The sequence below is a fragment of the Carboxylicivirga litoralis genome (genome assembly GCF_025499605.1).
GTDB classification, from domain to species: Bacteria; Bacteroidota; Bacteroidia; order Bacteroidales; family Marinilabiliaceae; genus Carboxylicivirga; species Carboxylicivirga litoralis.
The window spans coordinates 1-57,671 of the sequence record NZ_JAFMVC010000021.1 but is presented as its reverse complement, the minus strand read 5'-3'; the positions used below and the strand labels follow the sequence as shown (position 1 = coordinate 57,671).

49 protein-coding genes and 1 tRNA gene (1 of these 50 running past the window's edge) are annotated in these 57,671 nt (G+C 38.3%); 32 read left to right on the top strand and 18 right to left on the bottom strand.

Features of this window, described 5'->3' with window-relative positions; translation table 11 throughout:
- The 4 genes from J1N10_RS16490 to J1N10_RS16475 all read right to left on the bottom strand — a co-directional run.
- Positions 1-966 carry the 5' portion of a bifunctional 3,4-dihydroxy-2-butanone-4-phosphate synthase/GTP cyclohydrolase II gene (locus tag J1N10_RS16490; RefSeq protein WP_262327834.1) on the bottom strand. It extends 279 nt beyond the left edge of the window, so 966 of the gene's 1,245 nt are visible here — the first part of the coding sequence; its start codon is at positions 964-966; the stop codon falls past the left edge of the window.
- A 168-nt stretch (positions 967-1,134) separates the two neighbouring features.
- The gene (locus J1N10_RS16485; protein WP_262327833.1) at positions 1,135-2,649 is read right to left on the bottom strand and encodes an LptF/LptG family permease; all 1,515 of its coding nucleotides are present in this window, start codon (positions 2,647-2,649) and stop codon (positions 1,135-1,137) included.
- A 150-nt stretch (positions 2,650-2,799) separates the two neighbouring features.
- Complete coding sequence (locus J1N10_RS16480) at positions 2,800-4,209, bottom strand: LptF/LptG family permease (protein WP_262327832.1); 1,410 nt, start codon at positions 4,207-4,209, stop codon at positions 2,800-2,802.
- Between the two features lie 123 nt (positions 4,210-4,332).
- Complete coding sequence (locus tag J1N10_RS16475) at positions 4,333-4,722, bottom strand: START-like domain-containing protein (RefSeq protein WP_262327831.1); 390 nt, start codon at positions 4,720-4,722, stop codon at positions 4,333-4,335.
- 266 nt (positions 4,723-4,988) lie between these two features.
- Between J1N10_RS16475 and J1N10_RS16470 the strand changes: the two genes are divergently transcribed.
- Positions 4,989-5,062: transfer RNA gene (locus J1N10_RS16470), tRNA-Met, on the top strand.
- A gap of 597 nt (positions 5,063-5,659) precedes the next feature.
- Here the strand turns inward: J1N10_RS16470 and J1N10_RS16465 are convergent.
- Positions 5,660-7,432 (bottom strand): HAMP domain-containing methyl-accepting chemotaxis protein, encoded by a 1,773-nt coding sequence (locus J1N10_RS16465; protein ID WP_262327830.1) that lies wholly within the window; start codon positions 7,430-7,432, stop codon positions 5,660-5,662.
- A 125-nt stretch (positions 7,433-7,557) separates the two neighbouring features.
- Here J1N10_RS16465 and J1N10_RS16460 point away from each other — a divergent pair, with 125 nt between their 5' ends.
- Entirely contained in the window at positions 7,558-8,562 is a 1,005-nt protein-coding gene (locus J1N10_RS16460) for a substrate-binding domain-containing protein (RefSeq protein WP_262327829.1), read from the top strand.
- A 3-nt stretch (positions 8,563-8,565) separates the two neighbouring features.
- On the opposite strand, the gene J1N10_RS16455 is transcribed toward J1N10_RS16460, so the two are convergent.
- From J1N10_RS16455 to J1N10_RS16430, 6 genes are all read right to left on the bottom strand, one after another.
- Positions 8,566-9,522 (bottom strand): PfkB family carbohydrate kinase, encoded by a 957-nt coding sequence (locus tag J1N10_RS16455; protein ID WP_262327828.1) that lies wholly within the window; start codon positions 9,520-9,522, stop codon positions 8,566-8,568.
- 74 nt (positions 9,523-9,596) lie between these two features.
- Positions 9,597-10,139: a hydrolase gene (locus J1N10_RS16450; protein WP_262327827.1), complete on the bottom strand. Its 543-nt coding sequence runs from the start codon at positions 10,137-10,139 to the stop codon at positions 9,597-9,599.
- Positions 10,140-10,141: 2 nt separating this feature from the next.
- On the bottom strand, positions 10,142-11,665 hold the full coding sequence (locus J1N10_RS16445) for a phosphohexomutase domain-containing protein (protein WP_262327826.1): 1,524 nt from the start codon (positions 11,663-11,665) through the stop codon (positions 10,142-10,144).
- Positions 11,666-11,667: 2 nt separating this feature from the next.
- On the bottom strand, positions 11,668-12,282 hold the full coding sequence (locus J1N10_RS16440) for an SIS domain-containing protein (protein WP_262327825.1): 615 nt from the start codon (positions 12,280-12,282) through the stop codon (positions 11,668-11,670).
- A gap of 91 nt (positions 12,283-12,373) precedes the next feature.
- A complete protein-coding gene (locus J1N10_RS16435) occupies positions 12,374-13,303 on the bottom strand; it encodes a tRNA-dihydrouridine synthase family protein (RefSeq protein WP_262327824.1) in 930 nt (309 codons plus the stop codon).
- A complete protein-coding gene (locus tag J1N10_RS16430) occupies positions 13,300-14,337 on the bottom strand; it encodes an amidohydrolase family protein (RefSeq protein WP_262327823.1) in 1,038 nt (345 codons plus the stop codon). The genes J1N10_RS16435 and J1N10_RS16430 overlap by 4 nt, the downstream gene beginning before the upstream one ends.
- A gap of 301 nt (positions 14,338-14,638) precedes the next feature.
- Between J1N10_RS16430 and agaR the strand changes: the two genes are divergently transcribed.
- The 6 genes from agaR to J1N10_RS16400 all read left to right on the top strand — a co-directional run bounded on the left by agaR (position 14,639) and on the right by J1N10_RS16400 (position 19,502).
- A complete protein-coding gene (gene agaR / locus J1N10_RS16425; RefSeq protein ID WP_262327822.1) occupies positions 14,639-15,421 on the top strand; it encodes a transcriptional repressor AgaR in 783 nt (260 codons plus the stop codon).
- A 113-nt stretch (positions 15,422-15,534) separates the two neighbouring features.
- Positions 15,535-16,311 carry a peroxide stress protein YaaA gene (yaaA, locus tag J1N10_RS16420; RefSeq protein WP_262327821.1) on the top strand — a complete coding sequence of 259 codons (777 nt, stop codon included), beginning with the start codon at positions 15,535-15,537 and terminating at the stop codon, positions 16,309-16,311.
- Positions 16,312-16,411: 100 nt separating this feature from the next.
- Positions 16,412-17,125, top strand: coding sequence for a hypothetical protein (locus J1N10_RS16415; protein WP_262327820.1), 714 nt, complete (start codon positions 16,412-16,414; stop codon positions 17,123-17,125).
- Positions 17,126-17,292: 167 nt separating this feature from the next.
- Positions 17,293-18,051 carry a 5'-nucleotidase C-terminal domain-containing protein gene (locus tag J1N10_RS16410; protein WP_262327819.1) on the top strand — a complete coding sequence of 253 codons (759 nt, stop codon included), beginning with the start codon at positions 17,293-17,295 and terminating at the stop codon, positions 18,049-18,051.
- Positions 18,041-18,952, top strand: coding sequence for a bifunctional metallophosphatase/5'-nucleotidase (locus J1N10_RS16405; protein ID WP_262327818.1), 912 nt, complete (start codon positions 18,041-18,043; stop codon positions 18,950-18,952). The genes J1N10_RS16410 and J1N10_RS16405 overlap by 11 nt, the downstream gene beginning before the upstream one ends.
- Entirely contained in the window at positions 18,945-19,502 is a 558-nt protein-coding gene (locus J1N10_RS16400; protein WP_262327817.1) for a hypothetical protein, read from the top strand. The genes J1N10_RS16405 and J1N10_RS16400 overlap by 8 nt, the downstream gene beginning before the upstream one ends.
- 49 nt (positions 19,503-19,551) lie before the next feature.
- Here the strand turns inward: J1N10_RS16400 and J1N10_RS16395 are convergent, their stop codons facing one another.
- Positions 19,552-20,016 (bottom strand): Lrp/AsnC ligand binding domain-containing protein, encoded by a 465-nt coding sequence (locus tag J1N10_RS16395; protein ID WP_262327816.1) that lies wholly within the window; start codon positions 20,014-20,016, stop codon positions 19,552-19,554.
- A gap of 237 nt (positions 20,017-20,253) precedes the next feature.
- Positions 20,254-21,549: a mechanosensitive ion channel family protein gene (locus tag J1N10_RS16390; RefSeq protein WP_262327815.1), complete on the bottom strand. Its 1,296-nt coding sequence runs from the start codon at positions 21,547-21,549 to the stop codon at positions 20,254-20,256.
- Positions 21,550-21,684: 135 nt separating this feature from the next.
- Between J1N10_RS16390 and J1N10_RS16385 the strand changes: the two genes are divergently transcribed.
- The 7 genes from J1N10_RS16385 (at position 21,685) to J1N10_RS16355 (ending at position 31,003) form a co-directional block, all read left to right on the top strand.
- On the top strand, positions 21,685-22,965 hold the full coding sequence (locus tag J1N10_RS16385) for an IgA Peptidase M64 (RefSeq protein WP_262327814.1): 1,281 nt from the start codon (positions 21,685-21,687) through the stop codon (positions 22,963-22,965).
- Between the two features lie 9 nt (positions 22,966-22,974).
- Positions 22,975-23,973, top strand: a complete 999-nt coding sequence (gene mgrA / locus J1N10_RS16380) for an L-glyceraldehyde 3-phosphate reductase (protein ID WP_262327813.1) — start codon at positions 22,975-22,977, stop codon at positions 23,971-23,973.
- Positions 23,974-24,177: 204 nt separating this feature from the next.
- Entirely contained in the window at positions 24,178-26,037 is a 1,860-nt protein-coding gene (locus tag J1N10_RS16375; protein ID WP_262327812.1) for a hypothetical protein, read from the top strand.
- A 100-nt stretch (positions 26,038-26,137) separates the two neighbouring features.
- Positions 26,138-27,256 (top strand): sensor histidine kinase, encoded by a 1,119-nt coding sequence (locus J1N10_RS16370; RefSeq protein ID WP_262327811.1) that lies wholly within the window; start codon positions 26,138-26,140, stop codon positions 27,254-27,256.
- A 10-nt stretch (positions 27,257-27,266) separates the two neighbouring features.
- Positions 27,267-28,355 (top strand): histidine kinase, encoded by a 1,089-nt coding sequence (locus tag J1N10_RS16365; protein WP_262327810.1) that lies wholly within the window; start codon positions 27,267-27,269, stop codon positions 28,353-28,355.
- A gap of 11 nt (positions 28,356-28,366) precedes the next feature.
- Entirely contained in the window at positions 28,367-29,146 is a 780-nt protein-coding gene (locus tag J1N10_RS16360; protein ID WP_262327809.1) for a LytR/AlgR family response regulator transcription factor, read from the top strand.
- 321 nt (positions 29,147-29,467) lie between these two features.
- Positions 29,468-31,003: an AbgT family transporter gene (locus J1N10_RS16355; protein ID WP_262327808.1), complete on the top strand. Its 1,536-nt coding sequence runs from the start codon at positions 29,468-29,470 to the stop codon at positions 31,001-31,003.
- A gap of 85 nt (positions 31,004-31,088) precedes the next feature.
- Here J1N10_RS16355 and J1N10_RS16350 read toward each other — a convergent pair whose 3' ends face one another.
- Positions 31,089-32,081: an LPP20 family lipoprotein gene (locus J1N10_RS16350; protein WP_262327807.1), complete on the bottom strand. Its 993-nt coding sequence runs from the start codon at positions 32,079-32,081 to the stop codon at positions 31,089-31,091.
- A 6-nt stretch (positions 32,082-32,087) separates the two neighbouring features.
- Positions 32,088-33,473 (bottom strand): hypothetical protein, encoded by a 1,386-nt coding sequence (locus J1N10_RS16345; protein WP_262327806.1) that lies wholly within the window; start codon positions 33,471-33,473, stop codon positions 32,088-32,090.
- 117 nt (positions 33,474-33,590) lie between these two features.
- Between J1N10_RS16345 and J1N10_RS16340 the strand changes: the two genes are divergently transcribed.
- The gene (locus tag J1N10_RS16340; RefSeq protein ID WP_262327805.1) at positions 33,591-34,259 is read left to right on the top strand and encodes a potassium channel family protein; all 669 of its coding nucleotides are present in this window, start codon (positions 33,591-33,593) and stop codon (positions 34,257-34,259) included.
- On the opposite strand, the gene J1N10_RS16335 is transcribed toward J1N10_RS16340, so the two are convergent.
- A complete protein-coding gene (locus tag J1N10_RS16335) occupies positions 34,256-35,341 on the bottom strand; it encodes an alanine racemase (protein ID WP_262327804.1) in 1,086 nt (361 codons plus the stop codon). The two genes, J1N10_RS16340 and J1N10_RS16335, sit on opposite strands and share 4 nt — an antisense overlap.
- A gap of 57 nt (positions 35,342-35,398) precedes the next feature.
- Here J1N10_RS16335 and J1N10_RS16330 point away from each other — a divergent pair, with 57 nt between their 5' ends.
- Positions 35,399-35,902, top strand: coding sequence for a GNAT family N-acetyltransferase (locus J1N10_RS16330; protein WP_262327803.1), 504 nt, complete (start codon positions 35,399-35,401; stop codon positions 35,900-35,902).
- Between the two features lie 89 nt (positions 35,903-35,991).
- Here the strand turns inward: J1N10_RS16330 and J1N10_RS16325 are convergent, their stop codons facing one another.
- On the bottom strand, positions 35,992-37,293 hold the full coding sequence (locus tag J1N10_RS16325; RefSeq protein WP_262327802.1) for an NCS2 family permease: 1,302 nt from the start codon (positions 37,291-37,293) through the stop codon (positions 35,992-35,994).
- Between the two features lie 18 nt (positions 37,294-37,311).
- Positions 37,312-37,998: a DUF5020 family protein gene (locus J1N10_RS16320; protein ID WP_262327801.1), complete on the bottom strand. Its 687-nt coding sequence runs from the start codon at positions 37,996-37,998 to the stop codon at positions 37,312-37,314.
- Positions 37,999-38,239: 241 nt separating this feature from the next.
- On the opposite strand from J1N10_RS16320, the gene ileS reads away from it, so the two are divergent.
- The 15 genes from ileS (at position 38,240) to J1N10_RS16245 (ending at position 57,255) form a co-directional block, all read left to right on the top strand.
- Positions 38,240-41,671, top strand: a complete 3,432-nt coding sequence (gene ileS / locus J1N10_RS16315) for an isoleucine--tRNA ligase (RefSeq protein WP_262327800.1) — start codon at positions 38,240-38,242, stop codon at positions 41,669-41,671.
- A 32-nt stretch (positions 41,672-41,703) separates the two neighbouring features.
- The gene (locus J1N10_RS16310; protein ID WP_262327799.1) at positions 41,704-42,081 is read left to right on the top strand and encodes a TraR/DksA family transcriptional regulator; all 378 of its coding nucleotides are present in this window, start codon (positions 41,704-41,706) and stop codon (positions 42,079-42,081) included.
- Between the two features lie 168 nt (positions 42,082-42,249).
- Positions 42,250-42,852, top strand: coding sequence for a lipoprotein signal peptidase (locus J1N10_RS16305; protein WP_262327798.1), 603 nt, complete (start codon positions 42,250-42,252; stop codon positions 42,850-42,852).
- Between the two features lie 262 nt (positions 42,853-43,114).
- The gene (locus J1N10_RS16300) at positions 43,115-45,535 is read left to right on the top strand and encodes an SLBB domain-containing protein (protein WP_262327797.1); all 2,421 of its coding nucleotides are present in this window, start codon (positions 43,115-43,117) and stop codon (positions 45,533-45,535) included.
- Between the two features lie 210 nt (positions 45,536-45,745).
- Positions 45,746-46,852 carry a Wzz/FepE/Etk N-terminal domain-containing protein gene (locus J1N10_RS16295; protein WP_262327796.1) on the top strand — a complete coding sequence of 369 codons (1,107 nt, stop codon included), beginning with the start codon at positions 45,746-45,748 and terminating at the stop codon, positions 46,850-46,852.
- A 24-nt stretch (positions 46,853-46,876) separates the two neighbouring features.
- Positions 46,877-48,292 (top strand): nucleotide sugar dehydrogenase, encoded by a 1,416-nt coding sequence (locus tag J1N10_RS16290; RefSeq protein WP_262327795.1) that lies wholly within the window; start codon positions 46,877-46,879, stop codon positions 48,290-48,292.
- Between the two features lie 143 nt (positions 48,293-48,435).
- A complete protein-coding gene (cysD, locus tag J1N10_RS16285) occupies positions 48,436-49,353 on the top strand; it encodes a sulfate adenylyltransferase subunit CysD (protein ID WP_262327794.1) in 918 nt (305 codons plus the stop codon).
- Between the two features lie 89 nt (positions 49,354-49,442).
- Positions 49,443-50,960, top strand: coding sequence for a sulfate adenylyltransferase subunit CysN (gene cysN / locus J1N10_RS16280; protein ID WP_262327793.1), 1,518 nt, complete (start codon positions 49,443-49,445; stop codon positions 50,958-50,960).
- Positions 50,961-50,978: 18 nt separating this feature from the next.
- Positions 50,979-52,085: a DegT/DnrJ/EryC1/StrS family aminotransferase gene (locus J1N10_RS16275; RefSeq protein WP_262327792.1), complete on the top strand. Its 1,107-nt coding sequence runs from the start codon at positions 50,979-50,981 to the stop codon at positions 52,083-52,085.
- 16 nt (positions 52,086-52,101) lie between these two features.
- Positions 52,102-53,526 carry a lipopolysaccharide biosynthesis protein gene (locus J1N10_RS16270; RefSeq protein ID WP_262327791.1) on the top strand — a complete coding sequence of 475 codons (1,425 nt, stop codon included), beginning with the start codon at positions 52,102-52,104 and terminating at the stop codon, positions 53,524-53,526.
- 38 nt (positions 53,527-53,564) lie between these two features.
- Positions 53,565-54,443 carry an LbetaH domain-containing protein gene (locus tag J1N10_RS16265; RefSeq protein ID WP_262327790.1) on the top strand — a complete coding sequence of 293 codons (879 nt, stop codon included), beginning with the start codon at positions 53,565-53,567 and terminating at the stop codon, positions 54,441-54,443.
- Positions 54,440-55,030 carry a hypothetical protein gene (locus J1N10_RS16260; RefSeq protein WP_262327789.1) on the top strand — a complete coding sequence of 197 codons (591 nt, stop codon included), beginning with the start codon at positions 54,440-54,442 and terminating at the stop codon, positions 55,028-55,030. The genes J1N10_RS16265 and J1N10_RS16260 overlap by 4 nt, the downstream gene beginning before the upstream one ends.
- Before the next feature lie 4 nt (positions 55,031-55,034).
- On the top strand, positions 55,035-55,955 hold the full coding sequence (locus tag J1N10_RS16255; RefSeq protein WP_262327788.1) for a ketoacyl-ACP synthase III: 921 nt from the start codon (positions 55,035-55,037) through the stop codon (positions 55,953-55,955).
- A 20-nt stretch (positions 55,956-55,975) separates the two neighbouring features.
- A complete protein-coding gene (locus J1N10_RS16250) occupies positions 55,976-56,206 on the top strand; it encodes an acyl carrier protein (protein WP_262327787.1) in 231 nt (76 codons plus the stop codon).
- Positions 56,207-56,331: 125 nt separating this feature from the next.
- Entirely contained in the window at positions 56,332-57,255 is a 924-nt protein-coding gene (locus J1N10_RS16245; protein ID WP_262327786.1) for a glycosyltransferase family 2 protein, read from the top strand.
- The last annotated feature ends 416 nt before the right edge of the window (positions 57,256-57,671 follow it).

The window sequence follows — 57,671 nt, the reverse complement described above, 5'->3', positions numbered from 1 at the left end:
AAGGCCTTCTTCCTGCAGTTTATAAGCTGCAATCTTGTTCATCAGGCCAATGCCACGACCTTCCTGATTCATATAGACAACCACTCCTTTGCCTTCTTTTTCAATGATTTCCATGGCTTTCTGGAGTTGCTCGCCACACTCGCATCGTAAGGAGCCAAAAATATCGCCGGTAGCACATGATGAATGCACACGCACTAAAATAGGTTCATCTTCTTTCCACTCACCTTTAATCAAGGCCACGTGCTCCAAGCCATTCGATTTTTGTTTAAATGGAATCAGATGGAAATTACCATGCGTTGTTGGTAAGTTCACTTCAACGCCTTTAATGATTAAGCTTTCTTTTTTCAGACGGTAAGCAATCAAATCTTTGATGGTAATAATTTTCAGATTGAATTTTTCGGCAATCTTCACCAATTGAGGCAAGCGAGCCATGGTGCCGTCTTCGTTCAAAATCTCAACTAACACAGCTGCTGGTTGTAGGTCGGCTAAACGTGCTAAGTCAACGCCTGCTTCGGTGTGACCTGCTCGGCGTAAAACACCTCGGTTTTTAGCTTTAAGTGGGAATATATGTCCCGGACGACCCAGCTCTTCCGGTTTAGTATCCGGATTCGTCAAAGCTAAAATGGTTTTAGCTCTGTCAGAAGCAGAAATACCAGTGGTACATCCGTATCCTAATAAATCAACAGAAACAGTAAATGGAGTCGCATGACTCGCCGTGTTTTTACCAACCATTAAGTCTAACTCCAACTCCTCGCATCGCTCTTCTGTTAATGGTGTACAAATTAATCCACGACCATGTGTTGCCATGAAGTTTACCTTCTCTGGCGTCATTAATTCTGCAGCTGCAATAAAATCACCTTCGTTTTCACGATCTTCATCATCAACCACAATTATTAACTCACCATTTTTAATTGCTTCAATAGCTTCAGGTATTGAATTCAATTTTAGCTCTTGTTCTGCTGACATTTTATATAACTATTTTGACAGTGTTGCCCATTATGGGACTGCAAAATTAATGAATTTAAATACCAAAACAATGAAATGCCTCAGGTCTTAGCGGCAGATTCATATGATAATGGACAATTTTAATTGTTCAAGTGGCTTTAATTCAGCTTTTAAATGAAAATTAGTGCTTTACGCTTCAATTTTTCTTTCATCCTCTTTCTCTTTGTCTAGTCTGTTTTGCAGGTCGAATTTTTCACGCTTAAACAATTTTTGGAAGAAAATGATGTAAGCATCTGCATTCAGCAATGTAGAGTCAGTAGCCGACTTATAGGTTAAAAATGCACCGAGTGGGAACAATATGGCTGACGATAACCACATACCCTGGTATACCTGCCAGGCACCTTCTTTGGCAAACTTAACGCCCAGTGTATCGACTATGTAGTAAAAAATAAAGAACAAAACAGAAATAACCACTGGCATGCCCAATCCTCCTTTGCGGATAATAGCTCCCAGTGGGGCTCCAATAAAGAAAAAGATAAAGCAGGCAAAGGAAAGGGTGAACTTACGATGCACTTCCATGTAGTGCTTGGTTATTTTGTTTTGATAATTACGATAACGACTTAATTTACCTTCCAGCTGGCTGCGGTTATCCTGTACCTGTCGTTTGGCACCTTCAATAGCAATCATTTGCTGGTGTGTGCTCATCGATTGGAACAACGAGTCGTAGTTAAGTACTAGACTAGAGTCAATAGAAACCTTTGGAGCTTCCTTATTGCGACGTTGGTAATAACGACGTTGTTGAAAATAGAAGTTATCAGTTTGTTTACTAATACCGCTTACAACCTCTCCCTTCTGATAGTTTAAGGTATCTATGCCATCGCGCAGCTGTGCCAGGTTTTTCATCCGGTCGTGGCTGGAAAAAAGTTGCTCGTCTGAACGTTCCAGATTATGACCTTCCATCTCGAATAAAGCTGTCTGTCGCTTAAACTTATCCTTTCTGAAGCGTTGCTGTGCACGATTATCCAGGCGTCTGTTTTGGTTTTGCACGTTTTCTTCAAAGCGTACACCATCCATCAGGGTAAGCTTCATAAAGCCATTGTCTTTGGCGATTTGTAGTTTGCCCGAATCAGCTAAGGTAACATTGGAATTGGGATTTCTATTGTCGCGATGATCATAGATCATGACGTCTTTCATCAGACCTGTTTCCGGGTCTTTACTGCTAATCTTTATTCTGAAATCTTCAATGCCATCGTAGAAAATCTGCTCTTTAATCTCTAATTCAGGTTTCTTTTGTTTTACCGACCATAAGAGTGTGTATAGTTTTAGATTGGCCCATGGCAGCACATTGTTTGAGAAGCCAAAAGCCAGCACCGAAATAATAATAGTCACCCAGATTAGCGGTTTCATTGTTCGAAGCAAGGATACCCCCGAAGCTTTAATAGCTGTTAGCTCGTAGTTCTCGCCTAAGCTACCAAAGGTCATAAGCGATGCTAACAAAATAGCTAAAGGCAAAGCCATAGGTATTACCTGTACCGAGGCATAAAACAGTAATTCGCCCAAGGTGAAAAAGTCCAGTCCTTTACCTACTAAATCATCTACATAACGCCACAAAAACTGCATTACCAGGATAAATAAGGATATAAAGAAAGTCATGGTCAAAGGACCCAAATAACTTTTTAATATGAATAGGTGTAACTTCTTCATGCGCTCTGAGATCTCATACACTATAAATTGTGTCTGACGGCAAAGTTAGTTGAATCCTTTAAACATCCATACAATGTGATTTAGGTTTTTACTTTAACTGTAGATAACATTGTATTAAGCGGTGTTTTAATCACTGGAATAGGTTAGTTTTTATGCTTTAATGAGATTTAATTTACGCTTTATAATAACCTTTATGTCATCTAAATTGAGAAGACTGGAGTCGGTTGATGATTGATAGGTTAAAAATAAAGCAATTAGTAATAGTACCCCTGAAGATAGCCACATGCCTGTAAAAACGGGAAGAACCTCTTTTTTTGCCATGTTAGTACCAAATGAATCAAGCATATAGAACGCTATAAATAGAACTATTGCCATCACAACTGGCATGCCAAAGCCTCCTTTACGAATAATGGCTCCGAGTGAAGAACCAATGAAAAAGAAAATAAGACAGGTAAAAGGAAGTGTGAATTTACGATGAAATTCTACCAAGTGAGCAACCTCTTTTTTACGGAAGGAACTAATTTCATTTATCTTGTTTTCCAGGTTTAATAATTGATTCTGAGTTTTTCTTTTTGCCTTTTGTATGGCTATTTGTTGCCATGAAGTAGGTTGATTGTAGTAAAGTGATTCTATATTAATACTGGCTGATTCTGGGCTGATAGTGACACCTTGAGAATAAACGGCTTTGCTTATCTCCAAGGCAATTGCTTGTTGCTCATGTTTGTATTGTTCAATGTCTGTTTTGAGCTGCTTTAAATTTTTCATTCGGTTGAGGCTTGCAAAACCAGTTTCATCAACCTGAAACTCTGTATCCTGCATATCGATTAAAGCGACTTGCTTTTTAAACTTATCAACCCGATAATATTGTTGATCTTTAATCGTCATTACATGCTTTTTGTCTTTGACATTTCCCTCATACCTGATGCCGTTATGAAGTGTTATACGCATCATGTTAATATTGTCATCCATTTTCAGAAAGCCAGTCTCGGCAACGGTTGTATTGGTATGCGGATTTTTTGCGTTACTGTGATCGTAAATCATTAAGCCATCAAGAGCTCCTGTTGTTTTGTTTTTATTTTGAGCCTTGATGCTGTAATTACCCATTTTATTAAACTCTTTTTCCTTAATCTCAAGTTCTGGTTGGTACGTTTTTATGGAGTTTATTAAAGAATAGAACTTAAGATTGGCCCATGGTGTTACATTGTCAGAAAAGGCAAAAGTACCAATGGAAAGTATAAATGTTAGTATTATTAAGGGTTTCATCACTTTAAAAAGAGAAACACCCGATGCTTTTATTGCAGTCAGTTCGTAGTTTTCTCCCATATTTCCGAAGGTCATTAACGAGGCCAGTAAAATGGCTAATGGCAATGCCATTGGCATTACTTGCAGGATTGAGTAAATAAGCAGTTTAGTGATTGTTATAAAATCAAGCCCTTTGCCAACTAAAATGTCAATGTATTGCCAAAGAATCTGCATTAATAGTACAAAAAGAGAAATGAAAAAAGTACTTATTAATGGACCAACAAAGCTTCTTAAGGTAAATAGATGAAGTTTTTTCATGAAAGAGAATCGTAAATATTACACTGTTTATGACAATTTAAATAGACTATTCTCTTACATATTAAAGCAAAAAAAATCCGGTCAACTTAAATGACCGGATTATAAATGTTATTATCAATCGTTTTAAACTGAACCAAGACCGTGCTTTAGTTCGTCAATTTGCTGATTCCATAACTCAATAGAGTCTTCTTTTTCGTCTGGTTCAGCAAAGTCGATGATAACCAGAGCTGTCTCACCAGTCAGGTCATCCACATTAATTTTAAACTCAAAGTAAGCTTTTTCATCTTCGTCGTCTAACCAATGGTAACGTACCATTTTGTTCTCCTTACGAAGTACTTGCTCAGCTTGTTGTTCCGAACCTTCCCATACAAAAGTGTATATTTTACCTTTTAAATTGACATCGTCAGCAAACCATTCAGATAATCCGCTAGGACTACTTAGGCGTGCAAATAAAATAGACGGAGAAGTCTTGATAATATATTCAAGTTCGAACTTTTCTTTTTGAGTAGGCATGTTGGTATTTATTTAGTGATCTGTTATGGCTTACAATATAATAGATTTCTTTATAAAATTAAAACCAAGTTAAACATGGCTTAACGCTTTATGGCTTTTGAAATATTTTTCACTTGGATTTTGCTCACACATAGATAGTTTAGTGAAGGAGGTGAAAAAAAAGGAAATATTTTTATTTTTTTTGTTGGTAGGTATAAACTTTTGCCCTACATTTGCAACCGCAAAAACGGAGAAACACAGCGATGTTACGAACTCCAAAGCACAATGCCGAGGTAGCTCAGCTGGTTAGAGCGCAGGATTCATAATCCTGAGGTCGGCGGTTCAAGCCCGCCTCTCGGTACTAAAGCCTTCAAGATAATTCTTGGAGGCTTTTTTATTAAACTTCTCTTCACTGCTCGGCGTAGTTTGCAATTACGAACATAACTAGTAGTTTGTAACAACATTATTTTAGTGCCAGGAATTATGCAGGTTTGTCTTCAATGTTAGATATTGAACCATTAATTTTGCCCGTTATAACAATATAGTAGTCGCAGACTACTGGAGTAGTTCGACAAAGTTATAAACTTCGCCGAGGGGGATGATAATATGCGCAATGGCACGCAAACTGTCTGCGCATAGTGACGCATGTTTCTTGCGCTACCCTACGCAAGGTGTTTGCGCTTACTAACGCAAGTTGTATGCGTGGTTAAGGTATGCTCCAGCTTAGGGTAGAGCAGCTGATTCACGTCTCATCAAACAACAACAATCAGGTTAAAACCGATAACTATCCATTTGTCGATCGGATCATTATTGTATTTTAAGCACCTCCCGATCGGCTTAGACATTCACTGTTATCAGAGTTAACTGGTGATTGTGTCCGAAAGTTAAACGCTGCTAGATAAAAAAAGCGGTGCGCAATTCAATGAATCGGGCACCGCTTTTTTTTTGTAATCAGTATCTATATTGCCTTACTGCTGTCAAATAGTTTAACGGCTTCTTCCAGCTGAAGTGATAATTGCTCTAGTGAATGCGCTGCATTATTAATAGAGTCGGCACTGGCTGCATTACGTTGAGTGATTTGATTCAATTGTTGGAGAGCACTGTTTATTTGTTCTACTCCACTCAATTGCTCCATTGATGCTGTTGAAATCTCCTTAACGAGATGAGCTGTTTTTTCTATTTCAGGGGTAATGGTATCCAACTTATCTTTAGCTGTTCGCGACGAATCAATGGTGTCTTGTGAGGCCGATGTAATTTCATTAGCAGCTTGCTGACTTCGTTCGGCTAATTTTCTTACTTCAGCCGCAACCACAGCAAAGCCTCTTCCTTCTTGCCCGGCACGGGCAGCTTCAACGGCTGCATTCAACGATAGGATGTTGGTTTGCATCGCAATGTCGCTAATGATGTTGATTTTTTCTGCAATCTGCTCAATGTTATCACTGGCGATTTTTGATGCCTTGTTGCTATCGGCTATTCCTTTCGATGCTTGGTTGGCAATTTTCTCCGTAGCTCTTGAGTTGTCGGTGTTTTGCTGAATATTAGCAAACATTTCTTCCATTGACGATGATACTTCTTCTGCTGAAGATGCTTGTTGTGTTGCACCGTCGGATAATTCGTTGGCGCCATTCGACAATTGGGTGCTTGCACTTACTATCTCATTGGCGCTGGTGCTAATTTGTTGAACCATATTTTTAAGGTTGCTAACCATTGTGTTGAGCGCGTTGGATAGTTTACCTACTTCATCATTACGATCGGAGATAAACTCAACCGATAAATCACCGGTGGCCAATCGTTGTGCTTGTTCAATGCTTTGTTCAACAGGCTTGGCAATTGCCTTTGATAGGAAAAATACCAGGCTAATCCAAAGTAAAATAATAACTACTAAAGAATAGGTAAGTATATTGCGTTGAGATACAATGATCTGTTCACTTTGATCACCCATTTTCATCATTAAATCCAATCCAACATCAGCTGTAGCGCCAACTTCCCACATGATACTTTTGGCCAATTCAAACTGCTTGAGCTCTTCGTTTTTTAGCTGACGTAAAGAGCCTATGTAGCTATCCAGCGATCTGGTGGCTTCTTCTATGAGCTCATTTTCTGTTGTATTGAAATTTCTGGCATCTAATTTCCGTTGTGCTGTTTTTAGATGTTCGGCCATTAATTCAATCTTACTGAAATCTTGCTTCACTTCGTTATTGTAAATGTTCACAATAAGCTCAGAAAAAATTTGATGGGCCAGGTTTGAATTATAGCTATTTAAAGTGCGTAATTCATTGACTGTCTCTAAATAATCTATTTTGTTTTGGTTGGATTCGATCAAAAGAGAATAATACTTCGAAGTTGTTTTCTGATATTGTTCAACCTGGGCAATTAATAATGACATATCTACGCCGGCATCAGTCATTATCACTAAGTCGTTATCTAATATATTTTGTATTTCTGTCAGGGCAGTCGTCATTTTTTCAAAGCTCTTTTCTGCCCTGTTTTTGTAATATGTATTGCCAGTGAAGTCAAATGAGCGAGCAAATTCGCGGGTTTCGTGCCAGTAGCGATCAAGTCTGGCAGCCTGTCTGACAATGGGAATGTAGGTGTTTGTTAGTTCTTTGATGCCCTTATTGATATTCAATAAGTTAGTGAATAATACTATTCCTACAATTATAATGACTGACATGATAAGGGCAAAGCCACTCCCTATTTTAGAGCGAATTTTAAGATCCTTCCACTTCATACTTGTTGGTTGTTTTAGTTGCTAATACTTTCCGAAAATTGTGAAAAAAATCATGTTTTAAAAACATTTTTGTCATAAAATATTAATTTTAGCATTTTAACCTGTCATTTAAAATCAATATAAATATGCGTAACATTAAATTATTGATACTATTATGTGTTGTTGCATTTTCAGCATGTCAATCAGATAAGTCAGTTAAACTAGGATTTATTTATTCGACGCCTAATACTGAGCGGTATATTCAAGAAGCTAATTTTTTTAAAGAGTATGCCGAAAAAAATGGTGCTACTGTGTATGTCGAACATGGGGATGGAGATGAAAATATTCAGTACCAAAGAGCTATCGAATTGTTTGATATGGGGATTGATGGCCTGGCAATTATTGCTGTTAATGCAAACACAGCTGCAGCTATAGTTAGAGAAGGACATGAAAGGGGTATTAAAGTGATGGCCTATAATCGATTAATTAAAAATAGCGAGGTTGATTTCTTTGTTTCTGGCGATAATGTTGAATTGGGTAAGATGATGGTTGACGAAATAATCAAAGTTAAACCAACAGGAACGGCTATTATTTTAGGTGGTGACAAATATGATAGAAATGCTGTGGGATTATCCACTTCTATTCACGAGCATCTCAAACCACACATAGAATCAGGCAATATTGATCTTTTGTATGATACGTTTATTGAAGACTGGAGTGATGTTAATGCTGCTTTTGAATTGGAGCAGTTTATTTCTCTGTCGGGGCAGGTGCCCGATATTATTTTTGCCGGGTTTGATGGCATGGCTGATGGTTGTATTAAGGCGCTCGAAGAAATGGGGGTTGAGAAACCTGTATATCTTAGCGGGCAAGATGCTACCATTGATGGGGTTAAAAATATTGTAGCGGGCAAACAGCAAATGACGGCCTTTCATCCTTTAAAAGAAGCAGCCAGTCAGGCAGCTGAAGTGATGTTGATGTTGGTTAGGAATGATAGTAAAGTGAGTAGTTTAATTAATGATACAACAAATAATGGACAAATAGATGTGCCTACTCTAAAGGTGCCATCAATAGCTGTCACAAAAGAAAATGTAGATCAGGTTTTGATTAAAGAAGCTAAGTTCTATACGCGTGAGCAGATATACGAGTAATTATTAATTACTGGAAGAAGCAATACGACGTTCTACTTTAGAGGCAAAATTGCTTTTAAAGTGGACGTCAACGTAATTGTCGATGCGCATACATACTTCTGATGAAAACTCAATGGCATAGGCTGTAATATGCACCCAATCTGCTGCTGTTAATATGAGTTGATTGTTCTTTTTTAGTATTTGAAAATCAAGCAGTGCTTTAATAATACCTGCATTGAAGTTATCACCTGCGCCAATGGTGCTAACCGGATTGATAATTGGAACATTAAAATGATGATGGTATGAAGTGCCAAATGCGTAAACCCCTTTAGAACCTGCCGTTATTATCAGGTTATTGCAATGAGCAGCCACTCGTGCATATACTTCAGTTGGATTATTTAAGTTGAAGATATTTTCAAAATCTTCGTCACTACCACGTACTATGTCAGCAATTCGGAAATTCTCTTCGATGATTGGAATGAGTTTTTCGCGATTTTTCAGGTGGTGTTTCCTAAAATTAGGGTCGTAAATAATAAGAGAACCATGGTCTTTGGCTACTTTTAAGTATTCAAGCAGGCGAGGGCGGACAGCAGGATTTAATCCAAAATAAGAGCCAAAAATAACAATGTCATTTTCATTAAAATCAGGAATGTTTCCAACAAGGCGTTGTTTAGGGTACTCTTTAAAAAATTCATATTCGGCATCGTTATTGTCATTGAGGTAAGCCAGTGCTAAAGCAGATTTCCCTTCTGTGAAGCGGCAGATGTAATCAGTGTTCAACTTGTTGTCGGTTAAAAACTGCATGATGTTTTCACCCACTTTGTCTCTGCCAATTTCGGTAATGAAATTAACCGGAACATCTACTCGCGCCAACGAAACCAATGTGTTTAGTGCACTTCCTCCGGCTTTAGCTGCAACTGGTTGATGATTTTTAAAGATGATGTCCAACACCGTTTCTCCAATCCCAAAAACTCTTCTCATACTCACTTCTCTTCAATTATCCCCAATAAAAAAGCCACCTTGTTAAAGGTGGCTCGCAAAATATGTATTTTCAATTACTTAACCAATTTACTGATGGTTTTAAATGCATCAGAGCCAGCAATTCGGCATAATTCAAACAGAATTGATTCGTAGCTGGTGATTATTACACCTTCCTGACGAAAACGCTCCATAGCAATGCGCTTGTTTTCTTCAGTTCGAGAGCTGACACAATTTTCAACAATAACAGGTGTGAAGCCTCTTGCTTTCAGGTCAACAGCTGTTTGAAGCATGCAAATATGTGTTTCCATACCGGCCAGGATAACAACTCGCTTGGTACTGGTCTCTAATGCTTCCATAAAAGCAGGATCATCGCAACAGCTAAAAGCCATTTTTTCGAAGTGTGGGTCTTCTTTTACTAATTCCTCGATGCCGGCAACAGTATCACCCAAGCCTTTTTTGTATTGTTCAGTTACTAAAAAAGGAACATCAAGGGCTTTTAGTCCCTGAACTAATATTTTGGTGTTATGCTCAAGTTTTTCATTCTCATTGATATGAGGAAACAATCTTTCCTGAATGTCAACTACAACACCAATTACATTCTCCTTTAATAATCTCATCTCTATCTGTTTATTAATGATTTTAAGTCTAATTGTTCAAAGTTCTCAAAGAACGAAACCAGCTCTTTTGCAATTGCTTCTACACCGCCTTCATTATCCGACTCAATATTTAGAGGAATAACCGGATCGTGTAGAGATAAGCGTAGCAGGAACCAACCCTTTGTGCCATTGCTTTCAATGCTCACTCTAACGCCTTCGTAATTATTAGGAACCAATTCCCAGCCATTTTTAGCAGCTGCCAGGTGACCTAATTCGCTAATTACCTTTTCGCCATAAGCTTTAAAATCATTAGCCTTTATGTTGATTCGGAATTCCTTACTTTCTGCCGGAGCAGGCATTTTCTCAATCAGTGAAGTCAATGATTTACCTTCTTTTTTTAATTGAGCCATTTTGATGACACACTTGGTAACAAGGTAAGCACCGTCATCTAAAAAGTAATTCTCTTTTAATGCCGCATGGCCCGATGTTTCAATTGCTAACCATGACTCTTCGCCTGTTTCATTTAAACGAATTGCCTCATTGATAACATTCTTATAGCCACGCTTAAAACGATGGTGTTTTCCTTTTAAAACATCACTGATAAACCAGGCTAATCCATCAGAGGTGATGGAATCAGTAACCACGGTTGAGCCCGGGTGCTCTTCATTAACGATGGCGGCAGAAAGTGCGACCAATTCATTTCGGTTAATAGGATTACCATTCTCATCAACAATAGCAGCGCGGTCAACATCGGTGTCGAAGATGATACCTAAATCGGTTTTGTGCTCTTTTACTGCATCGCAAATGGATTTCATGGCAATGGCATCTTCAGGGTTGGGCACGTGATTCGGGAATTTCCCATCGGGCTCCAAAAACTGACTGCTGCTCACATCTGCACCAAGTACTTCAAGTACTTTACTGGCATAAAAACCGCCTGCACCGTTTCCGGCGTCAACGGTCATTTTAAAACCGCTTAAAGGTTGTTCGTAGTTATCTTTCGAGTTGACTTCTTTTCTGATTTTCTCAACTAAGATATTGGAGTAGATATCGATAAAATCAACAGTATTAACCGAACCATTTTTCTTTTCAGGATTGTCTGGCAATGCTTCTGCAATGGCAAGAATGTCAGCGATGTCTTGTTTTTCCAAACCACCTTCTGGCGTGAAAAACTTTAAACCATTGCGGTTGAAAGGCAAGTGGCTGGCAGTTAACATGACACCGCCATGTGCATTGAAAGGTTCGGTAACTGTAGTCATAAACATGGCAGGTGTTGAAGCCATGCCACAATCCATCACTTCAGCACCGGCATTCACCAAAGCTTCAATAAACGCTGCTTTCAAATCAGGACCCGATAAACGCGAATCCATACCAACAGCAATTTTTATTGTGCGATTATTTTGATTACGTTCTGACAACCATTGAAAAAAGGCTGTTCCCAACTTGGCGACAACATTAACGTCAAGATTCACTTCCTGACCGGCAATGCCGGTTAATGCCACACCACGGATATCAGAGCCGTTCTGTAATTTCTTCCAGTTAAATTCCATGCTTACTTGTTTAGTCCTGCTGCTTCGCGTGATTTGTGTCCCAGGTAGCCACCATGGTGACGCTTGGCATAATCTGAATTTGTGAAATTTATCTTTTTCATTAAAAGAACAACCAATACATCGCCAATAACTGTCATGGTTGTGGTAGATGTAGTAGGTGTTAAACCCAGAGTGCACACTTCCTTGGGGTTGCCTGTGCTGATGCAAACATTAGCTTCCTGGGCTAATACTGATTCGGTATTGCTGGTAATAACAACAATGGGAATATTGGGACGAAGACCACGCGCTAAGTCAATCAATTCAATGATTTCTCTTGTTTTACCAGAGTTGGATATCATCAGCAGAACATCGTTTTCCTGCACCACACCTAAATCGCCATGTTGAGCTTCACTTGGGTGTAAGAAACAAGAAGGTGTTCCTGTGGAACTGAAGGTTGTTGCCATGTTAATAGCAATCTGTCCGGCTTTTCCCATTCCCGATGTAATCAGCTTGCCACCTTTTTCGTGAACATATTGATGGATTATATCAACAGCTTTAATAAAATCATCGGTTGCAGGAATATTTTTAATGGCCTGCGCCTCGTGTTCTAATATGTTTTTTACGTCTTCTAAAACCATGGTTATAATTTTTAGGCTACAAATGTACCAATTTAATTAGGAATAAGTTTTGAGCTTTATCATCGAAAATCACAAGTGAGGATTCAATTTACTATTCAATTATGTATTTGAGTTGAGTCAGCCATTTCTGGTACAGATCTGGCTTATTGTGTTTTTTGAGTTTGCGCAAATAACGCTTTAACTCTTGGTTAGCTTGAAGCGGATAATGCCAAAAAGTATGCAGGAAATTAAATGCCTGATTCCAGTCTTTATGGTAATTGGTAATCAATTTGTAATAGTTATCATGAAGCAGGAACAGCTTATTAGTTTCTTTTGAATCATTAATAATTTCATCCGATAAACAGGGCTTTGTTAATAAGCCTCTGCCTAGCATCAGTCCTTTAACGTGTGGAAAACGTTTGGCGATGTAGTTAGCATCTTCAGGCGAATTGATATCACCATTAGCAATTATTGGATGTTTTGATAATAAACAGAAGGTTTCAAATTCATCCCAATTAACCTCTCCGCTATATTTTTGAGTCACCAGTCGTGGATGAATGATTAGCTCTTTAATAGGGAATTGATTGGCCAGTTTAACAATGGTTTGTCCTTGCTTCGGATCATCAACACCCAGTCTTATTTTCAAAGATAGCTTCGTGTCAGTTGTCTTTGAAAAGAAGTTATCCAGGAGTTGCTCTGTCATTTCGGGCTGAGCTAACAGTCCTCCTCCTTTTTTACGCTTCACCAACATGGGGAATGGGCATCCCATGTTCAAGTTGATTTCATGATATCCCAGTTGACTGACTTTTTTTGAAAAGTTAACCAGAAACTCACTGCTATTGGTTGCAACTTGTGGAACAACACTAAGGTTTTCGTTTAATGAAGAAAGTAACTCCGGATGCTTCTCCAAAGTGCCAATATCGGTATCAGCATCTTCAAAGAATGGAGTGAAATACTTGTCCATTTTAGTATAGGTCAGAGCATGTGCCTGTCGATAAAAGGAGGTGGTGTAGCTCTGTAATGGAGCCATGTATAACTTCATTGTTCAAGAAAGCTTAATGATGGGTATGCTTTTATGGCATTACGAAAGTAGATTTTGTCAATTACTTCTTTAGGTAATCCAAGGCCTTTAAAAGTTCCATAGACTTCCCATGTGTTCTGCATGTTGGTTTGAGTGAAAAACTGCCACTGACTTTTCCAGCGCCTTTCTAATTCATTAAACTGCTCTTCTTCACTTTTACTATCTGTAAAAACCATATCGGAGCCATAAATGAGTCGATCCTGGTATTTAATCATAAAGTCATATACTTCCTGATGATTCTCAATGGCCTGGTGCTGAAGGTGACAGACGCGTTCGGCTAAATCCATATTCATATTTGGGTATTGGTCAAGTCGCCTGGCAATTTCAGTAATACTATATTCACTGCTTCCAAGGTGTGCACCTATGAAGTTGAGCTTAGGATGCTTGGTGAGCATATGGTTACATGCTTCTATCTGTTCTTTATGGCTTGGCATTTCTTTATGTAGGAACATATGAAATTCAGGGTGCGAAGAATAGTATTTTTTATCTGATTCAACCGTCATTTCTGATAGTGGAAGCCAGCAGTTGCGCGGTTCCCCAAAATGTCCGAGTAAAGGCAGTTTTGTTGTTTCTAAATGTTCCAGAAGTGGAGTAAAAACAGGATTGTCAATCATCACTAATTGATCTCGGTATGTGATTTTCATGCCAATATTCTTCCATATTTTAACACCTATAGCACCATTTCTTTTTTCTACATCAATCTGTTGGCAAGCATCTTCTATTACCGAGGGTGTAATGGCTGGCTTAAAAGGTATGGCGTCGATAAATGAGTAGGAGTCAGAATGTTTTTCCTTTAATTGGCTGGCAATTTCTTTTTGTTTGGATAAAGGAAGCCATTCATCTTCCATAAAATCAACGTTTATTGATACAAGATGCACCTGCTGTGTTTTTGCAAATTGCGCAAAAGCGTCATTGCTGGTGTAATAATGCAGGTGTGCATCAATTTTTTTGATTCTGCTGAAATCATCCATCGAATAGGAACAATCCTTTTCCATATCTTACATATCTCAATTAGTAAAGACAAAATAAAGAAATAATAGTCAAGCAAGATGAGGTGTCAACTATTTTTAAAATGAAAGGTTGCGTATCCTTAAACAAATAATAAGATTGCTTTCGAATTAATCAATTTGAAAATGATAAAAAAGTAGTTTGTCTTATTATTGGATCATATTTAATAATGAATGATAACTAAATTGCTTTCATATGCTTACTGAATAATTTTTTTGCTTATTTTGTAAAAAATAACACAGCGTTATAATGATTTAAAGGCTGTTTAGTACAAAAAGAAAGAAATAAATGAACGATTTTGATCCGAATACTACAGTTGGCCGTCGTGGTTTAATACTTAAACTATTAGATGAAAAAGGCCAGGTAAATGTTCACGAATTAAGTGAGCAATTTAATGTTAGTGAGGTAACAATTCGTAACGACCTCACCCAATTAGAGCATAAGAACCTGTTGATCCGTGCACGAGGTGGAGCTATCAAGACGGATAAAGTGACACTTGATATGAAGTTGTCGGATAAAAAGGTGAAAAACGCCAAAGAGAAAGAAGCTATTGGCAAACGTGCTGCTCGTTTAATTGAAGAAGGTGATACGATTGTATTAGATAGCGGCACAACCACCAAAGAAGTATCCACGCACTTAAGTAAGTTTAAGAACCTTACGGTTATTACCAATGCACTTAATATTGCCGGGCCATTGGCCGAGTTGGAGCAAATAAACGTGATTATGCCTGGAGGTGTGATGCGCAAAAAATCGTTGTCATTGGTTGGTTCAATCGCTCAAAATAGTTTTAAAAACTTCTTCTGCGATAAACTGTTTATCGGGGCAGATGGCATTGATGTCAACCTTGGTTTTAGTACACCGCACCTGGAGGAAGCTGCACTTAACCGAACCATGTTGAAGATGGCCAAAAAAGTGATTTTGGTAATGGACTCGAGTAAGTTTAAGAAGCGTAGTCTGGCAGTTATTGGTCAAATTAATGATGTTGATATTTTAGTGACCGATAAAGGGATTACAGAAGAAGATAAAGAGAAGCTTTTGAATGCTGGTGTTGAGGTGATTATCACGGAATAGTCAACGAAAATATTATAAAAATGGAAAGGACTACGCTGGTGGTCCTTTTTTTGAATGCATCAATGAACCATTGAATTCGAAGAATGTTTTAAGCATTAAAAACAGATAAAAATATGCACATAATAATATCACCTGCCAAATCATTGGATTTTGAAACCCAGGCACCGGAAGTTAGCCTGACGGACATTCGATTTCCAAAACAGGCAAAAACGATAGTAAAAGAGCTGAAAAAGAGAAAGCCAGAAGAATTGATGACACTGATGAAAATAAGTTCGCAATTAGCACAATTGAATCATCATCGTTTTCAGCTTTGGCAATATCCGTTTAAATCAGAAGATGTAAAAGCTGCATTATTTGCTTTCAAAGGAGATGTATACACTGGACTTGATGCGTATTCACTGAAAGCAGATGAGATAACATATGCCAATGATAAATTGCGAATACTCTCTGGTTTGTATGGATTGGTTCGTCCTTTGGATGGCATTCTGCCGTATCGCTTAGAAATGGGAACAAAATTGTCAGTTGGAACGAGTAAGCAATTGTATCAGCTTTGGGGCGATGAGATAACAAAATTGTTAGAAAAAGATATGGATGAGCAGGAGTCAGATGTGTTGGTTAACTTGGCTTCGAATGAATATTTTAAAGCGATTAACAAAAAGGTATTTAATAAACGTATAGTCACCCCTGTGTTTAAGGACTGGAAGAATGGTGAATATAAAGTGGTTAGTTTCTTTGCCAAAAAAGCACGAGGATTGATGACACGCTTTATTATTCAAAACCAGATTGAAGCACCTGAAGACTTGGTTGCCTTCAGCGAAGGAGGTTATTATTACAAAGCCGACATGTCGAAAAAAGATGAATTAGTGTTTGTGCGTGATCATGAAGGCTAAAAACAATTGTAGTGTTTGATTGCAAACGTTTTTTTTAATAACTTTTATAGGTGACAAATAAACTATTAAAACGGAGGTTAAACAATTTAAACACACATCTATGGGTGCAAAAAAAATTATTTTACAAAGGTATGGCAACCTCCTGAAGCAGGAGTCGTTGGTAACCATGCAGGACAAGATTCTTCCAAATACATTCGTATTGGAAGCGCCGGAACCCTTTCCCGGGTATTTTGGCTATTACAGCGATATCCCGTCTGATTCGAAACCATTATATATTTATTTGGTCCTGAAAAAGCTCTACACACTAGAAGAGGTGACCAGAGCGACTCAAAATATAAAGGAGTATTTTGGAACAGATTTCAATGCAGCAGCAGGTAATGTGCATCTCTACAATAAGAATTACGATGTTATTCGTGTGCGTCATCTCGATTCGTTTGATCAAATCATCGATTTGCAGGCCGGTTACATTGATGGAGGAATAGAATTTAAAAAGAAGCCGAAGAATATTACAGGACAAGCCATCATTCGCTTAAAAAAATTCTTTACACTTGAGGAGATCGGAGAAGGTGTTTATTTCGATTTGGATGAAAAGGATCATGGGTATTTTACAATTCCGCATAAGTTGCCTTGGAAATATTTTGAAGATTTAACGAAGAAGGTAAAAAATAATTGGGATTATAGTAAGTTTGATGCGGCTATCGGTCATATACATCAGGACTTTGGTGTGGTTGATATGGTGCGCATCTACAATCCTAATATTGATAGAGAGTATTTGATGGGTATAAGGAAATTGTACCTCGAACGGATTAAATAACTAAGTAATTATAAAGGCTGCCTTATGGCAGCTTTTTTTTTGATCATTTTAAGAATCGATTGTGTTCTTTAGGCTTTAAATTTTCATAATATTTTAATGTCAATCTTAAAACCTTTTTGTAACCTTGTGCCTTATTATTCTAAATGATTTAATCCTGAACGACATCAATGAAATACATTAAAATGCAATTAGTCAGTGTTTATGTTGCTACAATGTTTTTGTTTTTAGCATGCAACTCTACTGATTATACAATAAAAAATAGCACAAATAAATATGTGATTATCGACAGTTTGGTCGGTGAGGATATCTTGCTGGCATCTATCATCCAACCTTATCGCGATAGTTTGCAGGCAGAAATGCAAAAAACGATTGGAACGGCCAGGCAAGAATTGACTGGAGGATTTCCAGAGAGTTTATTATCAAATTTTGTTACTGATTTGGTTCGTGAAGAGTGTAACCGTTTGGATGGTTTTGAACCTGTTGATGTGAGTGTTGTTAATGTTAAAGGCTTGCGTATTCCTTTGCAAAAAGGCAATATTACGGTTGAAAATATATACCAGTTAATGCCTTTCGAGAACGAAATTGTGTACCTCTCCATGACAAAAGAGCAGATGGAGTTACTTTTTGATTTTATGGCCAGTGTAGGTGGCGATGGAATATCGGGAGCTAGCTTTGGAATTAAAAATGGCAAAGCTGTCAATGTAAGGGTCAATAACCAACCGTTGACAGAAAGAACGTACATTGTTGCAACATCCGACTACCTGGCCGACGGAGGTGATCACTTTGAAGTATTTAAAAAGGCCCTTAAGCGCGAAGGGACAGGACTTAAAGTGCGCGATGCAATAATCAAACATATTAAACGACTTTCGGTTGAGGGAAAAGTTGTTAATAGCGAATTAGACAAAAGGATTTATCATGCAGAGTAGAAGGGATTTTATTAGAAAAACTGTGATTGGGGCATCTGCATTAGGAATGGGGCCTTTAATGAAAAGCTGTACTACACCAAATACCAGCTTAACAATTTTGCACACCAACGATGTACATAGTCAAATCGATCCATTTCCATCGAATCATTCAAGATGGCCTAACCAGGGTGGTTTTGCCCGGCGGGCACAATTGATTAATGCGATTAGACAAGAGCAGGAAAATGTAATTCTTCTGGATTGTGGCGATATCTTTCAAGGGACGCCATATTTTAATGTGTATAAAGGCAAGCTGGAGATTGAATTGATGAATAAAATGGGCTACGATGCTGCAACGCTTGGCAACCATGAGTTTGATAATGGAATAGATGCTTTGGCTGAAAATGTTGCGAGGGCAAAGTTCCCATTTGTTTGTAGTAATTACGACTTCTCTAAATCGGTACTCAAAGGATTAACTTCCCCGTATCAAATTATTCAGAAAGGTTCTTTGAAAATTGGGGTCATCGGTTTGGGTATTGAACTGGCTGGATTAGTTAATCCAAAATCCTATAAAGAATCTGTTTACAATGAGCCTGTTGAAGTGGCTAATCGTTTAGCCGGACATCTAAAGCAGAAAGAGAATTGCGATATCGTTATTGCTTTATCTCACCTGGGCTTCAAGTATAAGGGCGAAAAAGTTTCGGATGTGATTGTTGCTCAAAATGTGCGTAATATTGATGTGATACTTGGTGGTCATACACACACGTTTATGGATGCGCCAGAGCGTATTATCGATTTGGATGGTAAAGAAGTAATCGTAAGTCAGGCTGGTTGGGGCGGCCTTCGTTTAGGGCGGTTAGACCTTAATCTGACTTCAAACCATAAAAAATCCGTAGCTTTGGTCAACTCAATTTATCATGTCTGAAACAATCAATTTATCTTATAGCGGAATAGAAGCGTTAAGGCAACGCATGGAAGGTAATGCGCCATTTGAAAATATTGCTCTGCCACGTTTGAAATTTATTAATGCCATTAAAGAACAGATGGCAGCGCACGATAACCTGGAGTGGAATATTAAGTTATCACCTGTTAATAGAGCAGAAAACAATGTCACCATTTCTTTGGTTGATGACCGAAAAAAGTTTCATTTCTTTTATGTTATTCCACTGAGTTTGCGCTTAAATGTTCATTTGTTTTTAGGCGACAATACCTTCAATTTTTTTGAAGCACACCCTTTGTTATTGAAAGCCGGTGTTATAAAAGAGGGTGAATTTCCGGTGGAGGTAACGATGAATACCCTTCCTCATTTGGTGCTCACTACAAAAGCCGATAAGTTTGAAATGTCGAACCTCCATAAAAATGAATTGACACTCGATGAAGTAAAATCATCAAGCTTATATCAATTGCTGGAAAAAGCTTTTCAGCGATTTAATCAGCCTTTATTTGATATTATAAACGGAACTCACCAATTATAAAAAAAGGCTCCCAAGCAGGAGCCTTTTTAAGATATCTTAATTCAAATAATTAATCTATAGGTAATTGTCTTTTAAAACTTTCATCCAATGAGATGATGGTTTCAGTAGCCGAAATACCTGCTATGGCTTGCAGCTTGTCGTGCAAAATTCGCTTTAGGTGCTCGTTGCTTTTAGCATAAATCTTAATGAAAATAGCGTATTGCCCTGTAGTGTAATGACACTCAACAATCTGAGGCACCTCTTCCAGCATTTTAACGACTTTATCAAACAAGCTGGCTTTCTTTAGGAAAATACCCATGAAAGCACAAGTGTGATAACCAATTTTGGCAGGGTTAATAATAAATTCAGATCCTTTGATAACTCCCATGTTCATCAAACGCTGAATGCGCTGGTGAATAGCTGCACCTGAAACTTTACATTCACGTGCTACTTCAAGGAATGGGATTCTCGCATTTTTTGTGATAAGTGATAAGATCTTCTTATCTAAACTATCGATTTGTAAACTGGTCTCCATGCTCTATATGACAAATGTTAGGAATCGTAACTAATTATACTCTTTTATTAATAGTTTGCTACGAAAATAAAACATTATAAGTAAATATCCAACGAAATTTAACGGGCATCCATGTAATTATTGGCATAAGCCTTTTAAATTCAAACCTTAGCAAAAGTCTTAAAAAGTTCTAATTAACAATTAATTACAAATAGCACCTTATTTTAAAGCTGTAATAGTCGCTTCAATTTATAACGATTATAAAGAATTGTTTCTGTAGTTCGTAGGATTGAAGTCGGCCCCACTTGGCAATTGATATACTTTTAAATCAAACTCATTAATAACTGCCAGTATATGATCAAAGATATCGGCCTGGATAGCTTCGTAATTCGTCCATTCCTGGTCTTTGCTAAAAGCATATATTTCAATGGGCTGGCCTTTCTCGGTTGATTGTAGCTGGCGTACCATAAAAGTCATGTTATTCAGTGTCATAGGATGTTCGCGAAGATACTCCTGTAAATAACGACGAAACACTCCCAGATTAGTCAGGCGTCGGCCATTGGCAAGACTTTCGGAAGCCGATTGTCCCTCAGTTTTGTTGTTATGATTGACCAGCTCTTGTTCTTTTTCGGCTATGTAATCTTTTAATAAACGAATTTTTTTAAAGCGCTCAATCATTTCTGCAGAGCAAAATTTAACCGTCTGCATATCAATGTTAATGGAGCGTTTAATGCGACGACCACCCGACTGCTCCATGCCTTTCCAGTTGATGAATGAGTCGTCAACCATCTTGTATGTGGGAATTGTTGTGATGGTCTGATCCCAATTCTGAACCTTAACTGTGTTTAGTGATATGTCGATAACAGTACCATCAGCTTTATAAGTTGACATAGTAATCCAGTCGCCCGTCGCTACCATTTTGTTGGCCGATAGCTGTATGCTCGCAACAAAACCCAGTATGGTATCTTTAAAAACTAATAGTAGAATAGCTGCAGTAGCACCTAATCCGGTTAATATTTTTGAAATATTAATGTCGAACAGGATGGAGATGATAACGATGACTGTTAGAAAGGAAGATGCTATCTGCACAATTTGAATCATGCCTTTTATAGGCCGTTCTTTGGCATACGAAAAAGTGTTATAGATATCGTGAACGACTCCAAGCAAGGCTAGAAACGTCCACAGAATAATAAAAACGATGATGCTGCTTAGCAGTTTGTGCAGATGTTCTACAATATTCGTTTCGGGAAAAGCTTCGAAAATTACACCAATCATCGAGTAGATGATGATAGCAGGCACCAGGTTGGCCAATCGGTCAAATACATTTCTGTCCAGCAGCAAATCGTCATATTTCGATTTGGTTTTCTGAATGACCTTTTTTATTAAAGTTGCAATGTATTTTTTGGTTATCAGGTTGGCCAGCCAGCAAGCAGTAAGCGTGAAAATAAGCCAGGAGCCGGTTAAAATGTACTTAATGTAGTTATCGGTAACACCGGTTGACGATAGGTATTCCTGAAAAAGTTGGCTTAATTTATTTAATTCGGTAACATCCATAATGCGAAAGTCAGATTTAATGTGTCATAAAACTAGTATAATTGCAAAGAAAAATAATCTGTAATAAATTGACAGGCGTAGAGAATAAAAATTTTAGATTAAAACGCCAGAACAAGTTAATGTTAATTCATTTGTATGAGAACAGCACTATTTGGAATCATCAGTTTTTTGCTATTTGCAGCCTGTAGTAAGGCGCAGTCAGGTTTTGAGAAATACTTTAAAAATCAGTCGATGCGGGTTGACTTGGTTTTAGCAGGTAATAAACACATGCAATCGGCTTATTTATTAGAATTGAAGCAAGAGCCATATTGGGGAGGTTCAACGCTTAAGTTGGTTGATGAATTGGGTTACGGCGAGTACCATTTTACAATTAAGGATAAGGCCAGCGATGAGATTATTTACTCGAGAGGTTTCTGTACCCTTTTTGAAGAGTGGCGCACAACCGAAGAAGCTAAATCAATCAACAAAGCTTTTTATCAAACCGTTACTTTCCCTTACCCTAAGGATGAAGTTATTTTTACGCTGAATGAGCGCAAAAAAGATGGGACCTACAGTGCTTTGATAACCATGGTTATTAATCCAGATGATACCAATATTAGAAAAGAAGCTGTGCCGGATTATGAAGTAGTGAAAGTTGTTGATAATGGGGAAGCAGCTAATATGGTTGATTTTACTTTTATTGCCGAAGGCTATCAACTGAATGAGATGGCTAAATTCAAAGCAGATGTGAAAGAAATGGCTGATTATATTTTGTCAATGGAACCTTATAAGAGCCAGCAGCATAAATTTAATTTCTGGGCGGTTTGCTCACCATCCAAAGATTCTGAAACAGATAATCCAAGAAAAGATAAATGGGTGAGTACGGCTGTTAATTCATCGTTCAATACGTTTTACATCGATCGTTACCTGGAGACAGGAGATGTTATTTCAATTCGTGATATTGCGGCCTGTGCGCCATACGATCATATTTGTGTGTTGGTCAATACAGAAAAGTACGGAGGAGGTGGTATTTACAATCATTTTTCCATTGGCACTTCAGACCATCCGAAAGCTAAAGAGGTAATGCTTCACGAAATTGGTCATGGCTTTGGTGGTTTGGCCGATGAATATTACACCTCAGATGTGGCCTATCAGAATTTTTTTGATTTAAATGTGGAGCCTTGGCAACCAAATATCACTACCTTGGTTAACTTTGAAAGTAAATGGAAACATTTGGTCGATGAGAATACGCCCATACCAACCCCGGTGAATAAAGAATATGAAGATGTTTGTGGTGTTTTTGAAGGTGGTGGATATGTTGAGAAAGGTGTTTATCGTCCTGCCGTGAATTGTCGTATGAAAACCAATGAAGCTAAAGGCTTCTGTCCGGCATGTCAGGCGGCATTAACTAAAATGATTGAATTTGTAACAGATTAAATAGAGACTATGAATTATCAAGCTTCAAACACCAGGTATGACAAAATGCAGTATAATCGATGCGGACGAAGTGGTTTAAAACTGCCGGCTATTTCGCTTGGCTTGTGGCATAACTTTGGCTCCGAAGATGTGTTTAGTAATGCCCGCGACATCTTGTTATATGCTTTTGATAATGGTATCACACATTTTGATTTGGCCAATAACTACGGACCGGTTCCAGGCTCGGCCGAGGAGACATTAGGAAAGGTGCTGAAGCAAGATATGAGTGCTTACCGTGATGAGTTAGTGATTTCGTCTAAGGCGGGTTATTTGATGTGGGATGGCCCTTATGGAGAATGGGGTTCTAAGAAGTACCTGGTTTCAAGTTTAGATCAAAGTTTGAAACGCATGGGCTTGGAGTATGTGGATATTTTCTATCATCATCGTCCCGACCCGGAAACACCGCTCGAAGAAACCATGGCAGCTCTTGACTTAATTGTTCGTCAGGGGAAGACTTTGTATGTTGGTCTGTCGAATTACAGCGCCGAAGAAACGCAAAAAGCGGAATCGATATTACGCGAGTTGGGCACGCCTTGCCTCATTCATCAACCGCGTTACAATATGTTCGACCGTTGGGTGGAAAATGGCTTAACAGAAGTGCTTGATAAGCGAGGCATTGGCTGTATTCCGTTTTCACCATTGGCTCAAGGTTTGCTCACTGACCGCTACCTAAAAGAAATACCTGCGGATTCGCGCATGGCTAAGGCACATTTTCTAAAAGAATCGGCTTTAACCGATGAAAAACGCAAAGCTATTGTGGCGTTAAATGAATTGGCTCAAAAACGAGAACAATCGCTGGCGCAAATGGCCATCGCCTGGTTATTGAGTAACAAGACAGTGACATCGGTATTGGTTGGTGCATCGTCAACGCATCAATTGGAAAATAATTTAGTTGCCTTAGATAATTTAGCATTTTCCACTGAAGAGTTAAAGGCTATAGAAGAAATTTGTCTTCCTGTTTTGCAGTAAAATAATATACAAAGATAAAGTTAGGCCTTAAGGATTTAAAACTCTTTAAGGCCTTTTTATTATCACTAAAATCTTCCCGCTTCAACCATTCTACAATTCACTACATTTTTACAACAACTCACTACTTTTCGTTTTTCTTAGGCACAGTCTTGTCTTAATATTGTAGTATCAAAAAATGTCTATGAACAACTAAATGATACACCTATGAGAGCGAAATCTACACATCAATTTAAATTAGGATTTGTTGGGGCAATGGTAGCTGTAATGGCTATGCTTTCGCAGCCAACAATAGCCGATGATAATAAGCACAAAAATAATGTGCGAGTTGAGTATCAGAAGATGCGCAACGAAGTTCGAAAAGAATACTATAAGGCCCGGGAAGAATATCGTGAAGCAGTAGCCGATTATAGAAAAGCAGTTTATAAGAATAGAGCCGACATTGTTGCTTCATCCGCTGATTTTCCTTTTGATTTAAAATACAAAGGTGTCATTGAATTATCTGGGGATAATAAAATGATTACCGGTATTTCGGCCAATGGGTTCGTTGAAATTAATAAAACAGCTTTCGGTAACAATCGCCGTTTGTTCATCCATGCCGATGATAAAGGAACCATTACTTATGAGTACTATGTAGGAAAAACTGAAACGGCATTTAATCCTGAAGGTAAAAAATGGCTGGGCGAGGTGTTGCCTGATATTGTGAAGCGAAGCGATTTAGGTGTCGAGTCCAGAGTTCGTCAGTTATATAAGACAAAGGGTTTAAGCGCTGTATTGAGTGCAATGGAAGATTTGCCATCGAGCTCAACCTATACTTATTCAAGCGAATGGAATGTATTTACCATTAAAACATCATCGTATAAATCGGGCAGTTCAGCTTCGAAAAATACGTTTTTAAAGACCTTGGTTTTTGATAATCAGTTGAAGTCACAAGATATTGTTCCTGTTTTTGAGGCGATTGAAGAAGTGCGTTCCAACAGTACCAAAGGTTCTCTCATTCGGCATATATTAGAAAATTACAAACTAAACACCGAGCAACTGGCAGCTGTACTCGATGCAACCTCAACACATGATTATAATACAGAGCGAGGTTCAACATTACGTATCTTCAACCAGTTTTATACCGATGAGTTTGCCATCCGAAAAGGTTATTTCGATATAATTGAAGAGATGGAGATTAACTCAGAAAAAGGTAATGTGCTGAAGCATCTGGTTAAAACCACAAAGCTATCGAGCGATAGTTGGATTAGCATGCTGCAAGCCATTGAAGAGTTTTCGTCGGAAAGAGAAAAAGGTGCCCTTTTATTGTATTTAATCCCTCACTTGCCAAAAGACGATGTGGTAATGGATGCATTCAGGGAAGCGTTGGAAGATATGTCGGATAGTTATTATATTTTGAAAGGTGAAATAACGACTGCCTTGTTGGATGCAGCTCTTGAGTCAGGAGCCAGAAAAAGCGATAAAACAACGTTGTTGAACTATTTAAAAACGGCCAGAGGCATTTCTTCCAATAGTCAACGAGGCTTAATTTTGCGTAAAGCCAACCGTTTGTTTATTAACGATGAAGAAGTGGTAGATGCCTACTTTGAAACACTGAATGGTTTGGATAGCGAAATGGAGATGTATAATGTGATGCTCGACCTGTTAAATAAAAACAAGCTGGAAGAAGCAGCTATGTATCGTTTGCTAAAAACATTAGACAGGTTAGTGGACGATTTTCAACATGGCACAGGAGCTGTTATGCGCGAGGTGGTAGCACAGTTTCCGTTATCCGATAATAATTATAATCAGTTCTTCCGTTTGATTAACCGTATGGACCAAAACAGCACAATCGAAGAGTTGTTGCGCTATGTAATTGATAGTCCTGTGATGAATGATGAACTGGCGGCTAAGGTTATTGAATGCACCCAGCAGATTGATGTAGATGTGGAGCGGGCAGCTGTTTTAGTGCGATTGAGCCCTCATATTAACAATAAAAACTCATCAACGGCTTATATTTTTAAATCGATGGCCAAAGATTTAGAAACAGAATATGAAAAGAACCGTGTATTGCGGACTCTGAACTAAAAAGAGAAAGATAAGGTTGTCTAAATAAGACAGCCTTATCTTTTTTTCATTGACAAAAGCCTTTTTGAAATCTAAATTAATGCTATAACTTAGTATTTCAATGACAACCAACACCCAATTATATTCTTCAAAAAAACTGGTAACACAAATACTGGTCAGTACATTGTATGGTGTACTGATTTTTCTGTATTTGTTCTATAGTGAGAATGGCAGCTTACCAGTGCTTTCCGAACACATCGATTCCATCTCATTTTTTACATTAAGCTCATGGCTTATATTCGGAATCCTGTCTCTGGTAACCCGTCTGCTAAACATTATTTACCCCTGGATAAAAGGAATGCCTTCGCGTTTTTTCATTCAGTTTGTTTCCAATTTCATAGTGGCCGCTATTTTTCTTTGGGTTTGTGTGAAACTCCTTATTGCCATTAAGTATGACAACATATCCTTTGCACTGTTTATGGAAGAAAAGGGAGATGTAACCATTAAGTTTTTCATCATCTTTCTTCTAACCAACCTGATTTTTATTTTGGTCGATCTGTATCAGTACTCGTTTACAAGCTTTATTCAGGCGAATATTGAAAGTGAGAAAATGGTGCGCGAACGACTTAAGCTGCAATATGAAATATTAAAAAGTCAGCTGAGCCCGCACTATTTATTCAATACGCTTAATACCATTGCATCGCTGATTCATCGTGATGCATCAACAACGGAGGGGTTTATCAGAAAATTTGCGCAGACTTTCAGTTATATACTCAATAGTCATCAAAAAGAGCTGGTGCCAGTCCAGCAGGAGGTTGATTTTATTAAAGCATACTACTTTCTATTACGCATCAGATTTGAAAAGGCTTTGGAGTTAGAAGTAGATCTTGATGTGCAAAGCAAAGCCAGTTATATTCCGCCGATGACCTTACAATTGTTGGTTGAAAATGCGGTGAAGCATAATCATTTTTCTGAAGAGAGGCCTTTGAATATTTGTATCCGTTCCAATAAAAGTCGAGGAATTGAAGTGGTAAATAACTTTGAGCGAAAGCCCGGTTTTATTGAAGTAGATAATCAGCTCTTGAAGAAACCAGAACGACATGTGTCGCATAAAATTGGTCTGGAGAATATTAAGAAGCGCTATGCTTATTTTACAAAGAATGAAGTGGAGATAACTAAGGACGAATCGTTTACGGTAGTGTTGCCTTTGTTGTTGCAGCAGAAGCTTATTAAGTACTAACAAAATTAGGATGAAGACATTTACTTTAAATAATCAACAAAAGTGGCTTCGCTTTCTGCTACCATTCCCAATCGGTGTGGTAGTTTATATTTTAATACTGTTGGTGTTTGATACGCTCAATCAGTTTAGTGCCAACTTTTTTAGTCAGGAAGTAGCAGTAACCATCTTGCTTACCTTTATTCTGTTTGAATGTTTGCGAGTGATGTTTGTGATAATTGATAAACGTTTTCCATTATTAGAGAAGCTGCAAATTGAGCAGCAGGTAAGTTCAAAAGAGTCTAACCACTCTATGCGGGTCGTGTTGGTTCCTTTTGTTAGCTTGTTGCTATCCATTATTGTTATCAGTTTATTGGTGAGTATCTATTTTCGACTCGTGCTCATCATTAGTGATTTTGGCACTGAGCTGATTGTATTTAATGGTGTATATGGGGTTGTGGCTATTTTATATGCGGTGATTCATGTCAGTACATCGTTTCTGGCCGTGCATAAACAAATACATTACAAACAAGAGAAAGAACTACGAAAAGGGATGGAGACTGATTTGGAGAAGTTTAAGATGCAGATCAATCCCAAATTACTTTATGATGGATTGGAAAATCTTATTTCTATCGTTCATGCGCAACCACGATTAGCCGAACAGTTTGTTAATCACCTGTCAAAAATATATCGATATAACCTGGATAACCGTCACGTTGAGTTGGTTGACCTTCAGCAGGAGCTGATTCTCAGTCAATCGTTATTACATATTCTCAATGTAAAATATAACAACACCATCACCTTTGAATCTAAACTGCCCGATGAGTGGTTAAGTCGACAAATTATCCCTTGTACTATTTCGGCATTGATTCAGGAGCTGGTGAACCGCTCAATTGTGAATGAATTTCAACCTTTACATATTTGCCTCGAAAATAATGGCGAGCAACTTGTTTTGTCAAGCAGGCATAATCCCAAAATTGGATTGAATGGCAATGCAGAATGGAATTTATCGCTTATCAACAAAGCCTATTCTTTTTTTAGTGACAGTAAGCAACTTGAAATAACCCAGGATAATCAACAATTACGCATTAATATACCTTTGTTTGAAATAGAGGAAGAATAATCTAAACCAACATGAGAGTACTTATTATAGAAGATGAAAAACCCGCCGTTGAAAACCTGAAACACCTTTTAAATCGCTACGATAGCAGCATTGAAGTTGTGGGCGAACTGGATTCTGTAGCTGCCAGTGTTGAGTGGTTTTCAAATCCATTGAATACCGTCGATTTAGTTTTTATGGATATTCATTTAAGCGACGGACTGAGTTTTGAAATATTTAATAAGACGCAGCTAAATCTGCCGGTTATTTTCACAACAGCTTATAATGAGTATGCCATACAGGCTTTTAAAGTCAATAGCATCGATTATTTGCTGAAACCACTTGATTACGACGATCTGTTTAGAAGTATGGAGAAGTTGGAAAGTCTGCGTGAAAACCTTTCATCGGCCAGCCAACGATTAAAGCTGGAGGAACTAAATGAAGCCTTACTGCATTACCGCAAAACCTATAAAGAGCGTTTTATGGTTAAGCTGGGTGAGCGCATTAAGTCGGTTACTTCCGATAAAATTGTTTTGTTCTATGCAGAAGGACGCAACGCCTTTATACTTACTTCGAAAGGGAATCGCTATATCATCGATTTTAAACTTGAGGAGTTAGAAGACATGTTGAATCCGGCTACTTTTTATCGAATTAGCCGTTCGTTTATTGTTAATATCAACTACATACAGGATGTTTTGGTGCATTCTAACAGTCGTTTAAAGATTCAGTTTGAACAGCCTTTTGATAAAGAAGTGATTGTGAGTCGCGAGAAAGTATCCCATTTTAAAAGTTGGTTTAGCGGATCCGGGATTTAGGGTATAGGGTTTAGGATGTGAGATGTGTGGATTTATGATGTTAGGTCAATAGGTCAATAGGTCAATAGGTCAATAGGTCAATAGGTCATTAGGTTGTTAGATGTTTCGGGTTTTGAGTTCTTAGTTTCCAATTTCAACTATTAAACTTCTAAACTTTTAAACAATTGTTTGCCATTTTAACGTTTCGACAATTCAACGGTTCAGCAAATCCTCAATTATTAGCATTATGCTATATAACACATGTGTGTATATGCTATTTATCTGCATGGTTTTTCTTTTTTTTATATTTTCGGCGATTCATAATAGTAAAACTTTTATTGTATGGGCACAGTCGTTAAAAAGAAGAAATCATTTGTTGATATATTTCTAAATGGAGTAGAAAGAGTTGGGAATATACTACCACACCCGGCTTTATTGTTTGGGATATTTGCTGTTGTAGTATTGTTGTTTTCGGGCTTGTTTGCCTGGATGGGAGCTAGTGCTGAACACCCTACGACTGGGGAAGCCATTAATGTGATCAACCTCTTGTCGGTTGAAGGTCTGAATCGCATCCTGACAGAGATGGTGAAAAACTTTACCAGTTTTGCACCAATGGGAATTGTTGTGGTGGCGATGCTGGGTATTGGCCTGGCCGAGAAATCCGATTTAATTGGCGCTTTAATACGTAAGCTGGTTTTAGCAGCTCCTAAGGGATTGCTAACCTTCGTCATTATTTTGGCTGGTGTTATTTCCAATGTAGCATCAAGCGTTGGTTATGTACTTTTGGTTCCTCTTGGTGGTGTGATTTTTCTGGTGGCCAAGCGTCATCCTTTGGTTGGTATGGCCGCGGCTTTTGCAGGTGTGTCAGGTGGTTTTAGTGCTAATCTGATTATCGGAACCATTGACCCACTATTGGCAGGATTAACAGAAGAGGCGGCTCATATTGTTGATAAAGCATACACTGTGAACCCGGTAAGTAACTATTATTTTATGGTGGTGTCAACTTTTATGGTGGCACTGGTTGGTACCTGGGTGACAGAGAAGATTATTGCCCCTCGTTTTGGTGAATACAAAGGAGAAGTATCAGAAGAAGAAACCCGCCTGGAAGAATTGTCAAAAACAGAGAAAAAAGGATTGCGCTGGGTTGGATTAGTATCGTTGGCTTTTCTAGCCATTATCGCTTGGGGTTTAATACCTCAGGATGGATTCTTAAGAGGTGCCGACGGTCATTTGTTAACATCGCCATTGTTGAAAGGTGTGGTAGCAGTTCTGTTTATTTGGGCAGGAACCTGCGGTATCGTTTACGGTAAAATCACAGGTACTTTTAAAACCGATAAGGATATTATGGGCGCCATGGGAGAGGCAGCTAAATCATTAGGACCCTACCTGGTGTTAGTGTTTTTTGCTGCGCAGTTTGTGGCCTATTTCAATTGGAGTAACCTGGGATTGGTGATGGCTGTTAATGGAGCAAATATTATTCATGACCTGAATTTGTCGGTTGTTCCTTTGATGTTGCTGTTTGCCTTGTTCTGTGGTTTAATCAACCTGGTGATGGGAAGTGCATCGGCCAAATGGGCACTGTTAGCGCCTATTTTTGTGCCCATGTTTATGATGTTGGGCTATTCGCCTGAATTAACACAGGTGGTGTATCGTATTGGTGATAGTGCAACCAATATTATTTCCCCGATGATGAGTTTCTTTGCTTTGATTATTGTTTATTTTCAGAAGTATGATGAAAAGGCCGGTATTGGAACCATTGTATCCACCATGTTGCCTTACTCCATGGTCTTTCTGTTCTCATGGATGATTTTATTGGCTATTTGGTTGTTAAGCGGATTGCCGCTGGGGCCAACAGGAGGTTTGCATTATAGTATGTAGATATAGAATTAGTAAAAAAAAACGCGGGAATTATCAAATATGATGATTCCCGCGTTTTTTTTGTCTCTTTACTTTTTGAGGTATTTTATTGCTTCAGCGACACCACAAGACTGGCATTCCCTGTTTTTTGCTTCTCAACTAACTGTCGAACAATTAAATTTTTTGTTATCTGGCGTCCCAGCGATTTTAAATCAATGCTGGCCTTTAATATTTCTTCAGTATTGTTGGTCATCGTAAAGGTGGGAGAAGGAATAGTGCCCTTTGTACTGCTTTTGTATTTGTCAGTCACTAAAAAACCACCACTGTAGTTAAAACGAACAGGTATATTTTTAGCTGGCCTGTCGAAACAAGTTACGGTAAGCCGACTTGTTTCTTCCGGCACTTTAGTCAATGCTTTGATACTCATACTTTCAGTGTCGTATGTAATCTTTAATCCGCTAATTAAATCGCTTAAAGCATCTTTGTTCACCTCAAACAAATCAATGTTGCCAGCCGCTGTCTCAAACATCGTCTGCTCGTTTAAGTAGCCACTCATGGCGTCAATGCCCGCTGCATATTGCTCCAGCGCCAGTATAAAATCATTGTTTTGCTGAGCCATCTTAGCTTGTTTATATTTTTGAAACGATAGCTCTAAGGCTTCCTGTTTACGTTTTGCTTTAAGCGCATAAAACTTACTTTTCGACAATCGGTAATACGAATAACAATAATCTAAGTCTTCCCATTGGTCAACAAACTCATAACCTTCCAAAAACTCGTTAGAAGTGGCTTTTACACGACTCTGGATGTACTCATATACACCTTTATTATCTTCCATGCGATATAAACTTTGCTCGCTTTTAATTTTGGTATTGATCTGTTTTGATAAGTCGGCCAATGCTTTTTCTTTGGCTTGCTCCTTATAATAGCTTGTGCCACCAACCTTTGGAGTGGTGCCAATGCCATAAAAATACGTTGATGAAACAGGACGCTCTTTCAGCCATTGTGGTTTTGATAATTCAAGTAATTCTGCTTCTTTCTTCTTTGAAGAGCAGGCGCTTAAAAGTACAGTAGCAAGAAGTATAATTGGAAGAAACTTCATTAAATATTAGTTTTCAGGTTTGTAGTCAGTTAGGTTTTTCGAAACGTGTTGAGCGCATTCCTTTAACAGATTATTCTCCAGCGAAGCCAGTGATTGAATGTCTTTTTTGTTTTTGAATAATGCGCGTAATTGACGGTTCGCTTCATCTGAATCATACACTTGGTCGGTTGATGATTCTTTGTCGATGTATTTCCAGGTGCCGGCTACTAGTTGTTTGTAATCACCATCGAATTTGGCATAGTGGACTTTGTCTTTTTTCTCACCATAGTAGGTGTCGGCAAAAGCCTTTTCGTCTTTGTCGATGCGGTCTAAGTCGTAGCTCAGCGAAATAGCTACACTATTTTCCTGCTCATACTCGTAGTAGCGTACTTTGGTGTACTTCACCTTTTCTTCCTTAAGTTCGGTTTCCGGGTTGGTGACAATAACGAGCTGTTTGAGATAGCCCTTTTTTTCTTTTTTTTGCAATTGGCCCTGTGTCTTTTTATAGACATCAATACGGGCCGATAAAATTGTTTTGGCTTCGAAATTGGTTCCGAACTGCTTGGCGTATTTCAGTGCCAGGCTTGGGTCTTTTGTTTTGGTCCAGTCGGGTAAGGTCTGAATTGCTTCGTCACTAACTGTCTGATAAAATGGTGATTTTATTTTTGATATTTCAGCAACCACCGATTCCTTCACGGTTGATGTATAATTTCGATAGTTTCTGTATTTATAAGAAAATGGTAGAACAGCCACCGTTACTTTTGCCTTATCCAGGCACTGGTTTTGAAGCTCAATACTGTTTTTATAACCTTTGGTGCCCGTGTTAATGGTATTGAAATCGGCATAGGCACTTCTAAATTGTTCTGATTGAATCAATTCATTGCCATGGCGGTAAATAGGTTCGTATTTAGCTGTTAACCATTGGCTCTGTACATCTTTAAAGTTTTTGTCAATGGAAAGAATCTCTGAAAACTGGTTTTCTGCATTTTTAAACTCTTCCAGGTTAAGGGCTTTCATGCCATGCTGATAAAGGATGTCCAGATACTTATCTTTTACCTCCAGGTAATATTCTTTTTGCTCTTCTGATAGTATTAATTTCACCCCAAGAGCTGATAGCTGATTGTAATAACTTTCGGCTTCCCTGTATGCATATACAGCATCTTTAGCTGTTCCGTTGTTGTATTGGTTCTGAAATACTTCAACCTTGTCCTCTAAAACAAGTTGCCCTGTGCGCTGCAAACCCAGTTTAGCATCAATGTTATTTTTATTGGATTTGAGGGATTTATAGTACAGGGTTGCGGCATCGGTGTATAAACCGGCTTCGTCAAATTTCTGGGCCTTATTGTAGTTGCGTTTGCTGGCACATGACGATAGTAGTATCAGGCCAATTAATATTGGTAATAGTTGTTTCATTTGCGATTCGAGTTATTCTATTTTGAGTAGTTGAACGTGAATTATCAAAAAGTGTTCCGATTTATAAAGGATTAATTTAGATTTGTTAATCTAACCAACTGATCAATAAAAATGGGAATGATTAAGCATTTAGATACCAGGCAAAATTTTAAGCAATTGATGAGTAACTGGGGATTGCTAATTATTTTATGCTTTACGATTTTCGCTTTGCCTTTATTTACGGCCTTTCTCAAATTTCGACTGTTTGAAATTTTCGTTACGCTTATTGTGTTAATATCGGCTTATGCGACCAGTGAAGAGGGTAAGCCTAAAGTGATATTGCAGGTGCTTGTAGCGTTTGTTGCCATCTGGATAACCAGAATCGCAGATTTAGAGGTGATTAATTACCTGGCATCAATTTGGTTGGTTGTGTTTTTTATGTTGCGTGTTTTGAAGTTTATACGCCAACTGTCACGAAAGGAAGATGTTAATGCTTTGGTAATCATTGAGGCCATAAATGGTTATTTGTTGATTGGAGTTGGTTTTGGCATTCTGATCAATATGATTACCAACCAATTCCCGGGAGCATTTAATTTTGCGACTGATGCTTCAGCCGGTCACATCTACGATTCTTTTTACTATACTTTTGTGTCGATGACAACATTGGGATATGGTGACTTATTGCCGCATACTCCAATGGCCAAATCGTTGGCTTTAATGATTACTTTGTGCGGACAGTTCTACCTGGTTATTATTATGGCTCTTCTTGTGGGAAGGCTATTAACAGGAGCAGACAGGAAACATTAAATTAGCATATTAATGTACTCGCCTTCTGTTGTCGCGTATTTTTTTATGAGATTAGCTGTCAGGCATGAGTGAACGGGAAGGATAGCAAGCATATCGCCAATATTGATATTGCTAAAGTGCTCTTGAGGCATTTTAATAATCCCATGTTCCTGCGATAATTTAGAGATATATCCTAATTGTTTCGAAGTATCCCAGTTGCGATCATTTAAAGGGTGCGCAGTGCCATATTGTGGTGTTCCGTCATTGATGATTTGGTCTTTTGAAAAATGGACAGCGCCACCATGGATAACAATTTCACCGCGTTCCGGATGTTTGGCGACAACGGGGCAAGCCATCGCCACGGCAATATCATTAAGGTTGCAGGAGCCGATATGAGCTTGCATAGCATCATAAAAAGCAAAGTTACCTGGTCGAATCTCGTCGAAGCCTTCAAAATTATCAGATAGTGAGCATGAAGGCGTGTCGCCATATGAAATTTGTATCAATGGAAAATCGTTGGCCATAAATGTTTTTAGCGCTAGCAATTGTTGGCGCGATGAATCCATAATGTTGATAATTTCCTCTTTGCTATTGGTGTTGTATGTATGTCCGGCATGACAAAGGAAACCAATGAAGATAAGGTTCTTACATGTTTTTAGTTCTTTCAATAGAGCCTGTATGCTTTCATAATCCTCGGCGTTGATGCCGGTACGTCCGTAGCCGGTATCAGTTTTAATATAGGTGCCTACCGGATTCGTCAAATTTCGCTCCAGTGACTGAATCGTATCAATTGATTCGACAACAATGTTGAGGTTAATTGTTGAAGCTAAGTCATTGATGGTTGACCACTCACGAATATTGGCCGGAAATGCAATGGTAATATCTTTCCAACCGTTCTCTGCGAAATAAACTGCCATTTTAACTGAAGAAACGGTGATGCATTCTACTTCATACTCGCGAAACCAAGAACCTACTTCGGCCGATTGGTGTGTTTTAAAATGGGGACGAAATAATACATTCGTTTTTTTTGCTTTTGTGGCCATTCGTTCGATGTTGGCCAGACATTTAGCTTTGTTGAGTAGTAATGTTGGTTGTGTCAGCATTGTCATCAGTTTAATGCAAATATAGCTATTGAAAGAATATTCGTTTATTTTTAAGCCATGGAGTATCCCAAATTATTTAAAAAAGCAGCCAGCCAGGTTTTATACTATTTCTATAAATTTTCAGGCATTGCACAACAAAAAGTATTGGTCAAATCAATTAAAAGTGAAGTGCGGTTTAATGATAAAGTATTACCACAACGCGAGTTTTATGCATTGAGCAAGCGTGGAAAAGAGATGGCTTGGGGGAAAGTGGTGCTCGGTCGTTTTTTAGAGTATAAATACCACTATTGTATTTTTAATGGGACTGTCGTACATCCGTTATATAGAAGACGAAATCTGGCCTCAAAGCTGGTAAAAGCCCGGGTTGATTTTTGTCGAAAAGAAAACTTTGAATACCTACTGGTTCCTGTTGAATCAACGAATATGGCTTCCATAAAAACGATGGTGAATTGTGGATTTAGTTTTCCTCCAAAATCAGAATGGACCAAGTGGATGAAAGCAGAGCTTGAATTAATGCAAGGCAATGATTTAATGGTTGGCGTCATTGATTTGAAGCAATAGAAAGAGGCCAATCAAACGAAAGGCCTCTTCTATATTCTGGGGGCATTCAGCTTCTGCCTTCAGCCTCATTGTATTTTAAACTAATGTCGTTACATAAACACAAATTTCAATATAAATAATACAGCTAAGATATAAGCGACAATTGAAATATCTTTGTGTTTACCTGTAAATAGCTTCAGAATCACGTACGATAAAATACCAAATACAATACCTTCTGCGATAGAGAAAGTCAATGGCATCATTATCAATGTGAAGAATGCAGGAATAGATTCCGTGAAATCTTCTAAATCCAGATTCTGAATAGGAGTCATCATCATTACACCAACCAATACCAATGCCGAAGCAGTTGCTGCTGCCGGAATCATCAGGAATAATGGTGATAAGAATAATGCAAAAACAAACAAGCCTGCTGTTGTGAGCGCTGTCAGACCAGTGCGTCCGCCTTCGGCCACACCCGATGCTGATTCAACATAGGTCGTTACAGTTGAGGTTCCCAGGGCAGCACCAACAGTAGTACCGATAGAGTCAGCCATCAGCGCCTGTTTTACATTGGGAATACGACCATCTTTGTTGATCATTTTGGCTTTAGTCGAAACGCCAATTAATGTTCCAACGGTATCAAACATATCCACAAATAAGAATGTGAATAACACAGTAATCATGGTGAAGATGCCTTCGGCTGTGTTAAGCCAGCTCCATTCAAATTTCCAGGCAATGGATGAAATAGAAGGCACTGAGAAATCAAAGTGTGGCATTTGAGTAACACCCAGTGGAAGGCCTACAATGGTGGTTACCACCATACCTATTAAAAGAGCGCCTTTCACTTTAAGCGCCAATAAGGCTCCTGTTAGCATAATGCCACCTAAAGCTAAAAGTACACCAGCTGACTTCATATCGCCTAGGTGCACGAAAGTGGCATCGTCAGCTACTATGATGCCGGCATTTTTCATCCCGATAAAGGCAATGAATAAACCAATACCCACTGAAATGGCATTTTTGATACTTCCAGGTATCGCATTGATAATTAACTCACGAATATTAAAGGCTGTCATTAAAATAAACAGGATACCTTCAAGGAATACAGCTGTTAAAGCAAATTGCCAGCTCATGCCCATGCCAATACATACACCAAAAGCAAAGAACGCATTAAGTCCCATGCCAGGAGCTAAGGCAAAGGGCAGCTTAGCCCAAAGAGCCATTACTAAAGTACCAATAGCAGCTGAAATAGCCGTAGCGGTAAAAAGAGCACCTTTATCCATGCCTGTTGCTGAAAGAATATCCGGGTTAACAGCAAGGATATAAGCCATTGTCATAAACGTTGTAATACCTGCGATTACTTCCGTTTTTACAGTGGTCTTATTTTCTGATAATTTGAAGAATTTTTCTAACATGATCGTACTAAGTTAAAATTAGAAAGTCCACTTAACAGCAAGGGTTGGATTAACAACAAATTCGTCTTTAACGAAATTGTTGCTCATTTCAATTTCACTACCGAAAGAGAAGTTTTTGCTGGCATTATACCAGATTTGTGGTTCCATCAAGAAGCGATAATCTGTATCCCAAATCATTTCTTCTTTCCAGAAGTCAGCAAAGCCGGTAAATGATAATTTTCTGTCCATGAAATGCAGCCCCCAAACAGCAGTAAGCTGAAAAGATGCATCTTCTTTATCTTTGATGTATTTGTAGTTAGCTTGAATCGTTAATACCTTAGAGAAATCAGCATTGTTAAAAGTATATTGACCACCTACTAACCAGGCATTTTCTATAACGGTGAATGGTAGTGGGTCATTAAGTTTGAAATTACCACTGTTAAACTCAACTCTTGGTTCAAATTTCTGATTTTCGTTCCATTTAAAGCTGCGCGCAATCTCCCAATAAGCTAACGAAACACCATTGTCAATGCCTCTTGTGTCGTTGCTGTAATCCATATCAACAAAAAAGAAAGTACTACCATACTTATCTGGCTTAAACATTTCTAAGGTTGTGGTAATTTGCTTGCGCTCGTCACCAAAATCATAATGTACTTGTAAATTTTGAGCTTTTGCAAAAGCACTAAAAGCCATAACGGCAACCAATGAAAATAGAATTCTTTTCATAAGTGATGTGTCTTAATAGTTTATACAAATGTTATCGATGGCGCAAAAGTAAGGATATTTTTGCATCGAATAATGATTAATTTCGGCAATTGTTTGATGAATAGCTTATTTAAAGTGATTAAAAGAAAGTTCAGATAAATGTGATTTATCCTGTGTTTAAGTGTTCAGAATCATTTGCTTTTCACTATACCAACATCTATATTTGTAAACTTTTTAAAATTTAGGGTAAAATATTGAATTAATGAGCGCAAAATTTCCGGAATATAAAGGATTGAATTTGTCACAGGTTAACAAAGATGTTTTGAAAACCTGGGAGGAAAATGGAGCATTTGAGAAAAGCATCACTACCAGAGAAGGTAAACCGACGTTTGTGTTCTATGAAGGGCCACCGTCAGCCAATGGTATTCCTGGTATTCACCACGTGATGGCGCGTACGATTAAGGATATTTTTTGTCGTTTTAAAACACAACAGGGTTTCCATGTCAAGCGTAAGGCAGGATGGGATACACACGGTTTGCCTGTTGAGCTTGGTGTGGAAAAAGCTTTAGGCATCACCAAAGAAGATATAGGTAAAACCATTACTGTTGCAGAATATAATGAGGCTTGCCGGAAGGATGTAATGAAATACACCGACTTGTGGGAAGACTTAACACATAAGATGGGTTACTGGGTGGATATGGACGATCCATATATTACCTACGATAATCGCTATATCGAAACATTATGGTGGCTGTTAAAAGAGCTGTATAAAAAAGGTATGCTTTATAAAGGTTATACCATTCAGCCTTATTCGCCAGCTGCCGGAACTGGTTTATCAACGCACGAGTTGAACCAGCCGGGCTGTTACCGCGATGTAAAAGACACAACTTGTACAGCTCAGTTTAAGATTGTGCGCAATGAGGTGTCGGAAAAGTTATTTGAAGGCGATGAAGATTTGAGCTTTTTAGCCTGGACAACTACGCCATGGACACTGCCTTCTAACACTGCCTTGGCAGTTGGACCTAAAATTGAATACGTAAAAGTCAAATCATATAATCCATATACTGGCGCACCGGTGTCGGTTATTGTGGCTAAATCGCTGGTGAATAATTATTTTAATCCAAAAAATGCTGAGTTGGATTTTGATGCTTATCAGCCAGGTGATAAAAAGATTCCTTTTAAAGTAGTGGCTGATTATGTGGGAACTGATTTAGAAGGCGTTCGCTATGAGCAATTAATGCCATGGGTGAAGCCTGATGGTGATGCGTTCCGTGTAATCTTGGGTGATTATGTAACCACTGAAGATGGTACCGGTATTGTGCATATCGCGCCTACTTTTGGTGCGGATGATGACCGTGTAGCTAAGGTGGCAGGCATTGCGCCGCTTATCTTAATTGACAAAGAAGGGAAGCGTCAGCCAATGGTTGATAAAACTGGTAAGTTCTTTAAGATTGAAGACCTGGACGAAGCTTTTGTAGCTGAGTTTGTTAATAAGGAAGCGTATGGCGAATATGCCGGACGTTATGTGAAAAATGATTACGATGCTTCTTTAGGAGCTGATGCGCCAACTTTAGATGTTGACTTGGCGGTGATGCTAAAGAAAGAAAACAAAGCATTTAAGGTTGAGAAGCATGTTCACAACTATCCACATTGTTGGCGTACTGATAAACCGGTATTGTATTATCCCTTGGATAGCTGGTTTATTAAGACAACAGCAGTGCGTGATCGCATGATTGAGCTGAATAAAACCATCAACTGGAAGCCAGGTTCAACCGGAACCGGTCGTTTTGGTAAGTGGTTGGAGAATTTAGTAGATTGGAACTTGAGTCGTTCGCGCTATTGGGGAACGCCATTGCCAATTTGGAAAACAGAAGACGGAACTGAAGAAAAGTGTATTGGCTCTGTTGAAGAGTTAATGAATGAAATAAATAAGGCTGTCGAGGCTGGTTTGATGGAGAAGAATCCATTTGAAGGCTTTGAAGTGGGTGATAATTCAAAGGATAATTACGAGAAGATTGACCTGCACCGTCATCATGTGGATGGTATTGTATTGGTATCTGATAGTGGACAGCCCATGCAGCGTGAGGCAGACTTGATTGATGTGTGGTTCGATTCAGGAGCGATGCCGTATGCGCAAATCCACTATCCGTTTGAAAACAAAGAAGGATTCGACCAGGTTTATCCTGCCGACTTTATTGCCGAAGGTGTTGACCAGACGCGTGGATGGTTTTTTACCCTGCATGCTATTGCCACCATGTTATTCGATTCTGTAGCTTTTAAAAATATCATTTCTAACGGATTGGTATTAGACAAGAAGGGTAATAAAATGTCGAAGCGCCTGGGTAATGGTGTTGATCCATTCGAAGTGATTGAGAAGTATGGTTCAGACCCATTGCGTTGGTACATGATAACCAATGCGCAACCATGGGACAACCTGAAATTTGATATCGCCGGTGTGGATGAGGTGAAGCGTAAGTTCTTCGGAACCTTATATAACACCTATTCATTCTTTGCACTATATGCCAATATTGATGGATTCTCAGGCAAAGAGGCCTTAGTGCCTGTTGAAAAGCGTCCTGAGATTGACCGATGGGTGATGTCGCTATTGAATTCATTGGTAAAAGAAGTGACAGAAGCCTATGAAAGTTACGAGCCAACTCGTGCGGGGCGTGCCATCCAGGATTTTGTGATGGAAAACCTGAGTAACTGGTACGTGCGTTTGAATCGTAAACGTTTCTGGGGAGGAGAGATGAATGAAGATAAGTTGGCTGCTTACCAGACTTTATATGCATGTTTGGAAACAGTAGCTTTATTGTCGGCACCAATTGCACCGTTCTTCACGGACCAACTGTTTATCGACTTAAATAAGATGTCAGGTAAATATGCCGATGTGTCGGTTCACCTGGCCGAATTTCCATCGTTTGATGAGAAAATGATTGACAAAGAGCTGGAAGAGCGTATGGAATATGCACAATCTATCTCTTCTATGGTGTTAGGTTTGCGTCGTAAGGTGAATCTTAAAGTGCGCCAGCCCTTGAATAAAATCATGATTCCTATTCTGGATGACGCTTTTGAGCATCAGCTGGAAGCCATAAAGGATTTGGTATTGGCAGAGGTGAATGTCAAAGAGATGGAGTATCTGAAAGAAGATGCTGGCATCTTGGTGAAGAAGATTAAACCAAACTTTAAAACCCTTGGGCCAAAGCATGGTAAGAACATGAAAGTAATTTCAGGAGCAATAAATGCCATGGGTCAGGAAGAAATTGCTATCTTCGAGAAAGAAGAACAATATACACTGGATGTCAACGGACAATCCATCGTTCTAACACTAGAGGATGTTGAAATCATGTCAGAGGATATTCCGGGCTGGTTGGTTGCCAATGAAGGTAAGATAACCGTAGCTATGGATATTAATGTGACAGATGAATTGCGAGAAGAAGGTATTGCACGTGAATTTGTTAATCGCATCCAGAACTTGCGTAAAGATTCAGGTTTTGATGTGACCGATAAAATTAAATTGCAGATACAACGTCACGATGCTATTAATGCAGCAGTAGAAAAGCATGCAGGCTACATCGGTGCGCAGACGCTTGCTGTGGAGGTGAAATTAGTGGATCAATGCAATAATGATGGTGTAACAACCGTTGAAATTGATGATGAAATAACCACTGCTATGCAAATTGAAAAGGCATAAGTGGTTTGTTTGATAACTAAAATTGAGTCATTATGGCTGAAAAAACACGTTACTCAGATGAAGAGCTTCAGGAGTTTAAAGAAATTATCCTGAAGAAACTTGATAAGGCCAAGAAAGATTATGAATTGCTGAGAAATACCATTACTCACCAGGATGGTAATGATACGCAGGATACGTCACCTACTTTTAAAGTGTTGGAAGAAGGGGCGGCGGTGCTGTCGAAAGAAGAAGCAGGAAAATTAGCCCAGCGTCAGCAAAAATTCATTCAGCACCTTTCCGCAGCTTTAGTGCGCATTGAAAACAAAACTTACGGCTTGTGTCGTGTAACCGGGAAATTGATTCCTAAGGAGCGCTTGAAAGCTGTGCCACATGCTACTTTAAGTGTTGAAGCTAAGCAGGGGCAGAAGTAAAAACTGTTTGATTCAATTTAGCATGTAATAAAATAAGGTGACCAATGGAGAAACTTTATCCATTGGTCATTTGTGCGTTAAATCGGATCGGTTAATTTAGCTTAAAAGACGAAACAAGAAGAGGTTTCGCGCGTAAGTACAATCAACAATTGTTATAACACCACAACTATGTCAGTATTAAAAAAATCATTTCTAATTATATTTATTATTCTGCTGGTTGATCAGCTTAGTAAGTTCTACATTAAAACGCATATGATGCTGGGTGATGAGATACCTGTTTTGGGTAATTGGTTCATCATTCATTTTGTAGAAAACAACGGGATGGCTTTTGGGATGCAATTGGCTGGTAAATTCGGGAAAGCTTTTTTAAGTATTTTTAGGATTGTTGCCGTTATTGGTATTGGCTGGTATATGGTGAATCTAAGCAGAAAAGGAGCGCCTAAAGGTTTGGTGTATTGTGTTGGATTAGTGTTGGCGGGAGCATTGGGTAATATCATCGACAGTGCCTTCTATGGAATGATTTTCGATCATAGCTATGGTCAAATAGCCACTTTTTTGCCTGAAGCAGGAGGGTATTCATCTTTCTTGCACGGTAAAGTAGTCGATATGTTATATTTTCCATTGATAGAAGGACGCTATCCGGAGTGGTTTCCCTATGTAGGAGGTAATCCGTTTATCTTCTTTAGACCTGTTTTTAATATTGCCGATTCGTCAATAACTATCGGTATTTTTATAATATTATTTTTTCAAAAGCGTTTTTTTAAGGAGTAGTTGTTTAATAGGTAATATGTGGCATTAATTCTACTTATTATTATGTTGAAAAACTCTTTTTATTATTAAGGGATTATGGGTTTTTATCCATAACTTCGCGCCGTCTTTTGCGTAGTAAAAGAAGGTGTTTTTACTGGGCTCTGGAGCTCAGTTTGTTAAGCTTTCTGCTTCTGGTTAAATATGTAGATTTAATGGGAGTCAGGAAGCGTTAGCGTATCTAAAATTAACAAGTGAACACCCAAATGTTCAAAAACTAACACGAATGAGATTAGGTTGTTTATTATTCTTTTTAGTGATTGCACTGAGTGCCTTGAACGTACAGGCACAAAGCATCGATCCGAATTCTGTAGATGTTAAGTCAGTTAATGTAGACGACTTAAGTGATGCTCAGATAATGCGTATGATTCAGGAAATGGAGAAACGTGGTTTATCAGAGCAGCAAGTGATTGCATTAGCCCAGGCGCGAGGAATGAGTCGTGAGCAAATAGCAAAGATGCAACAGCGCATTAATGAAATAAAGCTAACTGGAGGAACAGCTGCTAATCAACAAACAAGTGGTACAGGCATGACTGATACATTTGGTATGACTGAATCCATTAAAATGCCAGTCGATTCAGCGGTAGTGGATCAACGTATTTTTGGCTTCTCATTTTTCAACAATGAAAACCTGACCTTCGAACCAAATATCAACTTACCAGTGCCTCCGTCGTATGTATTAGGGCCTGGCGATGAGATATTGATTGATGTTTGGGGTGTTTCTCAACAGAGTTACAACCTGCCGATTGATAAAAATGGCTCAATTAACATTCCTAATGTAGGACCAGTTCAGGTGGGTGGTTTATCGCAAGAAGCCGCTCAAAAACGCATCTTTAGCAAGTTAACGTCTATTTATAGTGATCTTAAATCATCCAACCCGAGAACGTTTGCCAGTATTAATGTGGGGACGGTGAAATCCATTAAGGTGAATGTGATTGGTGAAGTATTTTTACCAGGAACATATACACTGCCCGGGACAGCCACTGCTTTTAATGCCTTATACTTATCAGGAGGACCTAATAAAGAGGGGTCGTTTCGTAATATACAAGTCATACGAAATGGTGAGCTGGAAGCAACGTTAGATGTATATGAATTCTTAATCAGAGGGAAAAGCGATATCAATGTGCCATTAAGTGATGGTGATGTGATTTTGGTACCTACTTATGAAAAACGTGTAAAGGTAGGTGGTGAATTTAAACGCAATGGTATTTTCGAAGCCAAAGGAGAAGAGAAGGTTAGTGATTTAGTGGAGTATGCCGGAGGCTTTACAGAAAATGCCTATACGCATCGCATCGAACTCTACCGCACCACCTCGCGTCAACGTGCTTTTAAAGATGTGTTAGCCGATAGTTTCGATAAGATTTTAGTTCAGAGTGGAGACAGTGTTTTTGCAGGCAGTGTATTAGAACGTTTCGAAAACAAAGTGAGTATTGAAGGAGCCGTGTATCGCCCGGGTAATTATGAATTAACAGAAGGATTGACTTTAAAACAATTGATTGATAATGCCGATGGTGTGCGCGAAGATGTATTCCTTAACCGGGGCTTGGTGACTCGATTGATGGATGACCTGACATTGCAGAATATCACGTTTAATGTGGGAGAAGTACTGCGAGGAGAAAAAGATATCGAGTTAAAGCGCGAGGATATGGTAACAATCTCCTCCATAGATGATTTACGAGAGATTCGTACAGTAGAGATTTATGGCGAAGTGCAATATCCTGGTGAGTTTGATTACAATGAAGATATGACCTTATCTGATTTAGTCTTTAAATCAGGTGGTTTTAAAGAGTCGGCATCAGAGGCATTTATTGAAATATCCCGTCGTTTATCTTACGAGGAGGCTCAAAAGGCAGGTGACAAGATTGCACATGTTTATCAATTTACCATATCGCGCAACTTAAAAATGAATGGCGAAGATGCTAAATTCATTCTGAGTCCATACGATCAGGTATTTGTGCGACAGTCACCAGGATATGAAGACAAGTCAGTGGTGAATGTAAGGGGTGAAGTGAACTACGCCGGTCAGTTTAGTCTGACCTCAAAAAAAGAGCGCGTTTCAACCATTATCCAGCGCGCTGGTGGCTTATCGCCTAACGCCTATGCCAAAGGAGCCATGTTAACCCGTAAGGTAGAAGTGTCACAAAAGGTAAAGCGCTTACGTGAGCAATTAGTAGCTTCAGATACATCATTGGTTTTTGATGATTTGGGTTTTGATGTTGTCAGTATTGACTTAGAGAAGATATTAAAGCATCCGGGAAAGAAAGATGATATTTTCTTACAAGATGGTGATGAGTTGGTTATTCCGAGAGAACTACAAACTGTGAAAGTGACAGGGGGTGTTTTGAATCCATTATCAGCCTCTTATATTGAAGGCAAAAGTTTGAAACATTATGTGCGTTCTGGTGGAGGTTTCAGTCTTAGAGCGAAAAAAGGAAAGTCTTATGTGATTTATCCGAATGGAGCTGCTGCATCAACTAAAAGCTTTTTATTTTTTAGAAGCTACCCGAAAGTAATGCCAGGTTCTGAGGTGGTCGTTCCTGAGAAACCACAAAAAGAACCATTACCTGCAACAGCCTGGATAGCCATGGCCAGTGCTTTAGCGTCACTGTCATTAACGATTGTAACGATTGCAGATAGAATGAAATAAAGACGTTTAAGAAATATTAAACGCTGAGAGCTATTAGCAATTAGTTATAAACGATGACTAAAATAAGAAAGAGGGAAATCTGGAAAATATCAAACAGGATTAATATAGAACCACAAAGTCACTAAGAACACTAAGTCTTTTTTTCGTGACCTTCGTGCCGTTAGGGCTAAACAAAAACATTCATCTGAAGAAAATATAACAGTTCATTAAATGAATATAGAAAATACAAAGGTTAACCTGCAAATAATCAAAGATGACGAAATAGACCTCATCGCTCTCGTCAAAACTATCTGGAATGGTCGTAAAACAATTTATTATTCTATTGGAGTAGCTGTTTTTATTGGTTTAATCATTGCTTTTACCAGTCCGGCTAAGTATGAGGCATACTGTACATTGATTCCATCTGAGGAAAAAAAAGGAGGCATGGGTAACCTGAGTGCCTTAGCAGGAATGGCGGGTATTAACCTGGGGAGTATGATAGGACAGTCATCAGGTATTCCTGCTGAAATCTATCCGCAGGTAGTGAATTCATACCCATTCAAAAAGGAAATGGTCCATCAGAAGTTTCACTTCGAAGATTATGCAGAACCAATTTCTCTGTATGAATATGCTGTGGCTGATACGATTGAGTCTTTAGGCGGTAAAGTAGTTAAATACACTATTCGTTTACCCTGGACAATAAAAAATGCATTATCCAATTCAGACTTGGGAGAGGAGGAGGTGCCTGATTATGGTGTTTTAAACCTTTCTGAAGAAGAATTAATGGCCATGGGAGCTGTTGAAGAAGTTGTGCTGATTGAAGTGGATAAAAAAACAGGACTAATCAATGTATCAGCGGAATTAGGTGAGGCGGTATTAGTTGCCCAGGTGGTACAAAAAGCAGTGGAACTGTTACAGGGTTACATTATCAAATATAAAACGAAACAGGCCCGTGAACATTTAGAATTTATACAGCGGCAGTTTGATGATAAGAAAATAGAATACGAAAAAGCACAGCGGACATTTTACAGCTACAAAGATCAGCATCGCAATATGGTGTCGGAGCGGGTTAACCTGGAGTTTCAGCGTTTAAGTGATGAATACGATATGTCTTCAAGTGTTTTTAAGGGTTTGGCTCAACAATTAGAGCAGGCTAAAATAGCAGTAAATGAGCAAACACCTGCTTTCACCATATTAGAGCCTGCTAAAGTGCCTATAAAGAAGAGTGCGCCTAAGAAGAAAATAATACTGATTGTAAGTGTATTTTTGGGGGGCTTTTTAGGTCTTGGCATTGTATTTGGAAAGTTGGCATGGTCACATATAAAGAAGAATTTTTAAGCTAGTATCTTAAGTTATGATATAATGAACATTCCTGAAAAAATTACAAACATCTGCTGCATCGGTGCCGGATATGTTGGAGGGCCAACCATGGCCGTGATTGCACAAAAGTGCCCTGAAATAAAAGTAACTGTTGTTGATATTAATGCACAACGCATAGCCGATTGGAATGATGAAGATCTGGATAAGCTGCCAATTTATGAGCCTGGTCTAAAAGAAGTGGTTCAGAAAGCGCGTGGTCGTAACCTGTTCTTCTCCACAGAGGTGGAGAAGTCGATTGACGAAGCACAAATGGTGTTTATTTCGGTGAATACACCTACTAAGACCTATGGAGTTGGTAAAGGTATGGCAGCCGATCTGAAATATGTAGAGTTATGTGCCCGAAGTATTGCCAAAGTAGCTTCTTCAGATAAGATCGTGGTTGAGAAATCAACTTTACCAGTTCGTACAGCTGAGTCAATCAAAACTATTTTAGATGCCGAAGGCAAAGATGTTCAGTTTAAAGTTTTATCCAATCCGGAGTTTTTAGCCGAAGGAACGGCTATTGATGACTTGCATAATGCTGATCGTGTCTTAATTGGAGGTGATCAGGATAAAGATGGGATTAAAGCAATTCAATGCTTAGTTGATATTTATGCTCATTGGTTACCAAAAGAAAGGATACTAACCACGAATGTTTGGTCATCTGAACTTTCCAAGTTAACTGCTAATGCTTTCCTAGCACAACGAGTATCATCTATTAATGCTATTTCAGCACTATGTGAGAAAACGGGTGCTAATGTAGATGAAATAGCCAATGCGATTGGAGCAGATAGCCGTATCGGTAAAAAATTTTTAAAAGCTTCTGTTGGTTTTGGAGGTTCTTGTTTTCAAAAAGACATTTTGAACCTTGTGTATATTGCTCGTTCCTATGGTTTACAAGATGTGGCTGATTACTGGGAACAAGTTATTAGGTTAAACGATTACCAAAAGAGACGTTTTGCAGAAAAGATTGTAAAAACATTGTTTAATACTGTCACAGGCAAAAAAATAACGATGCTTGGCTGGTCATTTAAAAAAGATACAAATGACACAAGAGAATCAGCAGCAATTTATGTGGCTGACTATTTGTTAAACGAGCAGGCCGAGATAGTCGTTTATGACCCTAAGGTAAAGGAAGAACAGGTTTATGCAGATCTCGATTATTTAAACACACGTTCGGAAGAAGAAAATAAACGATTGGTGCAAATAGTTAATGATCCATACGAGGCTATGGATGGTTCGCATGCCGTTGCAATTTTAACTGAATGGGATGAATTTAAGACTTATGATTGGGGAAAAGTTTATCAAGGCATGAAGAAGCCTGCTTTTGTGTTTGATGGTAGGAGCGTCATAAATATGACTTTATTGGATGAAATAGGGTTTAAATTATATACAATTGGAAGGGTGTTAAACGATTAGATGAATTATAGTGACATTGGATGTTGCAATCAATACAGATAATGATAAGGTTTAAATATAGTAGCTTGAGGAATTACAAGTATAGACTTAATATAAACCACTGGAAGGTATTTGATCAACACTAAAAGTCAATAACAATCAATATGAACGAACAAATAGACTATAATATCTCTCATTTAAAAGAGCTCGAAGCAGAAGCTATTCATATTATTCGCGAGGTGGCCGCCGAATTTGAAAATCCAGTGATGCTTTATTCCATTGGTAAAGATTCATCGGTTATGGTGCGCCTGGCAGAAAAAGCATTTGCTCCAGGAAAAGTACCATTCCCATTGATGCATATTGATTCGAAATGGAAATTTAAGGAGATGATTGAATTCCGGGATCAATATGCACAAGAGAAGAATTGGGATCTTATTGTGCACCACAATGAAGAAGGCTATAAATCGGGTATCGGCCCCTTTACTCATGGAAGTAAAGTGCATACTGATGTGATGAAGACACAGGCACTTTTAGAAGGACTTAATAAGTATGGCTTTGATGCAGCTTTTGGAGGTGCGCGTCGAGATGAGGAGAAATCGCGTGCAAAAGAGCGTATATTTTCTTTTCGTGATAAGAATCACCAGTGGGATCCTAAAAATCAACGCCCCGAATTATGGGATATCTACAATACAAAAGTACACAAGGGGGAATCAATCCGCGTATTTCCAATTTCCAATTGGACAGAATTGGATGTTTGGCAGTACATTCGCCTAGAAAATATACCTATTGTTCCACTTTACTATGCTAAAGAGCGATCAGTTATTGACGTAGATGGTAATTTAATTCTTGTGGACGATCAACGTATGCCAAAAGAATTGGCCGACAAAGCAGAGAAACGCATGGTACGCTTCCGTACTTTAGGGTGTTATCCTTTAACAGGCGCGGTAGAATCTAATGCTACATCCGTAGAGGATATTGTTGAGGAGATGATGACAGTAACGGTTTCAGAACGTACAACACGTGTCATTGATTTCGACCAAGATGGGAGCATGGAGCAAAAGAAACGAGAAGGGTATTTTTAAGAGATTCACGAACTCACTATAATAGAATAGACTATAGGAGATTTGTTAAAGCGATTTCCTGATAATTAGTGAGTTAAATATTAATAATAATGCTAAACGAAGCAACATTAAATATAAAAGAATTTCTCGCTCAAGATGAGAAAAAAGACTTACTCCGTCTATTAACTGCAGGATCAGTTGATGATGGAAAGTCGACATTGATAGGTCGCTTATTATTCGATAGTAAAAAACTCTACGAAGATCAGCTCGATGCCTTAGAGCGTGATAGTAAGCGCGTTGGTAATGCAGGTGAAGAGATTGATTATGCATTGCTACTCGATGGTCTAAAAGCTGAGAGAGAGCAAGGTATAACAATTGATGTGGCTTATCGCTATTTCTCCACCAATAAACGAAAGTTCATTATTGCGGATACCCCAGGGCACGAGCAGTACACTCGTAATATGATAACGGGTGGATCTACCGCTAACCTCGCTATAATTTTAGTAGATGCGCGTACTGGAATTATCACACAAACCAAACGACATACCTATATTGCATCGTTGCTTGGGATAAAGCATGTAGTTTTGGCCGTTAATAAAATGGACTTGGTAAATTATAGCGAAGAGCGTTATTTGGATATTTGCCAAGACTATGCTGCATTTGCCAGCGATTTAAATGTTGAGAATTTTTATACCTTCCCACTGTCTGCCTTAAAAGGAGATAATGTTGTAGATCGATCAAAAAATACACCATGGTATAAAGGAGTATCCTTACTTGCTTTCCTTGAAGAGGTTGAGATATCAAAGGATCGTAACTTTGATACCTTGCGTTATCCTGTTCAGTATGTCAATAGACCAAATCTCGATTTTCGTGGCTTTTGTGGTAAAGTAAGCTCTGGGATTGTTAAGAAAGGTGATATCATAGTAGCGTTGCCATCAGGTAAAAGCTCTATCGTAACGGGAATTCATACTTATGATGGCGAAGTGGATAAAGCATTTCCACCCCAGTCGGTAACGATAACCCTGGCTGATGAAATAGATATCTCACGTGGTGATATGATTGTACATCAAGAGAATCAGCCCGTAGTAACACAAAAAATTAATGCAATGTTGGTCTGGATGGATGAGAAACCTCTCAATAAAAGGACACAGTTTTATCTGAAACATGCCAACAATACCACTAAGGCGATCATAACATCTATTCGCCACAAAGTTGATGTTAATACTTTGGAGACAAGTACGGTTGACAGCCTTGATTTGAATGCCATCGCATCGGTTGAAATAGAGACAGTACGGCCACTATTGGTAGATAAATACCAAGACATAAAAAGCTCAGGTGCTTTTATATTTATCGATCCAATAAGCCATAATACAGTTGCAGTCGGGATGATTAGTGAAACTCAGGCTGTACTTAAGGATGATTTTAAAATTAAAGGGGAGGTTTTTAAGGTCAAGACAGAGAGTGAGCTAGAGATTAAAAGTCAAGAACTAAGAGCTAAAGGCAGCAAGCCAATAGTTTTAAAACAAGAAGAACTTGGACTTACTAACGACCAACTAGAAAATGTTCTAGGATGTCTTTCTAAACAAGAATTTTGTGTAGTTTTTTTGGATAATTTGGAACAAAACTAAAGATTCTTATAATTTTATATGGATAACAAAAAAGTATTTGTAACACAGCCGGCATTGCCTGATCTCGAGGATTTTATTCCATATATAGAGGAGATTTGGAATAACAAGATATTGACAAATAATGGCCCCTTTCATCAAAAGCTAGAAGAGGAATTGGCTAAACACCTTAATGTTCCCTATGTTTCACTATTTGCGAACGGTACGCTTGCTTTATTAACAGCGTTGCAGGTTTTGAGGATAACAGGAGAGGTGATAACAACTCCGTATTCCTTTGTAGCAACATCGCATTGCCTATTATGGAATCAACTAACACCTGTGTTTGTTGACATTGAAAAGGAATTTTGTAATATAGATGCCGAAAAGATAGAGCAGGCAATCACGCCCAAAACTTCGGCAATATTGCCTGTACACGTATACGGTAATCCTTGTGCTGTTGAACGCATTCAGGAAATATCTGATACCTATGGTTTAAAAACCATATACGATGCTGCGCATGCCTTTGGTGTGAATTACAAGGATACCAGTATCCTGAATTATGGAGATTTGTCGATACTAAGTTTCCATGCTACCAAAGTGTTTAATACCATTGAGGGAGGGGCTATTATTAGTCACGATTTAACGACCAAAAAGCGCATTGATTATCTGAAAAATTTTGGTTTTGCCGGAGAAACAAAGGTTGTGGCTCTTGGGATTAACTCAAAGATGAATGAGTTACAAGCCGCTTATGGCTTATTACAGTTGAAGAATCATGACCGCAATATTGCTGAAAGAAAACGTGTGGCTGATACTTATCAAAAACTGTTAAATGGAATTACGGGAATTCGACTGTTAACAGAACAAGTACAGACAGTTGGCAATTATGCCTATTTTCCAATTTTTGTGAATGGTGATGCTTATGGTAGTACAAGGGATGATCTTTATGAAAAGTTAAAGAAGCATAATATATACGGGCGAAGGTATTTTTACCCACTAATTAGTGAGTTTCCGATGTATAGAGGGTATGATTCTGCAAAATCTCATAACCTTCCCAATGCAACGGAAATTGCAGAGCAGGTGATCTGTTTGCCGATTTATCCAACTTTAGAAGAAGTTGAAATCGAAAGAATATGCAATATAATTAAATAATAGTCCATTGAGTTCAATGTTAAAACAGAGAGCTGTCAAAGGTGTGGTGTGGAGTGCGATACAGCGCTTTTCTTCGCAAGGAGTACAGTTCGTACTTGGCCTTATTCTTGCACGCCTACTTGCGCCGTCTGATTATGGACTTATTGGGATGCTGGCTATATTCATAGCTATTTCGGAAACTTTTATCGACAGTGGTTTTTCTACCGCTTTAGTGCAAAAAAAAGATTGTGATGAATTAGATTATTCCACCAGTTTCTATTTTAGTGGTGCTGTTGGCTTTTTATTCTACGCCCTACTTTTCTTATTTGCACCGTTTATAGCGGATTTTTATGACGAACCTCAATTGGTTCAACTAACACGAGTTGTTGGTTTGACCTTAATCGTTAACTCTTTAGCGATAGTACAAAGAGCCAAGTTTACCATTAATATTGATTTTAAATCGCAAACAAAAGCAGCGGTAAGTGCGATTACTATTTCTGGTGGTGTGGCCATATACTTAGCTTATGCGGGATTTGGTGTGTGGGCTCTAGTGGTCCAAAATATACTTCGGAGGACCTTAGACCTGATTATACTGTGGTCTATCTCCAAATGGATGCCTCGGCATGGCTTTTCGTTCCTGCGTTTTAAGGGTTTATTCTCTTTTGGGTCTAAACTATTAATCTCTGGTTTACTTGATACGGTTTTTAAAAATATCTTTACGATTGTGATAGGGAAGGTATTTTCGGCTCAATCACTTGGCTTTTTTACGCGCGCCAAACAGTTCTCAGAGTTTCCATCGTCTAATATCACTACCATAATACAACGCGTAACCTTTCCGGTGCTGAGTGTGGTGCAAAACGATGATATTCGCCTACGCGAAGGCTACCGTAAGATTATTCGTCTGGCAGCTTTGGTCGTTTTTCCCTTAATGATGGGGCTGGCTGCTTTGGCCAAACCTTTAGTGATTACGATTTTGACGGCAAAGTGGACTGAAACAGTGTGGATGCTACAAATTATGTGTTTTGCCATGATGTGGTACCCTATCCATGCCATTAATCTAAACGTGATTAATGTCAAAGGACGATCGGATCTTTTCTTGAGAGTAGAGGTGATTAAAAAAGTGATTACAACTATTATGTTAGTAATTACTATACCAATAGGTATAAAGGCTATGCTTATTGGCCAGGTGGCAACATCCTTGTTAGGATTGTCAATTAACACGTACTATACTCAACGAATAATTAATTATGGCTTTTGGCAGCAGATGAGGGATATTGGTCCCGTCTTGTTGTTAAGCCTGATGATGGGAACTTTAGTTTATTTGACAATAGGAATGACTAGCTCAATGCTTTGGCAATTAACCATTGGTACTTTCTCTGGCTTGCTTTTTTATGGAGGAATAGCATGGGGCTTTAATGTCGGCAATGTTCGATTGATTAAAGATGTTATCTTCAAGAATTAAGTCATTGTTGTATCTTTGCAAAATAATAAAATAACTAAATGAGACTAAGTGAAGTATTGGACAACGAACAGCTTGTAAGGGATGGCGAAATAAGCTCCACTTATTCACCACATTACCCAACGAAACAGTCCATAGCTTATGCTACAGATGCATTAGCTATCGAGAAACTCAATAAAAATGCTCAGGTATCTGCTGTGATTACCAAGGAAGATCTTATTGACCTTGTAGCCGAAGATATGGGATTGATTGTGAGTGAGGATCCACAGAAGTGCTATTATGAGCTGCACAACCGTTTAGTCAGGATAGAGAAGCTCCAATTAGTCACGACAGCTTATATCGACGAAACAGCCGAGATTCACTCCACGGCTATTGTATCACCCAAGGTGCAAATAGGTAAAAATGTAAAAATTGGTGCCGGTACCATTATTAAAGATAATACGATAATAGGCGACCATTGTGTGATAGACGACTATGTCATAATAGGCTCTGGCGGCATGCAAAATACCACTGTTGATGGCCACGTTTTCTTTTTGGAAACTGCCGGTGGTGTTAAAATTGAAAAAAATAGCCACATCCTTACCGGAGCTATTATCCAAAAGCCCTACCATGCCTTCTTTACCCATGTTGGTGCTAATACAAAGATTAGTAACCGTTGCGTTATAGGCCATGGTAGCCAAATAGGTGCAAATGTTATGATAGCAGGATCTTGCCAGATTGCCGGCAATGTTAACATTGGTAATTCTGTGTGGATAGGTCCTTCATCTACCATTAGCGATGGTCTTACAATAGGCAACAATGCCAAAGTGCGTTTAGGGAGTGTGGTAATAAATAACGTTGTAGATAATGCAGATGTGTCGGGCCACTTTGCCTATAGTCACAAACGTAATATGTTAAACTTTCTAAAAGCAAAGAAATGAAGAAAATTAAATTAAATTTCTCGTTTAAAGGCAAGAGAAACTATGTGCAAGGACCAGATATTTTTGATGCGGTTGTTGATGCATTAGAATTAAAGCAAGAGTCGGTAAAAAACATAAAGTACAGTGCACATGATTGGATTAGAAACAATGCAGCACTAATATTAGACCCAGAAGAGGGGATCGAAAAATACAGTTCTCTCATAACTTATTATGTCGATGATGTATTACACAAGGCCTACGTGGTAGATACTGACGTAAAGATTGACAAAAGAACTGATTATTCTGAGGACTATGTATTCAGAAATTCAAAGATTAATGGCGATACTATTAAGCTTAACTACAATACCCAAGGTTATACTTTTAGCGAGCTGGTCGTATCCATGAACAAATGCTACATGCAAGACATGCACAGCGATGGCAAATGGATTGTGACCAAGTTTGAGTACGCTACCTTAGAAGGTATTTGTGATTACATGGCGAAAGATGTAACGATACAGTTACAAAAGAACCTAAATAATAAGTTAACAAAGAGTGAAATCTCGATCGATAATAAGCCAGTCGGTTATATTTATTTTTCATTAGTTTAAAGTTATGCTGGGAATACAAAACATAGGCACTTACTTGCCAATTGACACAGTGTCTAATTACGATTTAAAAGAGAAGTTTGAGATGGATGACTTCTTTATTCAAAATAAAATTGGCGTAGAATCCGTTACACGTAAAAGCGATGATGAGGATAGTTCTGACTTGGGAGTAAAAGCCTATCGCAATTTACAAGAAAAAGCGGGCTTTGCATCTGAGGAACTCGAATGCCTGGTGGTGGTCACACAAAATCCGGACCATAACATACCACATACTTCTGCAATGATACATGGTAAGCTTGACCTACCAGAGAGTTGCGCAAGCTTCGATGTGTCACTAGGCTGTTCCGGCTTTGTCTATGGTTTGTCTGTTATCACTGCATTTATGACACAAAATGGCATGAAGAAAGGTGTACTGATCACTGCCGATCCGTATTCAAAAGTACTGGATACAGAGGATAAAAATACCTCATTGCTTTTTGGGGATGGAGCCACGGCAACCTTGATTTCCGATACCCCGATTTTTACCAGTGAGCGTTTTACTTTTGGCACATCCGGTAAGGGGTACGAAGGATTGATATGCCGTAACGGACAGTTATTTATGAGTGGTCACGCCATCTTTAATTTTGCAGCTAAGATCGTGCCTAAAGACGTAAAGAAGCTGCTAGAACAATGTAATCACAGTACCGATAGTGTCGATCGCTTTGTCTTTCACCAAGGGAGCAAGTATATAGTTGATACTTTACGAAAGCGCCTTAGAATTGCTGAGGAGAAAGTGCCGTTCAAAATCAATGCCTATGGTAATACTGTTTCATCATCTATTCCCTTTATTTTGGCTGACATGTTAGAAGACACAAGTATAAATACCTGTTTGATTTCAGGATTTGGAGTTGGCCTGTCCTGGTCAAGTGCATTGTTGAAGAGATTATAAAGTTTAAAAACGATAATAAGATGAAACTAACAGAAGAAAACATTATTGAATTACTTAAGAAAGAATTAACTGGACATGTTGATTTCAAAACTTTTAAAAATGACATCCCCATGACAGATCAAGGGGTTGACTCCCTTGATAAGCTAACTCTTTTTTTGGGTATTGAAGAGCACTATGGGATTAAGATCGAAGAAGAAGATATAGACAGAATTAACACGGTTAATGAGATACTAGCTTTTGTCAATAAATAATGTCAATCTGATACTCATATTATTTAGAGCAGGTGTAATGTTGCAACTTGTAGTGCCTAAACCTGCTCTTTGAACTGCGTATTTCATTTTGTCCAATAGGGATAAGCTTATTTTATAAGAAAGAGATGAATCACAAACAAGTAATGGTAAGCATTTGTTGCCAAACCTATAATCATGTCGGTTATATACAGGAGGCTTTAGATAGTTTTCTAATGCAAGAGACAGATTTTACCTTTGAAATTTTACTGAGAGATGATGCCTCTACAGATGGTACTGCAGAAATCTGTAAAGATTATGCAACTAAACATCCGGATAAGATAAATCTATTAGCATACGATGAGAATCAATATGTGAAAGGTGTTAGGCCCTTGGTAGACAATATAAAACGTGCTAGGGGTAAATACATAGCCCTTTGCGAAGGGGATGACTATTGGACAGATCCAAACAAGCTGCAAAAGCAGGTTGATTTTTTAGAAGAGAACGAGGAATACTCAGGTTGCGGACATCAGGCAATACGAATCAACGAGATAGAGTTGACCGAGAAAGTGTTTTTTAAAAATGTTGCACCTACCTTACATTTAAAGGATATTTTATTTCATAGGAAATTTCATACAGCCTCCTTAATGTTTCGCTCATGTATTACGAAAGAAAATAAATTTCCTTCAAATATATTTTCAGGTGACAGAGCTTTAAACTTTCTTATAGCTTCTAAAGGTCCTATATCTTTTTTAGCAGATACAATGTGTGTTTACCGAAAAAATGCTGGAGGTATATCCTCAAAGGTAACTGTTGAGATGTTGAAAAACGATTTTAACATGATTCCTTGGCTTTATAATATTAATCACAATTTTCCAAGAAACACTTATAAATCCATCATTTATAAAACCTTATTTGAATATCCTAATCATATTGGATTTTGGAGCTTTATTAAGTATTACTTTTTATACCTATTTTATTCATTTTCTTATTTTCCGAAAAACATCATGCCTGTTGCGAAGTTTACAGTTGGCAAGATATACGATGCTATGAAGGAGATTATTAAAAAATAATTCATAGAAAAATGTATAATGATTCTATCTCATGCGAAGGTTATTTGTACTTATAATGATAAGTACATATCGCAGATATAGATAAAAAAGAATAGATGCAGAAATTTCTTTTCAATATAGAATGGTTTTTAGAATTAGCTTTTCTCTAATACTCAACTATCATCTATTCTGTAATATCCTATAATTCTTGAAAATTTATAGGGACTTACGATTTTAGAAGTTAAAATTGGATGTACTAAAGTGGTATATCTAATTTAATATTCATTTAAGTAAAGTCATAAATAGTTAATAGTATTCACAATCGATTAAAAGCAACGAATTATATTATAACACAACTACATGAATACATTTATAATACTACATTATCAAGTTTATAAAGATACTATTGAATGTGTAAATTCAATTTTTGATTCGAT

What these genes read in the sequence shown, in the direction of transcription:
- J1N10_RS16245 (WP_262327786.1), top strand. Translation starts at nt 56,332, where the DNA reads ATGAATCACAAACAAGTAATGGTAAGCATTTGTTGCCAAACCTATAAT.
- J1N10_RS16485 (WP_262327833.1), bottom strand. Translation starts at nt 2,649, where the DNA reads ATGAAGAAGTTACACCTATTCATATTAAAAAGTTATTTGGGTCCTTTG.
- cysN (WP_262327793.1), top strand. Translation starts at nt 49,443, where the DNA reads ATGCTAAACGAAGCAACATTAAATATAAAAGAATTTCTCGCTCAAGAT.
- J1N10_RS16445 (WP_262327826.1), bottom strand. Translation starts at nt 11,665, where the DNA reads ATGGAATTTAACTGGAAGAAATTACAGAACGGCTCTGATATCCGTGGT.
- J1N10_RS16480 (WP_262327832.1), bottom strand. Translation starts at nt 4,209, where the DNA reads ATGAAAAAACTTCATCTATTTACCTTAAGAAGCTTTGTTGGTCCATTA.
- J1N10_RS16270 (WP_262327791.1), top strand. Translation starts at nt 52,102, where the DNA reads ATGTTAAAACAGAGAGCTGTCAAAGGTGTGGTGTGGAGTGCGATACAG.
- J1N10_RS16465 (WP_262327830.1), bottom strand. Translation starts at nt 7,432, where the DNA reads ATGAAGTGGAAGGATCTTAAAATTCGCTCTAAAATAGGGAGTGGCTTT.
- J1N10_RS16400 (WP_262327817.1), top strand. Translation starts at nt 18,945, where the DNA reads ATGTCTGAAACAATCAATTTATCTTATAGCGGAATAGAAGCGTTAAGG.
- J1N10_RS16450 (WP_262327827.1), bottom strand. Translation starts at nt 10,139, where the DNA reads ATGAGATTATTAAAGGAGAATGTAATTGGTGTTGTAGTTGACATTCAG.
- ileS (WP_262327800.1), top strand. Translation starts at nt 38,240, where the DNA reads ATGAGCGCAAAATTTCCGGAATATAAAGGATTGAATTTGTCACAGGTT.
- agaR (WP_262327822.1), top strand. Translation starts at nt 14,639, where the DNA reads ATGAACGATTTTGATCCGAATACTACAGTTGGCCGTCGTGGTTTAATA.
- J1N10_RS16325 (WP_262327802.1), bottom strand. Translation starts at nt 37,293, where the DNA reads ATGTTAGAAAAATTCTTCAAATTATCAGAAAATAAGACCACTGTAAAA.
- J1N10_RS16375 (WP_262327812.1), top strand. Translation starts at nt 24,178, where the DNA reads ATGAGAGCGAAATCTACACATCAATTTAAATTAGGATTTGTTGGGGCA.
- J1N10_RS16300 (WP_262327797.1), top strand. Translation starts at nt 43,115, where the DNA reads ATGAGATTAGGTTGTTTATTATTCTTTTTAGTGATTGCACTGAGTGCC.
- J1N10_RS16365 (WP_262327810.1), top strand. Translation starts at nt 27,267, where the DNA reads ATGAAGACATTTACTTTAAATAATCAACAAAAGTGGCTTCGCTTTCTG.
- J1N10_RS16360 (WP_262327809.1), top strand. Translation starts at nt 28,367, where the DNA reads ATGAGAGTACTTATTATAGAAGATGAAAAACCCGCCGTTGAAAACCTG.
- J1N10_RS16340 (WP_262327805.1), top strand. Translation starts at nt 33,591, where the DNA reads ATGATTAAGCATTTAGATACCAGGCAAAATTTTAAGCAATTGATGAGT.
- J1N10_RS16250 (WP_262327787.1), top strand. Translation starts at nt 55,976, where the DNA reads ATGAAACTAACAGAAGAAAACATTATTGAATTACTTAAGAAAGAATTA.
- J1N10_RS16405 (WP_262327818.1), top strand. Translation starts at nt 18,041, where the DNA reads ATGCAGAGTAGAAGGGATTTTATTAGAAAAACTGTGATTGGGGCATCT.
- cysD (WP_262327794.1), top strand. Translation starts at nt 48,436, where the DNA reads ATGAACGAACAAATAGACTATAATATCTCTCATTTAAAAGAGCTCGAA.
- J1N10_RS16310 (WP_262327799.1), top strand. Translation starts at nt 41,704, where the DNA reads ATGGCTGAAAAAACACGTTACTCAGATGAAGAGCTTCAGGAGTTTAAA.
- J1N10_RS16385 (WP_262327814.1), top strand. Translation starts at nt 21,685, where the DNA reads ATGAGAACAGCACTATTTGGAATCATCAGTTTTTTGCTATTTGCAGCC.
- J1N10_RS16475 (WP_262327831.1), bottom strand. Translation starts at nt 4,722, where the DNA reads ATGCCTACTCAAAAAGAAAAGTTCGAACTTGAATATATTATCAAGACT.
- J1N10_RS16305 (WP_262327798.1), top strand. Translation starts at nt 42,250, where the DNA reads ATGTCAGTATTAAAAAAATCATTTCTAATTATATTTATTATTCTGCTG.
- J1N10_RS16320 (WP_262327801.1), bottom strand. Translation starts at nt 37,998, where the DNA reads ATGAAAAGAATTCTATTTTCATTGGTTGCCGTTATGGCTTTTAGTGCT.
- J1N10_RS16455 (WP_262327828.1), bottom strand. Translation starts at nt 9,522, where the DNA reads ATGAGAAGAGTTTTTGGGATTGGAGAAACGGTGTTGGACATCATCTTT.
- J1N10_RS16415 (WP_262327820.1), top strand. Translation starts at nt 16,412, where the DNA reads ATGGGTGCAAAAAAAATTATTTTACAAAGGTATGGCAACCTCCTGAAG.
- yaaA (WP_262327821.1), top strand. Translation starts at nt 15,535, where the DNA reads ATGCACATAATAATATCACCTGCCAAATCATTGGATTTTGAAACCCAG.
- J1N10_RS16335 (WP_262327804.1), bottom strand. Translation starts at nt 35,341, where the DNA reads ATGCTGACACAACCAACATTACTACTCAACAAAGCTAAATGTCTGGCC.
- J1N10_RS16460 (WP_262327829.1), top strand. Translation starts at nt 7,558, where the DNA reads ATGCGTAACATTAAATTATTGATACTATTATGTGTTGTTGCATTTTCA.
- J1N10_RS16295 (WP_262327796.1), top strand. Translation starts at nt 45,746, where the DNA reads ATGAATATAGAAAATACAAAGGTTAACCTGCAAATAATCAAAGATGAC.
- J1N10_RS16370 (WP_262327811.1), top strand. Translation starts at nt 26,138, where the DNA reads ATGACAACCAACACCCAATTATATTCTTCAAAAAAACTGGTAACACAA.
- J1N10_RS16255 (WP_262327788.1), top strand. Translation starts at nt 55,035, where the DNA reads ATGCTGGGAATACAAAACATAGGCACTTACTTGCCAATTGACACAGTG.
- J1N10_RS16290 (WP_262327795.1), top strand. Translation starts at nt 46,877, where the DNA reads ATGAACATTCCTGAAAAAATTACAAACATCTGCTGCATCGGTGCCGGA.
- J1N10_RS16345 (WP_262327806.1), bottom strand. Translation starts at nt 33,473, where the DNA reads ATGAAACAACTATTACCAATATTAATTGGCCTGATACTACTATCGTCA.
- J1N10_RS16395 (WP_262327816.1), bottom strand. Translation starts at nt 20,016, where the DNA reads ATGGAGACCAGTTTACAAATCGATAGTTTAGATAAGAAGATCTTATCA.
- J1N10_RS16330 (WP_262327803.1), top strand. Translation starts at nt 35,399, where the DNA reads ATGGAGTATCCCAAATTATTTAAAAAAGCAGCCAGCCAGGTTTTATAC.
- J1N10_RS16440 (WP_262327825.1), bottom strand. Translation starts at nt 12,282, where the DNA reads ATGGTTTTAGAAGACGTAAAAAACATATTAGAACACGAGGCGCAGGCC.
- J1N10_RS16260 (WP_262327789.1), top strand. Translation starts at nt 54,440, where the DNA reads ATGAAGAAAATTAAATTAAATTTCTCGTTTAAAGGCAAGAGAAACTAT.
- J1N10_RS16350 (WP_262327807.1), bottom strand. Translation starts at nt 32,081, where the DNA reads ATGAAGTTTCTTCCAATTATACTTCTTGCTACTGTACTTTTAAGCGCC.
- J1N10_RS16390 (WP_262327815.1), bottom strand. Translation starts at nt 21,549, where the DNA reads ATGGATGTTACCGAATTAAATAAATTAAGCCAACTTTTTCAGGAATAC.
- J1N10_RS16265 (WP_262327790.1), top strand. Translation starts at nt 53,565, where the DNA reads ATGAGACTAAGTGAAGTATTGGACAACGAACAGCTTGTAAGGGATGGC.
- J1N10_RS16430 (WP_262327823.1), bottom strand. Translation starts at nt 14,337, where the DNA reads ATGGAAAAGGATTGTTCCTATTCGATGGATGATTTCAGCAGAATCAAA.
- mgrA (WP_262327813.1), top strand. Translation starts at nt 22,975, where the DNA reads ATGAATTATCAAGCTTCAAACACCAGGTATGACAAAATGCAGTATAAT.
- J1N10_RS16275 (WP_262327792.1), top strand. Translation starts at nt 50,979, where the DNA reads ATGGATAACAAAAAAGTATTTGTAACACAGCCGGCATTGCCTGATCTC.
- J1N10_RS16435 (WP_262327824.1), bottom strand. Translation starts at nt 13,303, where the DNA reads ATGAAGTTATACATGGCTCCATTACAGAGCTACACCACCTCCTTTTAT.
- J1N10_RS16410 (WP_262327819.1), top strand. Translation starts at nt 17,293, where the DNA reads ATGAAATACATTAAAATGCAATTAGTCAGTGTTTATGTTGCTACAATG.
- J1N10_RS16355 (WP_262327808.1), top strand. Translation starts at nt 29,468, where the DNA reads ATGGGCACAGTCGTTAAAAAGAAGAAATCATTTGTTGATATATTTCTA.